This is a genomic window from Gramella sp. AN32 (genome assembly GCF_023718305.1).
Lineage (GTDB): Bacteria > Bacteroidota > Bacteroidia > Flavobacteriales > Flavobacteriaceae > Christiangramia > Christiangramia antarctica.
Genome location: NZ_QEYO01000004.1, coordinates 173,014 through 230,684 on the forward strand (window position 1 = coordinate 173,014; position 57,671 = coordinate 230,684).

Genomic DNA, 57,671 nt, shown 5'->3' on the forward strand with positions numbered 1-57,671 from the left:
TAAAGAAGTTGATCTTGTGGCAAAGGAAGTAAATGCAGATTTAATAATTATGGGCTCCCAAGGTTTAACAGCCCAGGATGGCATATTTGCAGGATCAAATGCAGAAAGAATGGTTCGTAACAGTAATACCCCTGTATTAGTCCTTAAGTCTGAACCTAAAAATTTTGATTTGAAAAATGTTGTATTGGGCACCGATTTAAACCCGGAAAACACCTCTGTATTTTCAAAAAGTATAGCGTTGCTTTCAACTTTAGGAAGTAAGGTTCATCCTGTTTATGTGAATTTACCCTATACTAACTTTATGAGCTCGAGGGAATTTAATGAGAAAGTAAGGAATTTTGCAGCGGCCGGCGGAACAGATGAAGTAGAATTTATCGCCGGGTATACGGTAGAAGATGGATTAATTCATTATGCCGAAGAAACCAATGCAGATCTCATTGCAGTAAGTACCCACGGCCGAAAAGGTCTAAATCATTTCCTAAATGGAAGTGTTTCTGAAGATCTTGCCAATCATGCCAAATTACCGGTGATGACATTCAAAGTTTAAAAATTAATTTAATCTAGCTTTAATGAAAACTTCTATATTAAAGATCATTCCCTTTTAAGGGTTACAGTAAAATTATGCTGCCAATTCATCATACAAAATGTAATTAATGAGTAGTACAGAAAACGCTTTAAAAGAACGAATCAAAGAACTTACCTGTCTCTATGAAATTTCCTCCATTATTGTAAATGCAGATATTGAGCAGATGCAGGAGACTTTAAAAGCTATTGCTTTAAGTTTAAAGAAAGGGTTCCAATTTCCTAAGCAGACGGAGATTGCCGTCAATACATCAATCTCCTCTATTGAAACTGGTAAAACAAATGAAACACTCAATCTTACTTCAGAAATCCAGGTTTTCAACAGGCCTAATGGTTCTATCATTGCTTCTTTAAATGACCATAAGAGTTCATTTTTAAAGGAAGAAAAGCAATTATTGGATAGTGTTGCCCTTAAAATTGGCAACCTCTTAGAGCGTATTGAAATTCAGCAGAATGAAACATCCCTTAAACGGCAGATGGAACGTGCAGATCGTTTAGGGATTTTAGGGGAAATTACTGCCGGCATTGCCCACGAACTCAACACCCCCCTGGCCAACATCCTTGGTTTTGCCGAGTTATTAAAGGACCAGTTTAGCAATAACAAACCTGTGTTGGAAGATCTCGACAAGATCATTAATAATGCTATTTTTTCTCGCGAAGTTGTAAAAAAACTGATGTTCTTTGCCTGTGAAATGCCACAGGAAATGCGACAGGTGAACCTTGTGCCCAGTATAAAAAACGCCCTTGCCCTACTGGATGCTTCTTTTAAAAAAGCCGAAGTTAAATACAGGGTCAATATCGATGAAAAAGAACTTTTTCTTCGAGCGGATACCATACAACTTACACAGATCATATTCAATTTAATAATCAACGCGATCTACTTTTCACCAAAAAATGGAATGGTCAGCATCGAAGCTTTGCAATCTAAAAACCATATCATTTTAAAAATTTCCGATGAAGGCCCTGGTTTATCTGAAGAAGCCCTGGAAAAAGTTTTTCAACCGTTTTTTACTACCAAACCTACGGGTGACGGCTCCGGGCTGGGCCTAAGTGTAGTGCACGGGATTATATCTAGTCACAAAGGCTCTATTACTGCAGAAAACAATATTGGCAAAGGCGCAACTTTTACCGTAAAACTTCCAAAATCTTGATTATTTTAGTCGATCGATGAAGCTTAAAAAAGAAAACATATTAATCGTAGATGATGACATCAATATACTCGAACTATTGCAGCGTCATTTACAATCATGGCATTATCACACCTACAAAGCAGTATCGGTCAAGGAAGCCGTACAGATCTTGCGCGACACGAAGATTGACTTGCTCATTACAGATTTAAAAATGCCGGAGATTGACGGTACAGAGCTCATCAAATTTGTATCAGAACATTATCCCAACTTACCTAAACTCGTGGTAACGGGCTATCCATCGGTTCAGGATTCCCTGGCCGCCATTAAGAGAGGCGTGGTAGATTATTTGACCAAGCCTTTTACAAAAGATGAGTTGGGACGTGCAGTAGATAAATCCCTAAAAATTAAGAATGAATCCAATACTGCTTTTTCCAAGACAGAAATCCAAAAAGACAAGGCGTATGGGGAGATGATTGGAAATTCTGAAAAAATCAGGGATATTATCCAGATCATTGAACGCGTAAAGGATAATAAAGCGACCATATTCATCAAAGGCGAAAGTGGAACGGGGAAAGAACTTGTGGCACGCGCCATACACTATGAAGGTAAATTTTCCAGGGCCCCATTTATTGCAGTTAACTGCGGCGGTATTCCAGAAAATTTAATGGAAGCCGAATTATTTGGTTATACAAAGGGAGCATTTACCGGAGCTGAAAAAAACCGCGATGGCTTCTTCCAGGCGGCAAATGGTGGTACGATTTTCCTCGATGAGATAGGGAACGCTTCAACTGCTGTGCAATCCCGCTTACTGCGAGTACTTCAGGAAAAAGAAGTGGTCAAGGTGGGTTCCCAAAAAGCAGATAAAATTGATGTGCGCATTATTGCCGCTACCAACAGCGACTTAAAGGAAATGATCAAGAAAGAAACCTTTAGGGAAGATCTTTATTATCGCCTTACGGTAGTTGAAATAGACGTAGCACCTTTAAGGGAGCGGAAAGAAGATATTCCGTTATTAACTGAAAAATTCCTCTTTAAATATGGTGTTGAGTTTAAAGACCGTTTTATAAAAATAAGCCCGGAGGCCCTGGCTATTTTAGAACGTTATGATTGGCCGGGAAACATCCGCGAACTGGAGAATGTAATCCAGCGTGCGGTTATCATGTGCGACAAAATAGTTTCGGTAGAGCACCTTCCGGATTCTTTAAAGTACAACATAGAATTCCCTGAGCATGAACTTCTCCCCCTCAAAGAAATGGAGAAACGATATATTCAAAAAGTGCTCAACGCTACTGATAATAATAAAACAAAAGCCGCCGAGATTTTAGGAATTGATAGGAAGACCATTCGGCAGAAACTGTCAGAATAAACTAATTTTTACTGGTACAAATTTCTCCATCCGGGTAATTTTGTACCGTTTGTTATTTCCCCTTCCCTTCTCGAAAAAGACCCAGAACCCTTGTACAACAAGGGTTTTTCTATTTCCATACCTATCTGGCACCAAACGTTCGGGGGGCTGGCATATCGATTGCCTTTAGTATATAAAACAAAAACAGTGTACTATGAAATCGAATCCATTCAATATTTGCCCCACCTGTATCCATAAAGATTCGTGTGTGCTCACCACTCAAAAAAGCCAGGTATGGTCATGTAGCGAATATGACGAAAAGATCCATGAATTAATAAAGACCAATAAATCCCTACCCTTACTTAAGGTTCAGCAACAACCAGAAACGGTTATGATATAACATTAAAAGAATAAAAAACAAAAGACATGATTTTAAACGATTTAACCACTTTCCTTAAAGGAAAGAATGAAAAGCAAACCAAACTTAGATTTTCCAGTGTACGCAATAGCCCTTATAGGTTAGCAAACAAGCGCCACATCAGAAATAGAGGTTTAATCAACAATCCATTTTAAACTTAGTAATATGAACTTGACTTCAATCATTGAGGCTATTACCGGAAAAAAATCCAATTGCAAAAAACAGCGGAGCAGATATCTCATCGAAAAGTTTCAGCAAAGAAGTATCGCCAACCGCCTTTTCAAATAACAACAACTAATAGAAATCCGTTCAAAACGGTTTACCATTATGACGACTATAACCGCAGCATTAAATAATAAGATAAAGAAAACCCCGGTAAGAGGGATGATGGATAATGTTATGGAGCAATTTCATACAGCTGCAGACCATATCGATCTTCATCCCAGCATTAGAAAAATATTAAGTATCACCAACAACGAGATCGTTGTACATTTTCCCGTAAAGATGGATAATGGTGAGGTAGAAATCTTTACAGGATATCGCGTGCAGCACAATAACGCTCTGGGCCCTTATAAAGGGGGGTTGCGTTACCATCCCACAGTTGATATTGACGCGGCAAGGGCGCTGGCCATGTGGATGACCTGGAAAACATCATTGGCAGGTTTGCCTTATGGTGGTGGCAAAGGTGGCATTCAAATAGATCCATCTAAATATTCCCAGGGGGAGCTGGAGCGCATTACCCGTAGGTTCACTTTTGCGCTGGCAGATAATATTGGACCGGAACACGATATTCCCGCCCCAGATGTAAATACAAACAGCCAAACCATGGCCTGGATTGCAGATACCTATATGAGCACACGCCCACCTGCCGAACGTACCGCGAACCAACATGTGGTAACCGGAAAACCTGATGGAAGTGGTGGCTTGGAAGGACGTGATAGGGCGACAGGTTACGGGGTATTTTTAAATATCAAATGCTGGTTGAAACGTAACAATGAAACCTTGTATGGTAAAAAGTTTATTGTTCAGGGTTTTGGGAATGTAGGCTATTGGGCTTCTCATTTTTTAGAAAAAGAAGGGGCAAAATTAGTAGCGGTGCAGGACGCTTTTGGTAGTATAGAAAATCAACAGGGGATTGCGGTTGAAGATCTTATGAATTACACTAAGACCAACGATGGCAGCATCGTGGATTTTCCAGAAGCTTCAGTTTTAGAAAAGGATGGGTTCCTGGGAACTGAGTGCGATATCTGTATTCCGGCAGCTTTAGGAAACCAGATCACTAAAAACAATGCTGCATCCATTAAAGCAACACTAATTGCAGAAGGCGCCAATGGTCCAACCAATGGGGAAGGCGAAAAAATTCTTTTAGATCGTGGTATTACCATTATTCCGGACATTTTATGCAACTCCGGTGGGGTAATAGGGAGTTATTTTGAATGGCTACAGAATCGGAATGGCGAATTGTGGCAACTGGGTGAGGTTATGCAAAAGCTTGACAAAAAGATGGAGGAATCCTTTAATAAAGTATATGAATATTCAGAAAGGGAAGGAATGGATTTGCGTACGGCAGCTTATTGTATCGCCATAAAGCGTATCGAGAAAGCGTACGTGCAAAGGGGGATTTTTCCTTAATCATAACATTAAAAAAAATACGATGAAATACGGAAGTTTAATTATAGAAAAGAAAGAGTATGTGTACATAAAACGTATCCTTAATATCTCAGGTTATGTCGAAGATTTTGAAACACAGAAATCATTACAAAGATTTAATGCAGAATTAAAAAATGCCCAAATAGTAGATGAAAGCGAAATGCCTGAAGACGTGATCCGCTTTAATAGTAAAGTTATGGTGTATTCAGAAAAAGGTTGGGAAAAAACCATACAACTTGTCATCCCGTCAGAAAAGAATACCAAACAGGATAAAATTTCCATTCTTACACCTATGGGCGCGGCCCTTTATGGTTATTCGGAAGGGGATACGGTAGAATGGGACTTTCCTTCCGGTAGGCAGAAACTAAAAATTGTCACGGTAATCCAGGAAAAAAACGAAAAAAAAATTCAAATCTCAATTTAAACATTCAAGATGGAAAATTTAAAAACAGAAATATATCCACATGACACCGATATAGACGTCACACATAAGCTAAATACTATTGAAATAGACTATTGGATTAGCCATTTAATATACATTAAGAAAGAAATGACCAATCTTATAGGGCTTTGCAGGGAAGATTTTGGCAGCAATCCAGATAATGAAGCTACGCTTCAGAAATTTAACAAGAAGCATCTAGAAAGTGAAACATTGCTTACTGCCCTTCAAAATTATAAAAATTCCAGGGAAGACATTTTAGAATGTGAAGACGCTCAGTGTGATATGGCCTTTGTTACCGAACACGAGAGCTACAGGCGAAATTATCTCTATTATTTAGATAAATACAGAAGGCTGAAAAATGATTTTTTTAGCAAGGTGCAAGGGAAGTTCACATTACTCAATGGCACATCGTAAAAATGAGGACTATTGGAAATTGGAGTACCCTATAGAATTGAATGCAATAGAAGGCTTTGTATTAGAAAGGATCTGATAGAGTTGAGCCAATGGATCGATACGCTGTCTATTCTTAATTCAGAATTAGAACAGTTGAGACTAATTGATAAACAATTATTGAAAAATAGTTCCATTGAAAACAACATTTTGGGGCTACGAAGAAAAAACACCTTAGTGCTGGCAACATTATGCAGGTATGAACAGGAACTTAATACAGAGTTTGAATATGGCAAAAGGGAATATGATGTGTCCAGGGCAAAAGAACATGAAAATAAACGTGATTCCTATATAGACCTGATGGAAAATTTCCATCAACTAAGAAAATCGATCTACAAAATTCTTTCAACATATCAACGCAAATAAAACCTTTAATCATGAAAAATATTTTAATCCCAATCGACTTTAAATTCAATAGTTATGACGCCATAGACTATGCGGTGAACTTTTTTAAAAGGGAGGACTGCCAATTTTATTTTCTCAACACCTATACCTTTAATGTAGAAAACCTTAACCCTATTCCGTTTATTCAGGCGGAAGATGTTTATTTTGAAAGACCAAGACGTGATTCAGAATGTAGCTTAAGGCGTGCCGTTCAAAAATATTCCCTCAACAGTAAAAATAAAAAACATCATTTTCATGCCGTCTCAGAATTTACGAACCTTATTGAAGGAATTAAAAAGACCATTCAGGAACTTAAGATAGATTTAGTAATCCTGCCGGGGAAAAAACAAATACCTGCTGATTATGATGGGTATAGTTATAGTAAAAACACCAGGCGCATTATTGAAAATATCAGGGAATGTCCCGTAATGATCATCCCGGCAACGGCCCATGTGCAAAAACACCCAAAATTTGTGTTGGCCTCCAATTTCGAGGAAGATCTTCCTGTGTCTGAACTTAATCATTGGTATGAATTGGTGGAGATTGCCAGGGGCAGCGTTCAGATTGTAGCCTTAAGAGGGAAAGAAAAAATGCACCAAATTCAAATAGAAAACCAGGCCAAAGTTCGTTCCCACATAGAAAAGTTATCTAAAAGTCATGTTCCAATTGAAAATATTGAAAGTGTTGCTGACCTGAAAAATTTTGCCAGATCTAATTCAGATTCCATCATTTGTTTAATAGATAAAAAACCTGATTTTTGGCGAAAATTCGGCCTGACCCATTCGCGGATTACAGATCTGGGACCACTTCAAAATATTCCACTAATTGCCCTTCATCAATAAATTTTAAGGTGCTTATTGTTTTAATTGGGATGAAGATTATTATATTGCTATCTTAGTTAGTGCTACCAACCATCTTTTCTTAATTTGAAAAGAATTTTAAAAAAAGAGTAAGCCTTATGGACATTGTTAAAGAAGCAAATGAATTTGAACAATCAAAGATGAGCAATATGTCTACCAGTGACCGTGTTGCTGCTTCGCGTAAAGTAAAAAAACTAATATTAGGCATTAATGAAATCTATAAAGAAAATAAAGACCCTGACTTAATGGATTTAATGAAGCGCCTTACGGCAAAAAAGAAGAAGATTGAGGTGCGCTTAAAAGGAAGGCAGTAGGATTCCTAAAACACTAGTAATCAGTTATTAAAATTTCGAATTATATAATTTAGGCGGATTACTCTTGTAATCCCGCCTTAATTTTTAGAATTTGTTGAAAAATATCCACCGGGAGCATTCTTTGTTTATCTGGAGTCATCATTTTGTTCTAAATAATAATCCTTTAAGCCCTGCTAGTTTCTACATATGCAACGTGTTTCAGTTCTACTTCGTAGTTATAATATTACGATCCTATTATAGTGGATAAAATTCAACGATGTAGTTTATGGTTAAAAAGCCGGTAAAGCCTTTTTAAGTAAATTTTCTTACCTGTTTGGAAAAGCTAGCTAATTATCCTGAATCCATTTCCTATTCCGAACGTTTCCCAGAACTGATTAAGCGCCATTTGTAAATAACTCACAAGGTAAAGAATCGACCTTCGATCCCACGATCCAAAACAAAAACGGAAAGTCTCCAAGCTAAGGGCTAATTTATCCTTTCGCCTGAAAGCAATAATATTATTTTATAATACATAGTAATACAATGTATTTTGTTATACATTTGCTCTATGAATAAAGTATTTGTTGAAAAATGGAAATCTCAAGTAAAGAAAGGGACCCTAACCTTTATTGTCTTGAATGTTCTCCGAAACAATGAATTCTATGGCTATGAATTTATTGAAGAGGTAAAGAAATTAACTAAAATCGAAATCGCAGAAGGAACTTTCTATCCTTTAATGAACCGATTGAAAAAAGAGAACCTTGTTGATTCCAAGTGGGTAGAGCAAGAATCTGGTATTCCCAGAAAATATTACAGTCTTACAGATACAGGAATGAAAACGCTTGAGCAAATGCAAACCTACTGGGAAGATTTATCATCGTCAATTCAAAAAATATCTAAATGAAAGTAAAGGAAATTCAGTTTAAAGAACGTGCTGCAAAACGTGTGTACGATAACTACATGAACCGGATAAGAAGAACTGTTCGGCCATTGCCGGAAACTGATCAAAATGAAGTTCTACTTGAATTCAATAGCCATATTTATGAAGGTTTATCTCGTAAGAACCAGGAAAAAGAAATGGATAGGCTCCTTGATATCATCGATAAACTTGGTGATCCTGAAGATATTTTGAAACCTTTAATTGCCGATAAAAAATTAGAACAGGCTACACGAACCTTTAATCCAATCCATCTATTTAGGGCTCTGGCATTAAATATCACCAATGGGGTTTCCTATTAATTCTTCGGCTTACTCTACTTATGCTTATTGGGTTTTGTTTTTCTTATGTATGCGAAGCTGGAAAATCCCGAAAATGTTGGACTTTTTCTAAAAAATAATTCCTTCATGGCTCTTGGAAGATTAAACGACAGTTATCTACAAGATCCCCATATTTCTGAAGTTTTAGGTAATTGGTTTATTCCAACTATGATTTTATCCATTATCCTCTCTTACCTGCTCATCACCTTATTATTAAAGTTAAAAAGATCAATCAATAAAAATTAAAACAATGAAAAACTTTATCATCACAGCTGTCCTCCTTTTTTTATCTACAATTTGTGTAGCTCAAAAACTGAACACAGAAAAATTAGATAGCCTGTTCCAGATCCTGGAACAAAACGACAAATTTATGGGAAGCCTGGCAGTTTCTCAAAATGGAAATACTATTTATAAAAACACTATCGGTTTTATAAATCTTGAGGATTCAATCAAATCCAATGATAATACTAAATATAGGATTGGCTCTATTTCCAAGATATTTACTGCCACTTTAATTTTAAAGGCCGTAGAAGAAAACAAATTAGAATTAGGGCAAAGTCTAAATGATTTTTACCCTACAGTTAAAAATTCAGAAACAATCACGATCAGGAACTTGCTCAACCACAGTAGTGGAATTCACGACTTTACCAGGAATGAGGATTACTCTAACTGGAGTAAAATAAAACAACCCAAAGATAGTATGCTTAAAAGAATTGCAGGCTATGAAAGTGAATTCCCCCCACATTCCAAAAGTGAGTATAGCAATTCTAATTTCGTTTTACTGACCTATATTTTAGAAGACGTTTACAAAAAATCTTTTGAAACATTACTGAAAGAAAAAATTACCACCCCCTTAAAATTAGTTCATACTTTTTACGGCGGAGAAATTAACAATAATAATAACGAAGCTTCTTCCTACTCTTATTTGGGCAAATGGAACAAAGAGCCAGAAACTGATATGTCCATCCCCCAGGGTGCGGGAGCCATAGTATCCACACCTGAAGACTTGAACATATTTATAGCCGCCTTATTTGCCGAAAATATTCTTTCTGAAGCTAGTTTGGAGCAAATGAAAAATATAGAAAATGGATATGGTTTAGGTCTTTTGCGGTTCCCTTATAATGAAAAATGGAGTTATGGACATACTGGTGGTATAGATGGTTTTCAATCTGTAACCGGCTTTTTTCCAGAAGATAAACTCGCTATTAGCCTTACTTCCAACGGAATAAATTATAATATAAACGAAATCCTCCTGGCCGTACTCGGAAGTTTTTATGGGGACGGATTTGATTTACCTCATTTCAATAAAGTCAAATTGTCAACAAAAGATTTAGAAAAGTATTTAGGAACATATTCAAGTGAACAGATTCCCCCAAAAATTATGATTTCAAGGGAAGGCTCAACCTTATTAGCTCAAGCTACGGGTCAACCATCCTTCCCCTTGGAACCCACCGCAAAAGACATCTTTATTTTCGAACAGGCAGGTGTGGAAATAGAGTTCAAACCCCACACTGAAGAAATGTTAATGAAACAAGGAGGTAAAGAATTTCTGTTTACTAAAGAATAATAACAGCCTACAACAATTATCGGAAAACGGGTACTTTGCTGAAAATGGATGTTTTAGAGACCAGTTATTTTAACCACTAAGCCAACGCTCCCGATAGCTCGGGAGCGTTTCTAGTGCATCTACAGGGCTCCAAACAAGACTATTTGTAGCCGATTAGCAAACCAAAAATTAATAAATTTCAGTTATGAAAATTAATAAATGTGAATATATTTTTTTATTACTAAACGATTGGTTAGTTTTGTGCTCTAATTAGAAATAGTGGCAAGACAAAAACAATATATAGAAGAAGAAGTTATTGACAAAGCAATGCGTTTATTCTGGCGTAACGGCTATGAAAAAACCTCCATGCAAATGCTTGAAAAAGAAATGGGCATCAATAAGTTCTCTATATACTCTAGTTTTGGAAATAAACACGGAGTCTTTCTGGAAAGTTTAAAAAGTTACAGCGTAAGAGTGAATGCTATGTTTGAAAAATTCAGAAATGCTTCAAATGGGATTGAGGATATCAAACAGTTTTTTTATGACTCTGTAGCTATTTGTCGTCAGGAAGGTAATGCAAAAGGTTGTTTACTTACTAATACGTATAATGAGTTTTCAGAAAGTGAAGACGAATTAGTAAAAGATCAGATGGATTATTTTATGGATAATCTCAAAAATTTATTTATTGAAAAGTTAAGAATGGATCCCAGTAAAGATGAAGAAACCATACTCAAACAAGCTAACTTTTTAGTACTCGCAAAACATGGTTTAGCCGCTGCCACAAGAGTTAACAGTCAAAAAGAAATTGAAGATTACATAGAAATGACCTTCAAAAATATTTAAATATTTTTTTACCCAATAGCTAAACGATTGTTTAGTTATTTAATTATAAACTGAAAAATTGAAATTATGACAAAGTTAAAAGTTCACAACATTGAAACTGCACCAGAAGACAGCAAAGCATTATTAGAAAATTCTCAAAAAGCATATGGAATGATACCCGGTTTACACGGTGTCTTAGCAGGTACCCCAAAAATTCTAGAAGCGTATCAAACTTTACACGAGTTGTTTGTAGATTCTTCATTTAACAATGAGGAACTCACAGTGGTATGGCAAACCATAAACGTAGAACACGCTTGTCATTATTGTGTACCTGCACATACGGGTATTGCAAAAATGATGAAGGTAGACGATGCTATAACAGAAGCACTACGTAACGAAACACCTCTTGAGAATGCAAAACTTGAAGCATTACGCGCGATGACGTTAACGATTGTTCGTAATCGTGGGAACGTAACTCAAGATGATTTAGATACGTTTTATACTGCAGGTTATGGAGAACAACAAGTTTTGGAAATCATTTTAGGTTTATCCCAAAAAGTGATCAGTAATTATACAAACCATATTGCCAACACCCCTGTTGATGCAGGATTTAAAAAGTTTGCCTGGTCGAAAGATAATGTGGTAGCTTAAATCCCCAGATTGATCGATAGCGATAAACCTTCCGGTTTTTCGGAAGGTTTATAAATAATTTAAACGAATTAAATACAAACAACATGATCAAGTTAACAGTTTTATATCCAAATAGTGCCGATTTAAAATTCGATAAAGATTATTATACCACTCAACACAGTCAACTACTTTCAGAATTATTGGGGGATGCCATCATATCATCTAACATTAACATTGGAATTTCTGGAGGAAGTCCGGAACAACCTGCACCGTATGTGGTGATTACGAATTTAGTTTTTGAATCTATGGAAACTTTTCAGCAATCTTTTGGCGCAAATGCCGAAACCATTTTAGAAGATCTTCCTAATTTTACCAATGTGCAACCACAAGTTCAGATTAGCGAAGTTATATAAGTCTTATTAATATTTAAACCCTGTGCCATGAGTAAGAAAAATTCTATTGAAACGATTATGGAGAAGCATGAAGCTTCCGGAAAATATTTTAATATTAACGGCTTACAAGGTTTCGCACTGGATCAGGGAAGCGGTGAAGCAGTTCTTTGTTTACATGGTGTCCCCACTTCCTCTTTCTTATACCGAAAAATTGTACCGGCACTCGCCGAAAAAGGCTTTAGAGGCGTAGCTATTGATTTTCCCGGGATGGGATTTTCTGACAGGCCAAAAGATTTTGACTATTCATTTTCTTCTTTTGCAAAATTTACAGCCGAAGCAGCTAAGAGTTTAGGTATGGATACCTATCATCTTTTAATTCATGATATTGGTGGTCCTGTTGGTTTTGCTCTAGCCGCACAAAATCAGGATAAAATATTGTCTATTACCGTTCTTAATACGTGGATAGATGTGGTTAATTTCAAAAAGCCCTGGCCTATGCGACCTTTTGAAAAACCTGTTTTAGGCGAAATAGAAGTGGCCACTCTACAACATCCTACCTGGCAACTCATGTTCAGCCAAATGGGGGTAAATGATAGTTCAAAAATACCGAAAGATGAAATTAATGCTCATATCGATATTTTAAAGCGGGAAGATGGTGGGGATGCTTATCTGAAAATAATGCGGAATTTCGATGATTCAGAAGCCTTTAGAAGTTTATGTTACAAGGCGGTGCAGGAAGTGCCATATCCAGTTCAGGCTGTTTGGGGAGCAAACGATCCATTCTTAACTCTCGATAAATACGGAGAGGAAATCAAGAAAGCAGCTGGATTACAAAAAATTCACGAAATAAGTTCTCGTCACTTTCTACAGGAAGAAAAGCCTATGGAAATAGTGGAAAAGCTTGAAGAGATCATTCAGTTATCCCAACAAATGCTTCCCAGGTAAAGTATCAAATCATCTTTAAAAAAATAAAGTGGAACCTGTAGTATTTTAAAAAGCCAGGTTTTTCCATACAAAAACAAAACTAAAATGACAGATAAAATTAAAATAGATATCGTTTCTGATGTGGTTTGTCCATGGTGCACCATTGGTTACAAACGTTTGGAAAAAGCTATTTCAGAATTGGGTATTCAGGACCAAGTACAAATTGAGTGGCAACCTTTTGAATTGAATCCAAATATGCCTGCGGAAGGACAAAATGTTCAGGAGCATATTGCAGAAAAATATGGTTCAACTTTAGAACAGCAAAAAGAATCGCAACAACGTATGGCTGAAGCTGGTGCAGAACTAGGTTTTACCTTCGATTATTTTGATGAAATGCGCATGGCCAATACGTTTGAAGCACATGTTTTACTGGAATATGCAAAAGATTTTGGCAAACAAACCGAATTGAAAATGCAATTAACTAAAGCATTTTTTAGTGATCGAAAGGATGTTTCGAAAAGAGACATATTAAAACAAGCCTTGTTAGATGTTGGTTTAAATGCTGAAGAAGCTCTAGCAAAATTGGACGATAGCGAAGCTCGCAACGAGGTAAGGACCAAACAGGAATATTGGAAAAATCTAGGGGTCAATTCAGTGCCCACTACCGTTTTTAACAGAAAAAGTGCCGTAACAGGTGCACAACCTGTGGATGTATTTAAACAGATACTTTCTGAAATTACTGGTGAATAATTAATATTAGGGTTCTTGATGCTTCCTCCGGGATTAGAGAAATTCACAGCGCCATTTAAAAAGTTTATATATTAACTTTTTGAAATTACGAGATTCCCATTTCCAGACATTAAGTATTATGTTGTGAAATTTAGCCAAGTAGGAATCGGTTTGAAATTCCGGTCCCCTACTCGGCACTTTTCATCAACCCAGGCTATTATTAACTATTTTGCATAAAAATTTGAGTCCGAATGACAAATAAAATCACATCAATATTAATACTTTTTGTTCTGGCAGGCTATGCTCAGTCAACCGATTCTCAAATCAAAACCTATTTAAACACATTAAATTCAAAAGACTTCTCCGGGACAGTTTTAGTGGCTCATAACGATAAAATAATCGAGAAACACGCGTACGGATATTCCAGTATAGAATATAACGTTAAAAACAAAATTGATACAAAATTCAATATTGCTTCCATTACAAAGATGTTTACGGCAGTTGCCATCTTGCAATTATATGAACAAGGTAAAATAAAATTGAATGTACCTATAGGAAACTATTTGCCCGATTATCCCAATAAACTTGTAAGGGATTCAGTAACTGTTCATCAATTATTGACACATACATCAGGATTAAATAATTTTTATGTTACCAATCTAGATAAAATACAGAATGGAAGGTATCACGAAATTTCAGATTTCGTGCCGCTATTTGTAAATGACACTTTATTATCGAAACCAGGAACTACATATGATTATAGCGGAACCGGCTTTGTTATTCTTGGCTTAATCATAGAAAAAGTATCAGGTGAAAACTATTACGATTACATTAGAGATCATATTTTAAAACCAGCTCAAATGTTTGAGACTACAGAGTTGGAGATTGATTCTATTGTTGAAAATAAAGCTAGCGGTTATACCTCGTTATTTGGCCAGAACAAAACCCTTAAGAAAAATGATTATTATTTAACCAAAGCATCGCCCGCTGGATTTTATTATTCCACAATAGAAGACCTATTTAATTTCTCTAAAGCTTTAAGAAATTTCAAATTCTTAAAAAAAGAAACTACGAATTTGATGTTTGGGCCAAAAGTAAAAGGCTATAATACACAATTAGGTTACGGCATAGACGTAGATAATAGATATAATCAAACTATTCTTGGACATAGTGGTGGGTGGTACGGGATACACTGTGAATTAATGGATTTCATGGAAGATAATTACACTGTAGTAATATTATCAAATATCGACGATGGAGGGGAGAACGGTGCTTCGAAAGTAGCAGATTATTTTAAAAAATTATTGGCTCATAAAACTTCGGAATAATAAAATTAATACATACTCGCTGAATCGCAGATAGGTATTATCTGAATAAAGTGATATTTTAGAAACCAATTTTATGAATGAGAGAAAGAATAAAGCTTAAAGAAGCGTAATTGATTTTAGTATTAAAATTGCTTTATTCTCTTCACCGTTCTAAAACCTACATGATCTGAACCGGAATCCATGGTCATCCCCATTCTTGCGGAAATACGGTAACTGGCACAATAAGATTTATTGCATAAAAAGGAACCTCCTTTTATGATCTTTTCTTTCTGATACGGATTCTCCGGATTATAATAACTCACCGATCCTGTGGGATTCAACAGCTCTCCTTCATTAAGAGCGGTTTTATAATATTCCGTATTAAAATTATCGCTGGTCATTTCCCAAACATTCCCCGCCATGTCATATATATCCAGACTATTTGCCGGAAAGGATTTAACCGGGGAGACGTATTTATAGCCATCTTCCGGTTTATTCTTTACCGGGAACTCTCCCTGCCAGGTATTGGCTTCCTCGTTAAGTTTTTCTTCTTCATCTCCCCAGGTATAGATTCCGCCAGGTAATTGACCGTGGGCGGCGGCTTCCCATTCTGCTTCGGTTGGCAAACTTCTACCTTTCCAGTTAGTATAGGCCAAGGCATCTTCATAAGAGATATGTACCACCGGAAAATTATCCATTCCTTTAATGGAACTGCCGGCACCTTCAGGATGTTGCCAGTTTGCCCCTTTTTTCCATTCCCACCATTGGGAATAATCGTTTAAGTTACTCACTTTTTCCAGTTCTTTTCTGAAGATTAAAGAACCCGGTTGCAAAATACTATCATGAGGTTTTGGGGTATTTGGCGGGAGTTGCTTTTTCATTTCATCCCAATCTATGGGTCGTTCGGCAACGGTAACATAACCCGTGGCATCAATAAATTCCTGGAATTCCGCATTGGTTACTTCAGTCTGATCGATGAAAAAACCATCAACGGCAACCGGATGCGCTGGTTTTTCTCGGGGCAAAGCCAGCGGATCGTCAGCCTGAGCGCCCATGGTGAATTTCACCCCGGAAACCCATATCATCCCTTCCGGATTTTCTATACTATCTGGTTGCTTTCTAATAAGATCATGTTCAGAAATAAGAATCTCTTTTTTTGCTTCTTTTTCATTAACGGCAGCTGATTCCACTTTTTTCTCATCCTTACAGGAAAAAAGGGCCAGGACTCCGCAGAACAATATATATTTTCTAAAAATCTTCAGCATTGAAATTTATTTGTTTTGAAAATTAGGTCTTTCTATAACTTAAATCTTTCAATTTTAAAAATAGCCTTTAATATAGAAATAAAAAAGCAGCTGATTAACCGCTTATATTTTATTGTATAAAATTATTGTAATTTTTTCAACGTCAGCATCTTCTTTACCGTCTTTTTTCACTTTACGTTGCTCTTTGGCGGAAATTTCTTTACCTTTTACAACTACTCCTTCGCTGACAACTACTCCTTCGCTGTCTCCTACTTTGGTTTATTTTTGAAATCATGGAGGTCACATTTAAGCCTAATCCATTAAATTAATTAAAAAAACATATTTTTAAGGAAAACTTAATTCCCCAATAAGTAAAGATTATCATTAATTTCAATATTCTTAGATAATTTATTCTATTTTACCATCTCAAATTTCTTTATTCGTACATTACGAGTAAAGATTATTTTTCCAAATTAAAAAAAATCACAGATGGGAAGACCTTCCACAAAACCGAAAGATCTAAGAGACGGATATTATATAGAAGTCCGTAATAAAAATAAGAGTAAAGGAATCAAAATTCGAAGAGATACTAAAGAACAATTATTACTGGCTATAGATGAATACAAGGCAAGTAAAGAGGTTATCGTTTTAGGAAGGTCAAAAAATGGTAAAATGCTTCCCATGCCGGAACTGGAGCCAAAGTCTTAAATATAATTCCGATTCCACGCCACCTTACCAATAAATACATTTTTTTAACTTGAGTGCAGTCGAGATGCTTTTTAAGCCCATCGACTACGCTAAGGGTGACAACACTAATTTTTAGGTATTCGAACGGATATGCGAATTTTATTTAAAATAACTTTGGGTTATTTACAAACCTTTTATTCTCTTTATACAAATTAGGATGGTATTCAACCCCTTATAGTTTTTGCAATCATGATCTGAAATCCAGCAGATTTTTGCTGAATTTTTTATTCAGGATTTTTGCATAGTGCTGCTTAGTTTTTAAATTTTAATGTTCCTATCCTGATGCTTACAGTGTCAATGGGCACAGCTTTAAAAACGTTATCGTCCTTAATTAAACACCCTACAGCTCATTCTTTGCTGCTTTTATTAGAAAAAAATAGTCCCGAATCAAGCTCTATTTTATTGATTTTAGATGGTTTTGTTGATAGTGAATGAAATTAAAAAAGCCCCTAAATATTATGGTTTCGGCCTTTTAGTAGAATTTGGTAAATTCTCTTCGGAGAAAGAGGAACCAACAATCTGTTATTTTTCATAACATTTTTTTTGATACACTCATTGTTGGATCAGTATACGTTTTCCATCTAAACAATTTAACTGGAAAATAAATAATATGCAAAAACTGAAAGGGCTGCAAGAACAAACCCAATAGCCGATTCATATGGCAAAAGTTTTAGGCGATTAGTTATGTTCACATTAGTAACCCCTGCAGTCGCATGAAAAAAAGAACCATGTGGTAAATGATCTAAAACGGTTGCGCCGGCATTGACCATTGCTGCTCCCCAAATTCCACTTATGCCGGCTTTTAAAATAATTTCGGCAAAGGAAGAAGAAGCAACCGTGGCACCTGCGGTTGATGAAGCCGTTGCTGCACCCATTAACATACCAGATAAGGGAGCTATTAAAACTTCCCCAAGATTTGTTTGAATCAAAGCTCCCAATAAAACATCCTTCATAGAAGAAGCTTTTATTATTCCCGCAATCGTACCAGTTCCAACTAATAAGATAGCTATAACCGACATCCTTGCAAGTCCGTAACTCATTCCCTCTTTTAAAAAATCGCCTTTTCGCATGGCGATAACACCTACAATTCCACCCACGGGAAGTGCTATTAAAGGATCTACCCCGTATCCAAAAAGAGGTCGTAAAGAAAGTAAAACAATTGTTAAAACCGGTGCAACCATACTGCTTATAAATGATGGTAAATTATCCTGCTCCTTTTCTATGTCTTCCTCTTGCACAAAAGCTCCTTTACCAGGCATTAAGCGCGCAACCACATATACTGTAAAAATCAAACCGAGAAGTGCGGGAATAATATTGGCATACATCACTGAAAAAAGATCGGCATCAAAATTTTCAGCAGCTATAATAGTATTGGGGTTAGGTGATATAATATTTCCGCATTTTCCCCCGCCAATCATTACTACCAACAGGACCCCTTTCCGAATAGAAAGTTTTTTACCAATACTAAGGGCTATGGGAGCTACGGTAATTATGGCTACATCTATAAATACACCAATAGCAGTAAGAAAAAAAGTAGCCAGCGCTAAGGCTAAATATACATGGGATTTTCCGAGTTTCTTGATTATGGCATTAGATATGGTAGCCGCCGCTCCTGTTTTTATTAGAACCCCTGAAAGAATTCCAGCTGTAAGGATTCGTAAAATAGCTGGAGTAATATCTTTTACACCATCTATCATGTGGGTAACAGTTTCAGATAAGGTAAATCCCCCAATTAAACCTCCTACAAGTGCTCCAAGAATAAGACTATATGCCGGTGATATCTTTCGGATTATTAATACAATGGACAATATTAGTCCAATTAAAGCTCCCATTGCACTCATAAATAAATTTATTTAATTTGAAATTGTTGAATTACACGGAACTGTTGTTCCAGAGTGCGTTTTATATTTTCTAATGTAAACTCTTTATTCATAGCCTGTCGCAATGTCACAGGATATGGCAAGAGCGAAAGAACCGCAAGGAAACCGGCATTGTTCAAGTCTTCTATTTCTTCAATGCAGCCACCAATCGCTATTACAGGGATTTCCTTTTTTTTTGCCGCAATCAGAACTCCGGCTGGTACTTTTCCCATCCCTGTTTGCTTATCCAGTTTACCTTCTCCTGTTATTATTAAATCTGCTCCGAATATTAAACTATCAAAACCTATACAGTCAAGAACCATCTCTATACCTGGCTTCAGATTAGCATTTAGAAAAGCCAGAAAACCTCCACCAATGCCCCCCGCTGCCCCGGCTCCTGGAACAGAATCTATATCTTTATTTTTTTGGTTTTTTATTACCTCCGCAAAATTTTTGAGCCCGATATCCAGGTCATGGATCATTTGCTCATCGGCTCCTTTTTGGCGGGCATAAACATAAGCCGCCCCATCAATACCCGAAAAAGGATTATTTACATCACAGGCTACAGTAAATTTTGCTTGTTTCACTTCTGGAACAACCTTAGAATCATCTATAGAACAGATTCTTGTTAATATTTTTCCTCCGCCACCAAGTTCTTTTCCTTTGTTGTCTAGAAACCTGAAACCAAGCGCCTGCAACATTCCAGTTCCGGCATCATTAGTAGCACTTCCTCCAATTCCAACTAAAAAATTGGTACAACCACGCAGAAGAGCGTCTTTAATTAATTCACCAGTACCGTATGTTGATGTAAGCATCGGATTTTGCTTTTCCACGGGCACTAAGGTTAATCCACTGGCCGAAGCCATTTCAATCACTGCTGTCTTTTCATCTTCTATAATGCCGTACCTCGCCAGGACCGGTTCCATAAGAGGACCTTTTACTCTACAGGAAATAATATTACCGTTCATTACCGAAACCAATACATCCACAGTTCCTTCTCCCCCATCGGCCACAGGTATTTTCAAAACTTCGCATTCTGGAAAAATATTGTGAACGGCAGTCTCTGCAATTTGTGCTACCTCTATAGATGAAACACTACCTTTAAATGAATCTGACGCTATTACTATTTTTTTCACTTTATGAAAATTTTTCAAATGGTTATTTTATAGAGAATACTATTCCATATTAGTTATCGAGCATAATATACAAGGGTATACCGGTGGCCGCATTTGGAAAGGAAATACCCAGCAGAGCCGAAACTGTGGGTGCGATATCTATAACTTCTGAACGTCGTGTGGTATTGCCATGTTTTATTCCTTTCCCAAAAAATATAAGTGGTGCATGCGTGTCATAGGAATAACCACTTCCATGCATAGAACCTGTTCTGGAATAAGAAACCACTGCCGGATCCATTACAAAAATCACATCCCCACTGCGCTTTTGGTTGAAGCCATTCTGAATAAGCTCTCCAATCCCATGGTTAAAACTACCATTCTCTAGTTGTGTCCTCGTAAATACTTTATCAATCTGATCCTGCTGAAGGAGATAATGCGCTATTTTTTTTTCCACTTCTCCAAAGGGGATTTTGGCTTCCTTCAAAGCTTTATAATTGAAGAATATCTGATCGTTTGAAATATTATTGATAAGATTATCGTTTCTGAATTCTTCGCGCACAAAAGCATTTAATCTTTCTGAAAATTTTGCGAAATCAAAATAGCCTGCAGGAATTTTTACCGATTCTAAATATGCTGAAACTTCTCCGCCACCATGATCTGCAGAAAGAAAAACTGTATAATTCCCTTTGCCTATATTTTTATCAAGATATTGAAGCAATTCACTTAAATTATTGTCAAGTCTCAGATAGGTATCTTCAATTTCCTTTGAATTCACCCCGAAATTGTGCCCTACTTTGTCTGTACTAGAAAAACTCAACGCGAGGAAATCGGTATCTTTATCCTGTCCGAGTTCTTCGGCTTTTATAGCGGCAAGGGCAAAATCTAAAGTAAGATCATTTCCGAATGGTGTCTGAACAATAATATTAAAATTGCCATTTTGGGCCTTTAGTTTTTCCAGGTCATAGGGAAAGGAAGCTGTTTTTTTTCCCTTGAACCCCCCTTCAAATTTGTTTACATCAACACCACTTTCTTTATAGGTAGGAATGCTTTCAAGTGTATTCCAGGTTTTAAAATATGCTTCCGCAGCATTTGAATTGTTGAAGTCCTGTACCCATTGCGGCAATTCCTTCATGTAAAAAGTACTAGTAATAAATTTACCTTCATTTGCACCATAAAACCAGTATGCAGCGTTAGCAGTATGTCCCGCCGGAAGTATTGAACCTCGGTCTTTAATGGATACTCCAATAGTTTTTCCTCGCATTTGGGTATGCATCCGGTTTTGGTCGGCCACAGTGGTAACCTTCATTCGATGTGGTGACATTTTACCAGCTAAAGCGTTGGTTCCTAACGGTTCGACGGCATTATCCTCTGTGCAATAGACTATCTTGTCTTCAAATTTGTTATACCAGTTGTTGCTGATAATGCCATGATTCAATGGGCTGGTCCCGGTCCAAACAGAAGTATGCCCCGGTCCAGTAAAAGTTGGCACATAGTTAAAATGGTGATTTTTAAAATTAAAGCCTTCATTAATCATTCTTTTAAAACCGTCTTCGCCAAACCGGTCCCAAAAACGAGTAAGATAGTCGTAACGCATCTGGTCTATCACAATGCCAACTACTAATTTGGGATGATCAGTCGAGATTTTTTGTGCGTGAAGATTAAGTGTAAATATGGTAATAATCAGGATTATTAATTTGCGCATTCTATTCTTTTTTATTTTTCCACTATTTGTATTTATTTTCCTTTATAGTAGTTTTTCCAAGGTGATAGTCCTAAATTCTTTGAGTTCGATGGTCAATTTCTACTAAAATGAGTCTTAATATTTTTTCACCCCAAAGATTTTAAATTCACTTCCTTTTGAAACCTTTATGAATGGATCCATCCTTGGAGAGACTTCGTTAACCACGGCGATAAAATATCCATTTTCCTTTAAAAGCGTTTGAGCCCCTTCAGTAACATAGCTGGAAGTTCTATACACAGAGAATTCTACCTGGACTATTAAAAACCGTAATCGCGGAAACGTACCGTAAACTCTTGTATATTATTTTACTCCGTTAAGCCTGTTCATCAACTTTCGAGCTTTAAATTCTAATTCAACACTTCCACATATCCAGTTGTTACGGATAAAATCAATATGGGAAAAATGTTAATGGTTACGTGAATGAACCTTTTAATGATTTGAAGTAAATAGATTAAGACCATTACATTTTAATGGGCATTATTTTCCCTTTCTTACGACTTTCTTCAGCCATAAAGCCCATAATGTGGCTTTCTATGGATTCATTGATTGTGGAGGTGAGAATGGCTGGATCCTGATGAGCTACTGCCTGCACAAAATCTTTCACCAAGAGAAAATCTCCACCCCCATGTCCACTATTTTTATAACCTTCCACATCTTCAGCCTGAGGTATAAAAGTGTTGGATTCCCTCGTGCGAAAATCTGTAATTACCAGCTCTTCCATATCCCCAACCATATCTCCCATAGAGCCCATTACCCGGGTGCGACGGCCATGATAAGAAGTAAAAGCTTCCATAGAAAAATTAGCTGTTACATTATCATCAAACATAATACTGGTGATATAATGATCCGGCTGGTCATTCTCCATTCGGTACACACAGCGACCATAATTGGTAGTCCTTAAACGTTCCATAATCACTTCACCGTGCTTAGATTCATCTGCAGGCAAATCCAAAACTTTTGTACGAGATCGCCTATCATGATATTCTTTAATTGCAGAATAGGGACATTCCCGCTCGATCTTACAACCATCTGTACAACGTTCAGTACTGCCTTCAGGTGCATTTTCCCTTCGGAACCATTTAAGATCCCCCATAGCCACAATTCGTTTACTTGGCTTATTTATTACCCATTTTACAATATCTAGATCATGACAAGATTTTGCCAAAATAATGGGAGTGGTTTCTTTTGAATTATGCCAGTTTCCACGTACATAAGAATGAGCCATATGGGTATGCTCAATAGGTTCGAAATGTTGAACACTAATAACCTCACCTATAGCCCCCTGAGAAATAAGCTCTTTCATCTTAACAAAATAGGGTGCATATCTTAATACATGGCATACAGCTACAATTCTCCCAGTTTTTTCAGCTAATGCAAGAATATCCATACATTCCTTTTCAGTAGGGGCAATGGGCTTTTCCAGAAGAATATCATACCCCATAGAAAGGGCCTTCATACAAGGCTCATAATGCATATAATCTGGTGTGGAAATAATGATGGCCTCCGCAAATTTTGGTCTTTCGAAAACTTTTTCCCATGTATCAAACCTGTTAGCATCAGGAATATCATGAGTTTTTGCATACTTATTATTCCGATAATCAATTGGTTCGGCAACTCCTATAATTTTCATCTGTTCAGGAAATTTCACAGCGAAATTTCCATATACTGTTCCGCGATTACCTGCGCCAAGTGTGATTGCTGTTATTGGTTTATCCATTGGTCTATGCAACGGATTTTGGGGAATTGTGTATCCGTATCGCTTCTCCCCCAGGTTTGCCAAGGCTTCTGTACTTATTATAGTTCCTCCAATTCCAAGGCCTAAAGATTTAATTAATTTCCTACGATTCATGATATTCGTTTTTAATTATTCTTGATATTTAAAATAAATTTCCCATCAGCCTTATTGATTTTTTAAGGCTTTTTACCAGACTTCCAATTGGTTATTGACAAGGGTAAAAATGAACAAATTTTTACTTCAACATTTCTTCCGAAATCACCTGTTTTCTGAAAGGACAAACTTAAAGAAGATGGATTTACCAATTGTTTTTCCTTATAATTTATATCGTAAACGGGTAAGCTATCCGTCATCCTAAAATTAAAAATCAAATGACCGTCTGGTGAAATCAATTCCACTTCTTCCTGCGCTAATACAGGTATAGCTAAAAGAATTGCAATAACCATACTGAAGGAATGTATCTTAACTCTTCCGCATTTTAATAGGTCCTCTAACACCTTCTTCATTTCGAAATTTATTTAACGGGATAGATCCGTGCAGCCCAGCCACCACCACTGGCCATTTTCGTTTGCAATTCCATGCCTGAATTCACTTTTAGTACCTCCCTTACATAATCGGTTCCATCTCTGTCTGCATTGATTCCGTCTTTAAAAATAACTGCCTCGTAATTCCCATCCGGTAAAAAGGAAAGGTCTATAGTTAATTCTCTTGCATCCCAATCTGTGATTACTCCAACATACCATGTATCTTCTTTTAAGCGGGCGATTGCCGCATACTTGCTTACTTCTCCATCCAATGCTAGTGTTTGATCGAAAGTTGTGGGCACCGATGCAATAAATTTCGTGCTCTCCGGCTCTTCCATATAACTGGTTGGACTATCTGCAAGCATATTAAAAGGAGCTTCGTAAAGAACGTAAAGTGCCAGTTGGTGAGCTCGTGTTCCCTGGCTCATGGGCTTGGAACGGATATCGCGAAAATTCTTTTTATTGGCATTCCTCATCGCACCAGGAGTATAATCTATAGGTCCGGCCAGCATTCTGATAAATGGAATCGTACTGTCATACTTAGGAAAATCAGGATTAGACCACTTTACGTGCTCGAGTCCCTGCACTCCTTCAAAGTTCATTACATTAGGATAAGTTCGCTGTAGTCCGGTAGGTTTATAAGCACCATGAAAATCGATCATTAAGTTATATTCAGCTGCTTTTTTCGCGATTTTATAATAGAAATTGACCATCTTTTGATCGTCCCTGTCCATAAAATCCACCTTAAAGCCTTTTACACCCATTTTAGAATAGGTAGAAAGTGCTTCGTCTGTTTTTCGATCCAACGGTAACCAGCCACCCCAAAGCCAAACACCAACGTTCATTTCTTCTGCATAATCAATAATTTCCTGAAGATTTATATCTGGTACCACCTTCATAATATCCTCACTTTCTGCCCAACCTTCATCAAGTAAAATATTTTCAATATTATTTTCTGAAGCGAAATCTATATAATGTTTATAGGTTTTAGTATTTATACCCGCGCGAAAGTCAACATTTGAAATATTCCAGTCATTCCACCAATCCCAGGCTACTTTGCCTGGTTTTATCCATGCCACATCTTTTATTCTTGAAGGCGAAGCGAGTCTGTAAACCATATCATTGTTCAGTAGCTCTTTGTCCTCTTCACTAATGATCAATACCCGCCAGGGAAAATTTCTGCTTCCTTCTGTCTTGGCGATATATGACGCTCTTTTACTTACAAATGACTGCAAATTGTTATGCCCCCCCTGAACTTCCTCCAGTGGATAGTGGGCAAAATCGCCTTTTAAAGATGAGTCCTTTTCACCTCTCTCAAGGAACATACCCGGATAACTCTCCAAATCTGCTTCAGTAATAGCTGCTTTTACTCCATCTACAAGCTCCACCAGGATAGGAGCGAATGCAGCTGTATCCTTTACTACTTCTGAAAGGTGAACGTAATCATATGTATTTTCAAAAGAAATCTGGTACATATCATATTCCCCATTTTCAAACTCATTATTGACATAAGGAATATAAACCTTATAATCTTCCTGAAAATTAAATTCAGCCACCTCGTTTTCAATCGTCAAAGAGTCCTTCTTATTGGTAAAGAACCTGTAAGCAACTCCATCGTTATAAGCACGAAAAATGACACCATAACTTCCTTTAAAATTCAAGGTAAGCTGATGGTAAACATCTTCAACGATCTCTTTTTTATAATTGAGGGCTTCAATTTTTCTATTAATATTTTGAGGTTTGGAAGAGGTTATTTTACCCGCTCCAAGAACTTCTCCTCCTGCCAGTTTTATAGCTATGGTGGAAGGTGCCAAAATTTGTAGATTTTCATGCCTAACCGACCATTTTAAACCTTCATCGGAAACTACAGATATGTGAATTTTATCGTCCGGTGAACTTAAACTGAAATTTTGGTTTTTCTGTGCATATAGCAGTATGCTACTCATTCCAAGGATTATAAGTAAAGAAATTTTGTTTTTCATGGTCTCTAATATTATTGTTTTCGGAGAAGGTTTTGTGGCAGAATTGCTATTCCGCCTTCTCTCTACTTGTGATTTCTGGTTGGTACTTTTCATAAATTTCACGGGCAACCTCCACGGAATTGCCCTTGGTGATATCCTTGTATTTATTATTACTGTTCACCCATTCCCATTCCCAGTTTTTAATTTGCTCCTCAAAAAATTTCTGTTCAATCTCTTTTCCCTCTTTCATTTGAATGCTTACATATTCAAAAAACTTTTGCCAGCGTTTTTTATAAAATCCTTCGAGTAACCCTGACCACTGGCGATTGGAATACTCCCGAAGCTTCGCATTTTTACCACCCCACAAAGTGATAAGGTTACGGGCATTTTTTTCGTAGAGATCTTTCTCTTCTTTTGTGGTGCCCCAGCTCCTGGCAGAATTAAGCCAACGTCCCAGTAAAAAATCTTCCTGGGTGGCAAGAAGCCGATCCATGTCTTCTATAAGAAAGATAAAATCTGCACTATGCCTATTAAATGACTCCAAATCGCCATTTTTGTAATCTTCAGCAAATTGCTGCTGGATGGAAGTAGCATAATTTGCCAACACCTGACGGGTAATATCTACAAGATCAAACTGATAACCTTCACTGTTTTTTAATTCATCTGAAGCGGAAATAAAGTGACCCCAGGCTTTGACCACTTCTTCCAAATCATAAGTGAAATTCGTGGAAACACCTCCTGTATTCCGGCTAAACGTGGGCCTTCCCACCACAATAGATTCCGGACCTCCCGAAGTAAGCGTATCAGCATAAACCGTACGTCGCAGAATTTCCCAGGCTTTATTAGCATTTTCATTCACCTTGCCATAGCGGCGCATGGTATATCCCTTTAACCAGGAATCTAAATCTATGGGAGTTTCTCTCCAGGCATTCTCCATCATTAGTTCATACATTACGGGGTTTTGTTCAATGGCTTCCGGGGTAAGACCTATCCCAACCATTTTACCATTTTCCGGATGGTGTAGGGCCTTGGACGGCCATGTGGCCACCCGGTCCATTAAACCGTACATATTCACATTGCCCCCAAAATTGTGCAACATATTCCATATCCAGGGTTTTCCATAATAGGCGTCAGTTTTAAGCCACATTGGATTTTTTTCACTCCATAAGTCAAGAATGATCATTTTATCATCGGGTACCGCATTCAACATCGCCTTAATTTGTTCAGGTTGCCAGAATTCCCTTTGAAAATGGAAAAGCCAGCCCTGCATGATCCAAATAGCTTCCGGATCGGCCGAGGCCATGGACTGATAAACTTTCTTGCCCACTTTGCCCAAGAATCCGGGATCATTGGAAGGGGGTTCGTTTTCATTAAAGGTATCTGAAGTGTATAGATGATCTGTTCCATAAGTTTGGATTGTTTCCTGGATAAATCGTTTTCCTATTTCTACAAACATTGGATCATCAGGATTCAAAAGATATACCTCCGGAAAATCAACCCAATTAGTCTTTTTTAAACTTGCTTTTGGAAACTTCTCTTTAAATGCCGATGGTACATGACCTGTGAATGCAGGTAAAATTGGAGTCATTCCCAAGCCTCTTTGTCTTTTCAGGATTTTTTTCTGAAGGGCTTCATGGCCTTCAATCCAACTTACGGGCAGCGGACCGCCCCATGCATCCAGATTACCCATCCAAAACCAGGCAAAATAAGCAGGACCACTAAAGAAACTTTCCAGATCTTTATCTGTCAAGCCCAGATCTTTATACACTCTGCGATGAATAGCATTCTGGCCGGTTATTGATAATGGCATATTAATGCCGTTCAATGCCATCCAATCGATCTCCCATTGCCAGCGTTCCCAATTCCACCAGCTCATACTGTAATTATAGGTGCAGTAATTTAAATAATATCGATATTTGTGCGGACTCACATTCCGGATTTTCTCAGGCACTACAGGAAGCGGCTTGGATAAGTTCAGATTTACCCCATTCCAGGTGATACTGCTGTGAGTGTAATACTTTAGATAAAGATTAAGTGCGCTTGCAATGGAAACCCCATCGTTTCCTCTAAGGACAATTTTATTGTTCCTGCTTTCTAACTCATATACATCCTTTCCGCCTTCCTTCGGGATAAATTCGACGATAAAATGATCTGCTATTCCTGGCACTACTCTTTTTATAAGGTCGTGAACCGGCTTTTTTAACTCCTCATCCTGAATGGCGGTATTTGTTAAATTCTTATGCCCATCAGAAATCTGGGACTTTTGCATAGCACAGGAAGATATTAATATCAATAACGATAAAAACAGAAAATACTGAAGATAATCTAAGGTAAGCTTCATCTTGTATTTATTTAAAATGCCGGTTGATCTAGTACCATAATTAGTTATTGCTATTGTTGTACTTGGCTACTAGTTCTTTTGCTTTGGCCAGTGGATTTTCAAAAGGGGCTATTTCGGTCATTCCGGGCGTAGTAATCCAGGTTTCTTCCCAGTCATCACTATTAAAATTTTCATCAAACAGATGCTGCTTTATGCGCGGAATGTAATAATCTCTGATCAAGCCGCTCCAAAGCCGCGACGCATAATCCTCCTGAAAGCCCCCCCAGGTCGTGATAAGCCGTTTGGCATTAGCCTCATAAAAATCTTTTTCTTCTTTGGTTTTTCCGTGGGAACGGGCGAATTCTATCCAGGGTGCTAACCTGTTTATGGGATGTGATTCCAGCAACCGGTCTATATCTTTTAAAAGATTAATAGCCTTTTCTCCTTCTTCCTTCATCTTGACATCATTATTTACCGCTTTAGCAGCTAAAGCCTGTTTATAAAACTCATCGGCTTTATTTCCGAGGTAAAGCATTGACAGTTCTATAACATCACTCCTGTACAATTCACTTTGTTTTAATTCTTCGGAGGCAGCCAGGAAATTCTCCACACCTCGTCGGAATTCTTTAGAATCATGAACGCTGCCCTTTCTACGGGTATCCGGCACAACCAATTGCCATACAAATCGTGGATAAGGGGAAAAGCTGCTGTAAACCGATCCCCGTAACTTCTCCCAGGCAGTTTTCATTTCCTCAGGATAACCACCGTAACGGGCACGACTGTATTCTTTCATCCACTTATCCAAATCTATTTCTTGGGAAGTCCACCCCATATCGGCAAGTAGTTCATAGATAACTTCATTATTTTCTATACCTTCAGGAGCAGAGCCAAAACCTATAAGATTTTCCCTATAAGGAGAATTAAGGGCTTCAATCGCACCTGTCGCGTACATATCAAGATAGCCTGTGTAAGGTGTTTTTCCCCCAAAGTTAGGCACATAACTAAACACCCATTGTTTCCCGGAATAACCCTCATGAGTCTTCCAGACCTGCGGGATATCCCATACGTGTTCCGGAAACTCATTGGCCAGATCCAGAATGATCATTTTCTCATCCGGGACCTTTGATAACATGGCCTGCAAACTAGGTTTGTCCCAGAATTCACTTTGCCACCCAAAGGTCCAACCCTGGGTTACCCAAACGGCGTCCGGATTCCCTGCTGTAATTGAATTATAAATAGCCTCTCCATAACCTGCCAGTAAATCATACTTTTTTTCCGGATTATCTTTCGGAACAGGAACGTCCATTTCATTAAAACTATCGGAGAGATAAAGTTTATTTTTTCCGAATTCTTTTTCCCATTCCTGAACGAAAAGCTTTCCTATTTTTTCAAAAAAGGGAGAATCGGGAGGTAAAACATAGGCGTTATTTTCTTTTGGAAAACCGCCCCATTTTAGTGCGCTAACCTCCAGATCCGGATGCTTATTTTTAAATCCTTCAGGCACAAATCCCGCAAATGCCGGGGCTATTGGTTCAAATCCCAATTCCCGCATACGGTCTAAAATTTTATGTTGAAGTGCAATTTGTCCTTTTTGCCAATTATCGGAAAGTGGACCATCCCACTTATTGAGGTTGCCCATTCTATGCCATGGCAAATGGGCAGGACCGGTAAAAAATTCTTTGATTTCTTCGTTGTTCAAGCCTAATTTTTTCCATACCCTTTCTGAAATACCTTCATTACCCACTACTGCTAAAGGCATATTCACCCCGTGAAGTGCCATCCAGTCAATTTCCTTCTGCCAGCGGTCCCAATCCCAATAAGGCGTCGTATAACCGTACGTAACAACGTTTAAAAAGTATCGATATTTGTAAGGAGAAGTTGCACTTTCTAGAGCGTAATCTGGCCATTGATTAGGAATGTTCAAATGTTTTCCGCTCCAACTTACCATGCTATGCGTCCCCTTTTTGAGGTACTGGTAAAAACCGAAAGTCAGTGCAACTGTGCTAGTCCCCCTAATGGTTAAATCACCATTTTTTGCTTCAATCTCATATGTATCAAGACTATCTTCTGCAGGAATTAATTCCAAATGTATATCTATAGCACGATCCCCAATTAGGCGTTCCATAACCCCACGGGCAGCAATAACCGCAGTATCTTCCCTCTCTGCGGAAGTCTTTTCTTCATTATTTCCAGATGAATTTTTACAGGATCCAAAGCACACAACTAAAATTAAAAGAGTTGTGAAAAAGGAAATACGAAAAAAAGGATTTTTAGTAGTTAAAAACATTTCGTGGTTTATTTATTCTTAGAATTATTTTGAAACATCTGCCCTATTTTTAATACTGATTGTCAGATGAAGGATTTTAATAGTTCATCTTTTTTCAAACGCATCTGAAAAATCGCTGCAGATCCTAGTATGGCAGTGTTCTTCATGTGAACCCGCTCAATTACTAGACTTTCTGTAATAACTTTGAAAGGAAAATCTTTTATACTTTCTTCCATAGCCTCTTTAAAATACTTATAACCTTTAGCTATAGAGCCTCCTAAAAATATAGCTTGCGGGGATATAGAATACAGAATTATTTTTATGGCATTCCCAACATGATGTCCATATTGTTGAAATATATCCAAGGCTTTAGCATTCCCTTTTTCAGCAAGAGCCATCACTTCTTTTCCAGAAATCCCTAATTTTTGTTGAAAAAATTTTCCACCACAGTAATCCTCCAGGGTTTTATCGAGATAAGGGATTCCACCATATTCGCCAGCACTAGAATATTGCCCTGAATAAATTGTGTTATCTATAATAATACCGGCTCCAAAACCTGTACCTAAAGTAATGCCTACCAGATTATTGTATTTCTTTCCGGCACCATATTTCTTTATTCCTGCTACAAAAATATTAGCATCATTTGTTATATAAACTGGTTTTTCAAAATAGCTTTGCAAATGATCTTTGAGATACACTTTGCTCCAATTAGGAATATTTTGAACGTTATGAACAATGCCAAGTTTTTCATCCACCAATCCAGGTACGCCAATCCCGATTCCTATAACGTCAGGTTGTATTAATTGCTCAATACCCCTAGTTATTTTACCTAAAATTTGTGTTTTCGAGGCATTAGCAGAGGTCGAAAATTTAGACTCTTTTAAAACTTTCCCCGCTTGAACTATTCCAATATGTACTTTTGTCCCCCCAATATCGATTCCTATTATTTTTTCTTCTTTATGCATATTTATTTTTAAAACTTAATGATATAGGATATGAGATGACAATTAAAATTTCCATCTTACAAAAGCCTCCATCGCTTCATAATTTGCCAGACCAAGCTTATGGTAATTCAGTGCAGTCTCTTTGTTCCTTGCTTCTGCCCTTATCCAAAATTCTCTTTCATCATCTCCCGGAAAAACTGGTCTGTCTTTTTGGGACTGGTGCTTAAAGATCGCATGTCTTTTCCGGTTTACTTCTTGGGGTGACAGGGGTACGGCCATTTCAATTTCATTCATTTCAAATTCTTGCCATGCTCCACGGTACATCCAGAGCCAGCAATCCTTTGTCCATTCTTCAGTTTCCTTTAATTTTGTTAGGGCTTCCAGTATTATTCTGAAACATATAATATGGGTACCATGGGGATCGGAAAAATCCCCTGCCGCAAATACCTGTTGGGGTTTTATCTCCTGTAGAAGCTTCATGGTTAACTCCACATCATTTTTAGTAACTGGATTCTTCACTTTCTTCCCTGTTTCATAGAAAGGAAGAGCCATAAAATGTATATTCTTATCCTGAAGGCCAGCAAAACGTGCCCCAGCAATCGCCTCACTTTTTCTAATAAAAGCTTTTACATTTTGAACTTCTTTAATATCTATATCGTTAGGTTGTTTTTTTTCGAAGAATTTTCGCATTTTTTCATATGTACTTTCGAGTAGGGCCGTATCTTCTCCAATACTTTGATTAAAATCTATTGTGAATTCAACATACCGTAGCACATCTGTATCCCAAACCGCCGTATTTCCCGAGGTTTGATAAGCCACATTTACATCATGACCCTGGTCTACCAGCCTTATAAAAGTTCCACCCATTGAGATTACATCATCATCTGGATGGGGACTAAAAATCAGTGACCGTTTTAAAGTTGGTTTAGACCGTTCCGGCCTCTGGGAGTCATCGGCATTTGGTTTACCTCCAGGCCATCCCGTAATACTATGCTGTAATAGATTAAAAACGTGAATGTTTATATCATAAGCAGGTCCTTGTTCAGTCACCAATTGCGCCATTCCGTTGGCATTATAATCCTCTTCCGTTAGCTTTAAGATAGGTTTGTTGACCTTTCCCGACAACCATATCACTGCTTTTTTGATGAGCGAGGCATCCCAAACGCAATCCTTTACCAACCAGGGGGTATAAAAGCGGGTAAGCTCAGAGGCAGCATCTGAATCCAGGATGAATTCAACATTATCAGATAACTGAAGGTAGGTGGCAGGTACATTACCGGTAATTTCCCCTTCTACTGCCTTTCGGATGATAGGTGCTTTTTTCTTGCTCCAAGCCATAAGTATAATTTCCTTCGCCTTGAAAATCGTTCCAATACCCATGGTGATGGCCTTGGTAGGTACATTTTCCTTACCTCCAAAATCCCGGGAAGCATCCCTTCTAGTAAGATCATCTAAAGTCACCAGGCGGGTTCCGGAATTCGGAGCAGATCCTGGTTCATTAAAACCAATATGGCCGGTTCTCCCTATTCCTAATATTTGTAGGTCCAGCCCACCGACAGCTGATATCTGGCGTTCATAGGCAAGACAATAATCGGCTATGACTTCTTTTTTAAGGGTGCCATCGGGAATATGAATATTGTCCCTTCTAATGTCTATATGATTAAAAAGGTTTTCGTCCATGAACCTCACATAACTTTGCTGGGCTTTTGATTGCATGGGGTAGTATTCATCCAGATTAAAAGTTATTACATTCTTAAAACTAAGACCTTCTTCCTTGTGCAAACGAATCAATTCGGCATAGACCCCAATGGGGGTTGCACCCGTGGCCAGCCCTAGGACTGTATTTTCTCCACGACGATCTTTGCTTTTTATAATATCTGCAATTCTATAAGCCACCTTTTTAGAAGCAATACGATCATTTTCATATACGCTCACCGGTAATTTTTCAAATCGAGTTTCTTCTAAAAGATTAAGCCTAGCCATAATTTCTTATATTTCATTTTAAAGAAGGGATTTCTTAATCTTTTTTATTCTATTTCTGTTTGTTCTTTAAAAATATTTTCCATTACCACGGCTATAGAACCCAGAATATCCACATCTTCACCTAAGGTAGAAAGTGCTACTTGAGCATGCTCCCTTAATTGCTCCATACAATATTCATTGATGGATTGTGTAATGGGGGTTGTAATGTATTCTTTAGCTTTTGCTATTTTTCCACCGAGAATAATTAATTCGGGATTTAATAATTGAATAAGGATCCCTATGCCTTTACCGAGGTTTAACCCGGTTTTATAAAGTATATTAATGGCATATTGATCACCCTTATTTGCCGCGTCAATTACCAGCTGTGGCACAATTTTATCCAGTTCTTGATCGGAAAGTTGATTTAAAAGTGAATCTTGACCAGATTGCAAACCTTCCTTTGCCATTTTAGCCAAAGCTATACCCGATCCTACTGTTTCCAAACACCCCTGTTTTCCACAATAGCATAAGGCTCCTTCATTTATTAGGGGTATGTGCCCCATTTCTCCAGCAAAACCTTTGGTACCAGTTAATAATTTTCCGTTCATTAGAATCCCTAAGCCTATTCCCCAGTCCAGAGAAATCACCAATACATCCTTTTTTCCTTGCGCTAGACCAAAACGATACTCAGCCAACGCAGCACTTTTAACATCATTTTGAATGAAGACCGGGCTGCCGAATTTCTCCCTTAAAAGTTCCTGAAGTGGTGGTGATTTAGGATCCGTTTTAAAATAAGTATGATTTCTTCCTTCTTCTGAGTCAACAAGTCCTGGCATATTTATGCCAATCCCCATCAGCTTCTTTCGGTCTATTTTAGAATCTTCTATTAACTCTTCAGCGAATTTATAAATACTGTCTATTGCACTTAAATCTTTGGATATAGGAATTGGAATCGTTTTTATACCGGTAAGATTCCTATTGTCATTATCGAAAATTGCCATTTTTGTATTGAATTTCCCAACGGCGATACTTAAAACATATAAAGAACCTGTTTTTAATCCAAATAAATCTGGTTGCCTACCTACTTCAGATTTAGCCCTTCCTTTCTTTTCCACCAGATTTTCATCTATTAGCTCATTCATTAAACCGGTACAGGTGGGAGCACTAATATTAAAATCTTTACATATTTCAAAATTTGTTTTTGGGCCACCCACATAAAGATCTTTGATGATCCTTATTTTCTGAGTGTACTTCTTTTTCCCTACATTATCGAGCTTACTTACGTAAGCCTCTTTTAGAACTATCGTACTCATTTTTTAGTCATTTACCTTTCGTATGTTGGACTTGCAATTTTCCTACGTACCTTAATTATATATATATTAGAAGGTTGAAACCTAAGTGTGCTGAAAAATCACTTCTTCAAAACAATCATCGGGTGGATTTCAACCTTTTTATTATTGCAATTTTACCATCTACACCCGTGGCGAGGATCTTTCCTTCGGAGAGTACATGTAATGTATTTATCATATCATTCCCCAATTGATATATCCATTCAATTTTTTTCTTTTTAATATTTATGGCATACACTCTTCCGAAGGTAGTTCCGAAGTAAACAAATTTATTATCAAAAACGGGCATTGAGGCTGAGAAATCATTTCCAAAATCTCCAGATATATTCATGACAAGTTCCGTTTTTTCCGCTTTTGTATTCCAAGCAACAATGGAATCCTGCATTGTCTTTGCCACTAGTAAATTTCTTTTTTGATTACCTCCCAAAGATTCTCTTACCCTATAACGATTGGATACAAAAGTTTGTTCTCCTGTAATCAAATCGAATTCCCGCAATTTTTCATCTGGGGCGACTATATAAATTTTTCCGTTTTGAATCACGGGTATACACATTGCAGGAGAATAATAATGGGTGTAATTATCATTGCTCCATTTCCAGACTAATTTTCCAGTTTCCATATTTAAAACATAAAGTGTTTTACCCCAGGAACCAAAAACAATTTTATCGTCTTCTATTGTTGGCTTGCTAGCTGGAAAACCTTTTATATCTGGAAAAGCCCAAACTTCTTTTCCCGTTTTAAAATCGAGTGCACGAAAAGTGGAATCACTACTTCCAATATATACTTTATTATCCTGAATAACGGGGGAAGCTAAAACTGGAGCTTTTGCTTTGAATCGCCACAAAACTTTTCCGTTTTCTGCATTCAATTTGTAAACTGTACTATCTGCTGATCCGAAAACAACGGCAGAACCATTAACCGCCGATGAGGAATATATGGGACCTGAGGTTTTAAAAATCCAATTAATTACTCCTTTCTTAGGATTCACAGATTTAAATTCACCTAAAAGATTTCCAAAAAGCACATTGTCGTTCCACACTGAGGCTGTTGATACAATATTCCCCGTATCCTGGTAACTCCATATTGCCTTTACATGTTTGAAACTATCGCCTATTGGAGTTCTTACTTGGGGTTTCTCCACTTCTATCGGAAGATCGATCACAGGAAGCTTTAGTGACACCCAGTCCTTTTTTTCTGCCTTACCTATTTCCACTTCCTTTACAAGAAGTGAATCAGGAGACAATTTCACTATGTTATAGGCAAGTGTATTATTTCGTTGCTGGGCAGTCCTGGTCATTATTCCTGGAATCCCATTATAATTAAAAAGCTTATTAATATGACCGTGACCTGAAAAAACAGCGATAGTATTCAGTTTTTGAATTTTGTTTATCAATTCCTTAGAATTACTTAATTCATGGTGTAGCGGAATATGAGTAAGAAATACTACCCGTTTTTCGGGTGGTGTAACCTGCACCAGACTGTCTAACCATCGCATTTGATCTTGGGGTACAAAGCCTCTTGACATTCTGCCATAAGGTCCAGTACTCAAACCTATGATTCTTACTCCCTGAATTTCCTTTGCGAATTTCTGCTCTTTCCAAAGCTGATTATATACCTGACCTCCACTCGAAGACCACGCGGTATCGTGATTTCCTGGAACAATATAATAGGGTACAATCAACTTATCCAATAGAACTTTGGATTCCGTCAATTGATACCCGTATCCAAAGTCACTTATATCTCCTGCATGAAGTACGAAATCTATTCCTGGGTTGCTATTTATATGCTTTACGATTTCCTGAAGACTTTGGTTATTATCTCCTTTGCCAACATGGGTATCTGTAATTACGGCAAAATTTAATGTCTTATGCTGCGTACTTTTCCGGACTTGTCCATTTAAAAACTGCGGGAGGCAGAAAAACAATAGCAGTGCAATACTGAATAAAAAATTCATCTATATATATGTTCCAAAATGTTAAAAAAAAGACTTCGCAAAACTTTCACGAAATCTTATTTAATAAACACCTATTTAGCCTGTGCTGTATTTTTTACATTCTGGCCTTTCATAGGCCAAGGTGAATCCGCTGGACCACTTTCTTCCACAGATACTTTGAAGAGTTTAATCACTTCTTCATCTAATCCTTCTACGAAAACAGTTCCGTCACTTATAATGGTTGGGGAATTGATTACTCCATCCCCAAGCTCAAATTCTTTTTCCAGGCCTCCGGCAGAACTTAATATTAACAATCTACCGTTTGTAGTTCCTACATATACATTCCCATTCATATCAACAGCCGGAACACTTTCAACAATTTCTGCATCATAGGTCCAGTTCACTGATCCGTCTGCAGGATTTAAGGACAACAGTCCTCCTTTTGAACCTACATACAAATCTCCTGCAGGACCAATGACCACCCCGGAATTTGCAGCATCATCCACATCTATCTGCCATTTTATGGCTCCGGTTGCTCCTTCATCTGAAATAGCTACAACTTGCGTATTAGTAGTGTAATAAACCGTACCATCGGCATCCATTGATAAGGATGTCCCATGAATACCGGCACCAGGACCTACAGGAGCTTCCCATTTTTGTGATCCATCTTCTGTATTGATTGCCCATATTTGTCCATCGTTGGTATTGAGAAAGTACACTGTACTTTCATCCGCACTGATAACAGGAGCGGCATAGAATGCACCTACACCTGTAATCTCCCAGCGTTTCTCCCCATCTGAAGTCCAGGAATATACTCCTCCGTTAGTACCTTGAGCCCTGGAACCATGATAAACATTCCCCTGAGAATCTATAGCTGGGGTATTATTGGATACATCAGTACCAATTGCACCGCTCCAAATTAGGGCACCATCTGCTGCATTAAGCTTATTAATGGCGAAATCATCATGCCAGGCATTAATATAAATATTACCATCTGGACCTATAGAAGGAGCATTCGGAAGTTCCGCTCCAACTGCAGTGGAAGCCCATTTTAATTCCGCACTTTCCCCCTGATCGGTCACAGCAACAATTTTGCTTTCCTCTCCTGCACGAGATTCTGTATAATATATAGTACCATCATCTCCAATTACCGGTGCACTCGAACCATCATTGATATTCCCAACCACAGTATTAGTCGTGAATTCCCAGGTGATTTTTGCAGGAAATTCAGCTTGTGTAACCGTCAGAGGTTGGTAAATTCTATAAACATTCCCTTTAGCATCTGTTACCTCCAGCATTACTTGATAATCCCCCCCCTCATCGTACGTAAAAGAAGGATTACTTCCGGTTGCAGTAGATGACTGAATGTCACCAAAGTTCCAATTCCAATTAATGATTTCACTAGAGCCTTCTTCGGAAGTAGCCGAAAAAAAGACTTCCTCACCTTCTTCTGGTTCAGTTGGAGTAAAAGTAAAATCTGCATTTGGAGTTTGTACCTCCTTAGGACTGTCATCCGTTTCACATGAAGCCAAGCAAAGGCATAGTATGGTACTTATAATTAAAATTTTCCCTGTTTTCATAATTTATATGATTTTGAAATTCATTTATTAGCTTTTTATCCCCTAAGCACTCATTCCAATATTTGGATAGTGGCAGTGACAGGACGGTGATCAGAGGCATAACTTTCATCTACTACTTTATGCTCTTCCACTCTAAATTTTTGTTGAGGATGATTAAAAGCGATATAGTCTATAGTTCGGGTAGGCTCATTTGCCGGAATAGTAAAAGGACAGAGTCTACAGGTACGATCAAAATGACTATCAAGGATTCCTACCACCTCTGATTCAGGTAAAGCATTGAAATCTCCAGCGATTATAAATGGAAGTTCTTCATTTTTCGCCAAATTCACAATTTTTTGAATTTGTACCAATCGGTTTGTAGGTGCACTTTGAGCATCAAGGTGTGTGCTCCCAAAACGAATCTCATTACCTTCCGAAGTTTGAATTTTGACAGTTAATAATATTCGAGGTTCCCCATTTGTTCCCGCCGCTGTTGGTAACCTATTTATCACTGTTTCACTAATTGGAAACTTTGAAAGAATTGCAACACCATATTCTCCTCCATCATAATCAATAGCTTTTCCAAAATAGTAATTCATATTTAAACCTGTTGCAATTATCTCGGCTTGATTAATGGGTCCGGACCTTTCTGTGTTCACATCTACCTCTTGCAATGCAACCACATCCGGATTCTGATTACGAATCACATTTATAATTGCATTAATATCGATTACATCTGGTTTTGAAGGAGGGTTAGCATGGTGAATATTATACGCCATTACTTTAATAGTCTCTATCACAACCTCTTCCGGCACTTCTCCATCATCAGAATCCGATCCTGAAGAAGATGAAGAAGTTGAACCAGAACAAGAGGAGGCTAACACAAAAACAATACTGGCTAAAAGATTAAAGATCATTTTTTTCATAAAAGAATTGATTTTGAAAATCTATTTTATTTATTGAGCAAGTCCGGTATTTTTTACATTCTGACCTTTCATAGGCCAAGGTGAATCCGCAGGACCGCTGTCATCGACAGATATTTTGAATAATTTAATCACAGAATTATTGCTAGCTTCTACGAAAACAGTTCCATCTTCTGAAATAGTTGGAGAGTTCACCACATTATCTCCTAATTCTAGTGCTTTAATTTGTCCCCCTACAGGATTAAGTATATATAAAAATCCGTCGGTTGAACCTACATATACATTCCCATTCACATCAACAGCCGGAACACTTTCAACAATTTCTGCATCATAGGTCCAGTTCACTGATCCGTCTGCAGGATTTAAGGACAACAGTCCTCCTTTTGAACCTACATACAAATCTCCTGCAGGACCAATGACCACCCCGGAATTTGCAGCATCATCCACATCTATCTGCCATTTTATGGCTCCGGTTGCTCCTTCATCTGAAATAGCTACAACTTGCGTATTAGTAGTGTAATAAACCGTACCATCGGCATCCATTGATAAGGATGTCCCATGAATACCGGCACCAGGACCTACAGGAGCTTCCCATTTTTGTGATCCATCTTCTGTATTGATTGCCCATATTTGTCCATCGTTGGTATTGAGAAAGTACACTGTACTTTCATCCGCACTGATAACAGGAGCGGCATAGAATGCACCTACACCTGTAATCTCCCAGCGTTTCTCCCCATCTGAAGTCCAGGAATATACTCCTCCGTTAGTACCTTGAGCCCTGGAACCATGATAAACATTCCCCTGAGAATCTATAGCTGGGGTATTATTGGATACATCAGTACCAATTGCACCGCTCCAAATTAGGGCACCATCTGCTGCATTAAGCTTATTAATGGCGAAATCATCATGCCAGGCATTAATATAAATATTACCATCTGGACCTATAGAAGGAGCATTCGGAAGTTCCGCTCCAACTGCAGTGGAAGCCCATTTTAATTCCGCACTTTCCCCCTGATCGGTCACAGCAACAATTTTGCTTTCCTCTCCTGCACGAGATTCTGTATAATATATAGTACCATCATCTCCAATTACCGGTGCACTCGAACCATCATTGATATTCCCAACCACAGTATTAGTCGTGAATTCCCAGGTGATTTTTGCAGGAAATTCATCTGGTGGTGGTGGTGAAACAGTGATTCTTCTAGAGCTTTCCATTGAAATTCCTGTCGAATTAAGAACCTTTAAAACCACCTTGTAGGTGCCTGCGGTTTGGTAAGTGAAATAAGGGTTTCTTTTATCTGAAGTTGAACCTTCAGCATCTCCAAACTCCCAATACCATTTTACAATACTTCCTGAGTTTTCCTCAGGATCGGCATAAAACAATATTTCCTCTCCTTCTATAGGAGCAATTGGAGAAAGGTTAAAATCTGCACTTGGTGCCTGAGCATCTACTATTTCATCATCTTCGGAATCGCAGCCGAAAAAAAACACGGCCAACAATAGTGGGAGCAATAGAATTTTTAAATTTCTCATCATATGTTGTATTAAAATATTTTGTTGTACTGAAATTTCCTTGGTTATAGGTATACAGTTAAAAATCTACCATCCGGGATTTTGTCCCAGGTTAGGGTTCCTTTCTAATTGTGGAAGAGGCACTGGAAACAAATAGTTTTTAGATGGATCAAAAGTTCTATTATTAGAGACTATAATAAAACCATTCTCATCAGTACGTAGATTAGAAAGATTAAGATAATCTGGAAGCCATTCTACATTTGTGCCCTTAACATCCTGAGCTAATAATTCTCCTTGCCTCCAGCGAATAATATCAAAATAACGTTGTCCTTCCAAAGCTAATTCTACTCTTCTTTCTCTATGGAGCTCTTCTCTGATATCCAAACCTTCTGCCTCTAATTCTGCCAAAACCATATGTTTCATTCCAACTCGATCCCTTAATAAATTTATGGTCATATCTACATCGGCTTGGGTTAGTTCCTCTTGCTCTAAACGAGCTTCGGCATATGTAAGCAGTATTTCAGCATACCTCATTAAGATGATATCATTAACATCCCTACCTACCTGGGCAACAGTAGAAGGTTCTACATATTTGGTAAAATAGTAACCCGTAATTGTTGTTGCCCCCCTGCGGTCTGACTGAAATTTTGGTACTTCGAAAATTTCAGGATGATCATTGGACGGATCATTATCCAAATGTTCTTTGCTACTATCATATCTTCCTCCCCATAAAGAACCTGGCTCAAGAATAGTCTGAGTCATACGAGGATCTCTATTTTGAAAAACCTCATCGTAATTATCTACATTGTATAAGGGTGATTTTTCTATAGGTAACCCATCAATCATTAAATAACTGTCAACAAGAGATTTAGTAGGATTCCATCGGACGACTTGATCTGGTACTTGAATTTCCCGGCTTAGATTATGATCTGTAACTCCTGTGAGGGAAAGTCTGGAAATGATGGTCTCTCTATTGTTCCCCCCAGATAGGTTTCCGGCATAAGTAAAAAGTTCTTTATAGCTAGTTTGAGGATCTCCATTAGTATAGAGTTGGTAAGTACCCATATCCATTACAGCTTTTGCAGCCTGCTCAGCCACATCCCAGCGTTGGTTATAAAGAGCGATCCTCGCTTTTAACCCAAGTGCAGCAGCTTTGTTCATTCGACCTCTGTTCGCTCCTGTAGGTATTTCTGCAGATAAATGTTGTGCTGCCAAATCCAGATCTTCCATTAAAAAATCTACTACTTCTTCTCTTGGATTGCGAGGTCCAGATAATTCATCAACGGTTAATGTTTTAGTTACGAGAGGCACATCTCCCCAAAAATTAGTAAGATAACTATATCCTAATGCCCTAATTACTCTTACTTCTGCTGCAAGTTCTTCTTTTCTTTCGTCGGGCACATCTGCTTTTTGATAATTTTCAAGAAAAGCATTTGCCTGGCGCACAGCGGTAAACTGACTTCGCCATTCATTATTTAAAGTTCCAAGGTCACTTCCAAAATTTCCGCTGCCAATAAGCTGGTAAGAAATTGTAGAGGGCCATATGGTATTATCTCCCATATTCTCCATATCTACCGTGTTCTTTTCTTTAACATTTGCATAAGCAGCATTAACAGCCAACACGAGATGTTCTTCTGTTTTCCAGAAGGTTTCATTTGTAATTACATCCAAAGGTGCACGTTCCAGAAAATCCTTTTCACATGATGCAAACAAAATTGTGCTCAAAAAGAGACCAAATATGATTTTCGTTTTCATAATATATTTTTAATTAAAGTTGACATTCATTCCAAAAACCAGGGTTTTCACCTGCGGGTAAAAATCACCATCACTTACCGGAGATTCTGGATCATACCCATAAAAGAAATTAGTTTTCGTCCATAAATTATCACCAGAGGCATAAAATCTTAATTTATTTATTCTTAATTTTTTAGTTAAAGGAGATGGCAGGGTATATCCTATCTGCACGTTCTTCAATCGTAAATACGATGCATCCTCTAGCCAATAAGTTGACAATCTTTGGTTATACGTTTGTTGGTATGATAAACGCGGATAACTAGCATCCGTATTTTCTGGTGTCCATCTGTCCAGGTGAACTTCTTGCGGAAAACTGCTTTCAGAAATTAAAGCATGCCTTGCAGAACCGTACAAATAACCATTTACTTTACCAACTCCCTGAAGAAAAAATTGGAAATCAAATCCTTTAAATCCTAAATCTCCCCGAAATCCATAAGTGTATCTTGGAATATGACTACCAATAACCTTACGATCCCCTTCAAGTGTTATTTCACCGTCTCCATTAATATCTTTATAAATAATATCTCCTGGGGCTACAGGATCACTGGATATATGTGGAAAATCTGCCTCAAAGCTTGAGTTGTTAGGATTAAAAGAAAAATCATTTTCTTGTGCTAAGCGATCTGCAACTAGACCGTAAAAAGCATCCAGAGGTTCTCCAACCATCCTGATTCGATCCCCAACCGTCGGATCCGTCCCTCCAAGATCAACAACTCTATTTCGTACATCTGAAATATTGAAATTAGCACCATAGCTTAAATCACCCAGGTTATCATTCCAGTTGACCTGAAATTCCCAACCTTTATTCTCAATTTTTCCAGCATTCTGAACAGGATACGGTGCACCGAACACATCCGGTAAAGGAAGTGTAAGAAGTATATTCTCCGTTTCATTAATAAAATAATCAGCAGTAAGTTGTAATCTATTATTGAAGAAAGCTAAATCCAGACCTAAATTCTTTTTTATTGCAGATTCCCAGGTTAATATTTCATTTGCTACTACAACTTGCCTATAACCTATCGTATTTTCATAACCTATCGGCATGGTACCCACAGGTCCTAAAATATCTAAATAAGCCCAGTCCCCAATTTGATCATTTCCCTGAGTACCGTAAGAGGCTCTTATTTTTCCAAATTCTAAAATATCATTTATACCTTCAAAAAACTTTTCATTGGTAAATATCCACCCCAATGATGCTGAAGAAAATAATTCCCAACGTACATCCTTGGCGAATCGGGTGGAACCATCATACCTAAAATTCGCTTCAGCTAGATACTTATTATTGAAAGCATAATTCACCCTTCCAAATAGAGACTGAAGAGCATTTTGATATGCGCTACCACTATTCAATTGATCTTCTGTTCCCAGATTGATATGACCAATCTCCTGAGAAGCGAGATTTGTTCTAGTAGCTGCAAAATTATCTCCAATAGTTTCTTCCTGAGAAGCTCCTAATAGGAAATTAGTATCGTGGACTTCATTAAAAATTTTTTGGTATTGTGCGGTCGCAATAATTGTTTGATAAATTGAAGTATAATCCCGGGTATCAATTTTATTTGGGTAATTATTTCTGTAAATTAAGGATCCGTCCTCCGGGCTATAATAATTTACAGTTCTGGAAAAGATTGTTCTTTTTGAATTGGAACGTATAATACCATATTGACCTTTCAGGCTAAATCCATCAAAAAGCCTTAAAGTAGCACTCACATTTCCAGTTAATTCTTGAGAAGCGAAATCATTACTACCCCCATCTGTCGCAATAGCCACAGGGTTACGCTGACCACCTAAGTACCCCCATCCCCCAGTTGTAAATCTGACAGGCACTAAAGGTAAAATAGAATGTGCGGCTGAAATAACACTCGTCCCACCTGATGAACCTGCATAATCCCGTTCTATATAACCAAGATTACCATCTATATCCAGTTTATCCATCAGGGTGGTATTTAACTTTACTCTTATATTATGACGATTTGCTTTAAAGTTATCGCCCGTTATAAGACCGCCTTCCTTTAACAAACCATAAGATAAATAGTAATTAAAAGTTTCTTTGCCACCATTTATACTAATATTATGATTTTGTTGAGGAGCATAGTCCTTATATATTTCTTCAATCCAGTCAGTATTTGCAAAATAATTAGGATCGCTACCACTTCTGGCAATTTCAATATCTTCCGAAGTGTAAGTAGGGTTTCTTCCTGCATTAATCATGGATTCATTTAATAACTCCATATAGGTAGCGGAATCTACAAAATTGGGTAGGGCAGTAGGTTTTTGTATTCCATAATAGCCACTATATGAAAAAGTTGTTTCACCACTACCTTTTTTGGTAGTTACTAATATTACCCCATTTGCCCCACGTACCCCATAAATAGAAGAGGAGGCTGCATCTTTTAATACTGAAATACTTTCTATATCATTTGGATTAAGTATATCTAAATTTCCTCCTGGAATTCCATCGATTACGACCAAAGGTGATGCATTACCCCAAGTTCCAATTCCTCTAACTCGAATTGTTCCTCCATTATTCCCAGGCACCCCTGAGGCACCTGTAATGGTTACTCCGGGCAATAATCCTTGAATAGCATTAGAAATATTTGTTACTGGCCTGTCTTCTATTGCCTCAGCTTCTATTTGGCTCACGGCTCCGGTTAGATTTGCCTTTTTCTGAGTTCCATACCCTACAACCATTACCTCATCTAAACTTTGTACGTCGTCAACAAGCGTCACTTCAATAAAATTCTGGCCGCTAAAAAGGATTTCCTGTTGCTCAAATCCTATAAAGGAAAAAACCATTATAGAGTCACCTTCTACTAAGTTTCTGTCTGAAACAGTTAAATTAAAACTACCTTCAAAATCAGTCATCACACCCGTTGAAGTTCCTTTTAAATATACGGATACTCCAGGAAGAGGCACTCCTGTTTTATCAACTACAACTCCTGAAATAACCGTTTCTTGAGCAAAGGTTTTTCCATTTGCACAAAATATAGAAAGTAATAGTAATAATTGAATAGTTTTTTTCATAATTATAAAGATTAAATCCAATTTAAAGAGACTAATGAAGCTAATATATAAAATATTATTAAATAATGTTAGCACATTAATTAATTTTTTTAGTTAATACATATTTATCCACCTATTTTATTGATTAATGGTGTTTATTTTTATCATTAGAACTAAATCTTATTTTATATCCTTTAATAGAATAATATCCAAGAAACAAATAACAAGGAATGACAATCCAGTAAGCAGTCTTAGCGTTAAATAAATCGGCCAAATAACCATACCCTAAAGGGATGATAGCACCTCCAGCCAGAGCCATAATTAAAAATGAGGAACCTATTTTAGTAAACTTTCCTAATCCATTAATAGCTAATGGCCATATTGCTGGAAATACAAGAGCGTTAGCCAAACCAAGAAGAGATATAAATAAAACAGAAATGAACCCTTCTGTAAAAATTGCACACGAACTAAAAACTATCCCAACAACTGCCGAGGTACTTAGAGCTTTTTCTTGGGAGATGTATTTGGGTATTATTACAATACCTATTAAATAACCTACAATCATTGCAACTAAAGTATAGGTAGTAAATAACTTAGCAGTGCCAGAATCAATGCCCAAAGAAAGCGCATAACTGATAACTGTATCGCCCGCAATAACTTCTACTCCTACATATAAAAACATTGCTAATGCTCCTAATAGTAATTGTGGAAACTGAAAAATATTTTTCTTCCCTATGGTTTGTTTTACTCCAGTTTCCTTTTCCGTATCTGTATCTACATCTGGCAATGGAGAAAAGTAAATCATAATTGAAAGAAATATCAACACCCCCATCATAATAAGATATGGCAGCACTACACGTTGAGATAACATGTCCAAGCTTTTTTCCTTTGCTTCCAAATTCATATTACTTATTTCATTAATTACCCCATCCATATTATCCAAAAGTATCGCTCCTAATACAATTGGTGCCAGCGCACCTGCTACTTTATTACAAATTCCCATGATGCTAATGCGTTTAGCTGCGCTTTCTATAGGCCCAAGGATTGTTATATACGGATTTGCAGCAGTTTGAAGAACTGCCAGCCCTGTACCTAGGATAAACAATCCTAAAAGGAATACCTCATAGGTTCGTGTATAGGCAGCAGGAATAAATATAAATGCACCAATTGCCATAATTAATAACCCAAGAGACATCCCCTTTTTTAAACCTGTAATTTTTAAAATCCAGGCTGATGGCAGGGCCATGACTAAATATGAAATATAAAAAGAGGTAACAACAAAATAAGATTGAAAATTATTAAGCTCACATGCGATTTTGAGATATGGAACTAATACTGAATTGAGCCAGGTTATAAAACCAAAAATAAAGAAGAGAATACCTATAATCATTATTGAACGAAAAGTACTTTTCCTTTCAGCTTTTACAGGTATAGAATTCGAGTTTTCATATTTCATAATTAAATATATTTAAATAATTTTTTGATTTATTTAAAAGCAATTTAACTATTTTTTTAATTAATGTAGTTTGATTTAAATATATTTTATTTTTATTACTATAGCAAACATAAAACCTTGAAAAAAATATTTACCTATTGTATAGTATTGGAAATAACTTCCCGGAGAAATGATATGATTTAGTAAGGAAATTTTTATCTTCAGATTGGAAAAAAGAATATCTGTTATTCGGGATTATCTGGACCCATAGGATTGTTGATCCATTATTTAACTAAAGTACTCCATATACGTTTCATTGATTATTTCAAATTCAATCAAGAAAAAGAAAACTTACCCAAACTCCTAATACAAGATCCTTGTAAAATAGAAATTCTCCCTTTCATTGAAAGGAAGAATTCTACGGCTAACTGACCTGCTCGCCTTTACAAATCAAATCAAACTCTACTTCTTCGAACTCTCCAGAGTCGCTATATTTTTCTGAAAATTCATGAGAACTTTTGCAGGGTAAACCGCATTGTTCAACCAGAAATTCATCTTGTATTTTGTAAAATGAGTAACAAAATTACCGTCATGATATTGTTGTACCACCGTAAAAGTATTGGCAATTGACTTAGCCTTTGCCAAATAAATGTCTTTTCCGGTGACTTTATAAGCTTCCCAATAAGTATCAATCATTATTCCTGCAGCACGACTAATTGGTCGCCAAAAGGCATATTGTTCCTGTACACTTGGGGTGATCCAATTTTGTGGATAATAGCCAGGCCTATGCTCAGAATCCGTAATGGGTTTCGGCCGTTCCCAGATTACAAACTGATCCTCAGCAAAACGAATTAAATTTTCTGCCAATTGCAGACTCTCTTTATTTTCAGCATCATTACGTAATAAATATATAGCAAGGTCACAGGCCTGTTCCCTGCTTTGATTCTCAAATTCCTGTCTTGCGGAAATATCTTCAAACTGTCCCTGCCAATTATAAGTTTTAACCGGGTTTTCCATGATATATTGAAAAGCTTTCTTAGTAGCCTCCTCTAAACCACTTACCTGGTAATCGGTGCTTAATCGGTCGAAATAATTAATCATGGCCGTTGGAATTGCTACATTAGGATCTAAATTCTTGCCTGTCTTATTGTTGATATATAAGTACCAGCTTCCATTATCCATTTGTGTTTTAAGATATGTGTCGGCTATACGCTTGGCTACATCAAGATACTTTGTATTATTTGTAAGATCATAAAGATCTAAATAAGCGTGCCCCGCATCAGCTCCCTGAATAATCATACTGCGATCATATCCCATATGTGAATCTTGATTATTAAAGTATTGAGGGTATCCATGGTAGGTGGGTGGAAAATACTCTAACGGTGCACCTTTTGGAAAGCTTAATGCTATTAAGCTATCCGCAACTGTAATTGCCAATTGTGTTGCCTCCTCTTCTTCGGGGGTATCATTAGTGAGACGTGCCTGGGTGACCGCTCCAATAATTAATGCGCTGTAAATTTTGGAGGGATATCTGTACCAGCCATAATCAGGATCTGGTTGTTTGTTTTCAATCCAATATTGAACAAAGTCTCTATCTAATAATTTTTTTAAAGCAAGGGTTGCACTGCTATCATAGGGAATGACCGGTTTATGGTAAATTCCATCAAACGGAGCAGCTCTGTAAAATTCACGAGTTCCAGCTTCTTTCAATACTTTTCCAGTATCGGATATTCCCGACACTTTTAGCTGATAACTCCCAACTGGCAAATCTTCCCAAACAGGGGATAATGCATCATAAGGATGGTCAGATTCAAAATTCCATCGTTGAGAATCGCATAATGAAACTAGCTCATAACGATAGCTCGCTGCCAGATCTACTCCTTCAAAATCAAATGCAGGTGCATAAATAAATCTTTTGGAGAACTTATTCCAGAAGGGAATACTGTCTGGAATTCCTGGGTGTATCGGTTCAACCGAGGCTTTCCAGGATATTTTCTTATAATCTTTATCAGAATCCCTAGATGGAGAGTTATCTGCCTTTTCCTGACAAGAGATACCCAATAAAAAGAGTAAAAATGTACTTATCTTTAGTACTGTTCTCATAATCTATTATTTAAACCATTTTATTTATGGTTGCTCCTAATTGTTCAATTTCCACTTTTACCACATCTCCTGGACGAAGCCATATTTTCTCAGCCATTCCCATAATCACTCCTTCAGGTGTACCGGTAAGGATCAGGTCTCCGGGTTCCAGGGTCATATGCCTGGAGATGAAAGAGATTATTTCTGCAACTGAAAATATCATATCTGCTGTATTGGAGTCCTGACGAAGTTCTCCATTTAAATAACAACGAAGCGAGAGGTTTTGACAATCGGTTATTTCATTACTGGTAACTAGATATTTTCCGAGAGGTAAAAATTTGTCAAGACTTTTGCCGAGCAACCATTGCGGGGTTTTGAATTGCAGATCCCTACAGGATAAATCATTGGCAGTACAATATCCCAGAACATATTCTAAAGCTGATTCGACAGATACATTTTTACAGATTTTTCCAATAACCACTCCCAGTTCAACTTCATAATCAAACTCCCGTCCTTCCTGTCCCAAGGTTACATCGCCGCTATAGTTCACAAGTGTATTGTTAAACTTGTTGAATAACACAGGAAATTTTGGGGGTTCCATATTGCTTTCCTGAGCATGACGCTGGTAGTTAAGACCAACACAGATAATTTTCGAAGGCTTTTTTACACAAGGCCCAATTTTCAATTCTTCCTCACGAAGGAAAGTAAGACCATCTTTCTTTTCTATCAAACTTTTGAAATGTGCCACATCATCATTAGTCAATGCCGATGTAGCATAACGTAATTTATCTTCATCACTCGCAGGAATTTCTATAATTCCCTGATCGGTATGAATACCTGGTAGGTAAAATTTGTCTTTTTTATAATATAGGATTTTCATGCTCTCAATTTATTTTAATATGTGGCCCTCCCACCAGATAGATCAAAGGTAAATCCCGTAGTAAAACTGTTTCTGCGTGAAACAATATAAAGTGCCGTATCTGCTACTTCAGCCAGTGTTCCACATCGTTTCATAGGGATTTTTTCAGTCATATAGGTAACCTGCTCATCAGGCATAGCTTCAACTAGCGGAGTTTTTATCACAGCAGGAGCCAGTGCATTTACGGTAATACCCGTCTCAGCATATTCCTTCCCCTGTACCTTGGTCATACCAATAACCGCCGCCTTGGAAGCGGAATAAGCCAGCATACCCGCATTGCCTTCTTTCCCGGCGATTGACGCTAGATGCAGGATTCTACCATAATTACGATCCAACATATGAGGGATCACTAATTTCGTCATCATAAATGCCCCCATAAAATTAAGTTCAAAAACTTCACGAAGATTTTCTTCATCCACCAGATGACTTTGAGTATTGGTAATACCCGTCATGCCTGCGCAATTAATAAGGATATCAATTTGCCCCCATTCATCCAGTATATTATTTAAAACCCCTTCAACCGCTCTAGAATGAGTAATGTTAACAGAATATAACATTACAGAGTTTTTAAAATCTTTAAATGCCTCTTCCAATCCTTCCTGATCAATATCTAATAAAGCGATTTTAGCTCCAGATTCCAATAATTTTTTTGAAATTCCTAACCCAATGCCTGATGCTGCTCCTGTAATAACAGCAACCTGTCCAGAAAATTTTTCCATAAATATTTAACTTTAAAAGGCATCTCCTGGTTATTACCATTAGATTAAATCAAATATAGGAGATTAGGCCATGTTAAAACTCTACTAAATAATTGAATCTTTATACTTTTATGACATTACCATGTTTTTGAAAATTTTTGAGATCCCAAAAAATAGAAGAAGAGGGATAGTCTAGTAATTTGTAAGAAAGAAATCAGTGGTGTCCGGTAAAGATTATTCCAATCGCAGCTAACCCTTTGGGTAATAGATATTAAGGACATTTTAAAGATTATGTTCTTGTTTTGGGTACATCCGACAAAAAAAGCTTTATCGAAATATAGCAACTATGGAAATATCTAAAATACAGTTGATTACAATTGTGTCTTGTTTCTTGATTCTGGTAGCCCTGTGAAGCGGGGCGGTCTTGCGTCTTTAACCAGACAATAGTAAAAAGAAATAGTTTTAATGTTTGATAATTTAAATTATCCAAAGTTTGAAATCTTGATTTTTCTGATATTAAAGGTATTTATCGAAAGACAGAGGAGAATTCATTTCTCTATATCCATCTCGAAAATGTATCTCCCTTATTAACGATCTAAATTTTTAAGATTCCCCAGATGATCATTAAAGTCCATCATCACTTTAGCGGGATAAATGGTATTATTAAGCCAAAAACCCATATCATATTTGGTAAAATAAGTAGGATACTCGCCCTGATGTATTTCCTGTACCACCGTAAATGAATTTGCAATGGATTTGGCCTTAGCAAGATAAATCTCCTTGCCGGTCTCATTATAGGCCTCCCAATAAGTGTCGATCATTATACCGGCACTTCTTGAAACCGGCATCCACCATTCATATTGTTCCTGAACACAGGGGGTTATCCAGTTTTTTGACTGGTATCCCAATTTGGAGGAATTTTGTTCCATTAGCTCAATTTCAATATCCATTGGTTGTTCCCAGATAACAAACTGATCTTCTGCAAATCGCACTAGTTCTTCTGCCAGGGAAATATTTGTATGGTTCTTAAAAAGATAAATGGCCAATTCACAGGCTTGTTCCCTACTTTGATTTTGATATGGCTTGCTAGCTTTAACATCCTCGAACTGACCTTGCCAATTAAAGGTATTTACGGGATTTGCCATGACCCATTTAAGAGCCTCTTGAGTAGCGCCATTTAAATCTTTTACGTCGTAATCCTGGCTTAGCCGGTTAAAATATTTAATCATGGATGTTGGTATGGCAATATTCGGGGCAGTAGGTTTACCCGTTTTTTTATTAACATACAAATACCAACTTCCATTTTCCAATTGCGTTTTCTTAAAGGTATGAGCAATTTTAATGGCAGCTTCAAAATATTTATCTTCTTTAGTATAATCATAAAGGTCCAAATAGGCATTCCCGGCATCCGCAGCATAAGGAATCATGGTATTGTCATAGTTCATATGATTCTCCGAACTTTTATTGAATTGAGCATCATATCCTTCATAGCCATGATAGGTAGGGGGAAAATATTCAAGAGGACTACCTTCCGGATTACTAATTTTAATTAAATGGTCAGCCACAATAACAGCTAATTCTCTAGCCTTTTCGGCCTCCGCCGTGTTGGGTTTTAATCTGGCATAGGTTACAGCTCCCACAATAAGAGCCCCAAACATTTTAGTTGGATATCTATAATACAGGTAATTTGGATCAGGTTTTTGATGGGTAATCCAATACTCAACATACTCTTTTTCCATAAGTTTTTCTAAAGCTTTCTCGGCACTTTTATCATATGGCAATACAGGTTTGTGATAAACTCCCGCAAATGGCGCCGCATGATAATATCTTCCAGACCCAGCTAAACCAAGATTATTCCCGCCAGGAGTAAAGCCTTTTACCTTAATATTAAAAAAACCCACGGGGATTGATGTCCAGATTGGACTGAGCGTAGCATGTGGCGTGGCATTTTTAAAAGAATACTTTTTGGAATTTACTTCCGATTCCAATTCATACAGGTAATAGCCCGCACCTTCAATTTTGTCAAAATTGAAAGAAGGAGCATATATAAATCTTTTGGCATATCCATTCCAAAAAGGAGACTTTCCGGGTGTTCCTGGATGAACAGGTATTGTAGATTCTTTTAGGGCAATTTCCTGTAAAGAGACTTCCTCCCTATTAGGAAGAGAATTACAGGACATAATAAAGACACATATAATCAGCAATAAAAAGACAAGTAATTTATTGTTAATCATCCAATGCATATTTTTAAATGAATATTTACAGTTAACTGAAGCCATTTCGACGATATTAGTGCACTTCTTAGAAATATGCATTATCGAGATAATTCTTTTAATACTGGATGTTTATTAACATAATCAAATCAATTACTTAAAGCTAAAATATTAACCTTATCCAGAAACTTGACAATCATTTTCAAATTTAAGGGGAAGCGGAGGTTTTAATATCTACTAAGCAATTGAATCATTATACTTTTTTGATAAAACTGTAATTATAAGGAAAATAACATTCCTTTAATTTGATGAAAATGACAAATTCAAAAAATATCAAAATAAAAATTTTAAAACCAATTTTGTACCTTCCCTTAGATCTTTAGATCATCCACAATTATGACAATGAAAGCCTGCTTACATAAATTACCTCTGGATCAGGGAAGTTCTTTTCTTTTTAATAAATGGAATTGCAACTTTTTTGATAAACCATGGCATTTTCATGAAGAGTATGAACTGGTATTAATTGATAAAAGTTCGGGAACGCAACTTATTGGTGACAAAGTGAAACTTTTCAATGATGGGGACCTTTTTCTAATTGGCCCCAATATCCCACATATGTTTAAAAATTTTGAGGAGTATTATCTGGAAGATAATGAGAAAGATGCCACTTCGGTGTTTCTTCATTTTACCGAAGATTTTCTAGGGGAGAATTTCATTAATCTTCCGGAAATGACCAGTGTCCAAAAATTGTGTAGGAAAGCTGCTTTCGCACTGGAAATCCATGGGGACACTAAGACCAGGATTGTTCGACTGTTAAAAAAAATGGAAAATCAATCCCCTTCCAGAAGAATGCTCAGCCTGCTAACAATTTTAATAGATCTTTCCGAAAGTGAGGAAATTGAGGCTTTACTTACCACAACATTTAATCTCAATACCAAGGACAACAAGGATACGTCCCGCATCAATCAGATCCTGGAATTTATCATGAAAAACTATCAGCACAAAATATATATATCTGAAGCAGCATCATTAGTCAACATGAGTGATGCGGCTTTTTCGCGGTATTTTAAAAAACATACTCAGGTCACCTTTTCTCAATATGTAACAGAGATTAGAATCAGTCAGGCCTGTCAGTTGATTATTCAGGGAGAAGAGAATATTACACAAGTAGGATTTTTATGTGGTTTTGACAACCTTTCCAATTTTTACAGACATTTTAAAAAAGTGACTGGATATATCCCGAAAGATTATCAGAAAAAGTTTCAACTGGTTTCTTCTACAGTTTAAAATTATTTGCGGGAAGTCCCCGTACGCCAGGTATTGAAATTTTAAAAACCGAACCGGCCAGTGGTTCTTCCAATCTTTTTTTTCCTCCGAGGCCTATGCGGGCTGAAGTAATATAAAGATCAGATAGATTGTCCCCGCCAAAAACACAGGATGTCACCTGGGAAACAGGAAGATCAATCTTTCCTATGCAGATACCTGTTGCCGGATCCCATCGCGAGACTGCACCTCCACCCCATAAGGCAATCCATAATTTACCCTGTATATCAATGGTCATTCCATCAGGTTTTCCCCAGGCTTTTGGAATATGAGCAATTACCCGGGGATTACCTATTGATGCTGAACCTTCCGAATAATCATAAGCTTTTACCTGTTGTTGATACGTATCGATATGATAAAATGTTGATTTATCCCGACTCCAACACATACCATTTGAAACTCCCAGCCCATCTAATGCCACGGTAGCTTTAAACTTAGAATCTACCTTCATTAGCACACCTTGATTTTTCAACCCCAGTTCGCTCATACTACCAATCCATAATCGACCATTTGGATCTATCTGGCCATCGTTAAAACGAATCCCTCTTTCAGATAACAGTGTAGTTTTAGACCTAAGACTATCGATATGAAAATCATTTAAAATTGCGATTTTCCGCTTGAATGCGATAAGGATTTGACCTGTAGAACAACGGGCAATGGCACAAACCACTCTTTTAAAATTAAGGACTTCATGCTTTCGGTTTTTTATATAAAATCTATGAAGCTGGCCGGAAGTAATATCAATCCAGTATAAACAATGTGCGTATGAGTCCCATACGGGAGACTCTCCCAATAAACAAGAAGCCTCTACCAAAGTATTTTTTAAAATTTTAATCATAGCTCTATGAAAATTCCGGAAAACCGAATTTGGTGCTACTGAATTTTAAATATGTCCGTGCTGTGCGATCGAACAAATTTTTCATCAACCTGTATACCAAGCCCATTTCCCAATGGAAGAACAGCATTCCCTTTGTAAACTTTTAAAGGCTCCTGAAGAATTTTATTTGCCGTGTAAAATAATTCCAACTGATGTTCCTGAATCATAGGATTTATCATTTGGGATGCCATGTGCCAAGAAGCCGCTACCCCGATAGAAGTACACACACCTATATGAAAAGTAATATCCATATTATATTGTTTAGCCAAGGAAATAATTCGATGCCCCCCTGTAATACCGCATCTTACAATATCAGGTTGTGCAATGCCCATTCCCTTTTCCTGCATCCAGGGTTCAAACTGCCGTACCGTTCTTAATGGTTCCCCTATCGCCACTGGTGTCCTAATAGATTTGACCAGTTCCGAATGTCCTTTAATATCTTCAGGTTCTAATGGTGATTCAAACCACATCAATTGCATACGGTCAAAAGCTTCGCCAAGTTCTAAAGCTTCCTGATTGGAATAACGGCATATAGCGTCAAAAGCTAATCCGGCATTTTCACAAAGTACTTTTTGTAACTGCTCACATTCATCAATTACCGAGGCAACGGAAACTCCTTTAAAAATTTTGATTCCCCGAAATCCCTGTTCAAGAATGTCCTGGGCAAGATCAAGACGTTCTTCAAGAGTTTTACGGCGTAAACCAGAAACATATAAAGGGAATTGCTGTAAACAATTTCTTCTAAATAATTCACCTACGGGAAGACCTTCAGCTTTACCTTTGAGATCCCATAGGGCGATATCTATAGCTGCCATGGCATCAATAGTGTATGAAGTGGTATGGCCCCGTACGAAATTTAGGTGGTACAATTTATCATAAACTGCTCCCGGATCTCGGGGATCCATACCCAGAATTGCAGGGCCAAAAAGTTTATGAATGAGCGATGCAGGAACTTCTGGAACTATAGGTGCCTGACCCTCCCCCCAACCTATCAACCCGGTATCGGTAGTGATCTTTATTAAACAGGATTCAGTCAGCCGACTATAGGCATGTCGCCATTGAGGTTCAAGATAATAATCGGTTCCGCTTATACGATTGGGGGTACCCCTGTGGCCTCCAACCTGGTAATGATGATCGTATTTATAAACAAAAACTTCTACCGATTGGATTTTCATAACAAGTATTAAATAATAGAACCACTAAAAATGACAAATAAGGTTAGTAGGAGAACAACATACAATCCCCACCAGAAAAAAACAGTTTTATACCATTTTTTGGCTACAACTGCTTTTAAGTTTAATTTTTTAAAATTCAGAACCAAATCGGCCTGAATCTTTTCGCTTGGAGGCGGTGCCGATAACAAACTGAAAATAACACAGACAATCGCACTAAACCCCCAGGTGAAAATGGCCTGCATTTCATAAGCAGTTAACCATTCAAATGGAATCTCTACAAAACCTAAAATAAGTCTTACCGCGAAGCCAGAAAAAACGGCAACGGTAGCTCCAAAAGCATTAATACGTTTCCAGAGAATTCCTAATAAGAAAATAGCAGAAAAAGGAGGGGCAAAATATGTGAATAATGTTTGAATATATACAAACAGACTTACTCCCTCTAAAAACTGAATGACCAGTGCCAGTCCAATCGATATTAATAAAATTATAACAGATGAGATCACTCCTACCCTCACCAGTCTAGATTCTGATGATTTAGGATAAAACACTCGTTTGTATATATCCAGTGTAAAAATCGTAGCCGTTGAATTAAGAACTGAGTTAACGGTTGACTGTATAGCTCCAAAAAGTGCAGCCAGGAGAAGACCACGTAACCCGATTGGCACCAACTGCTGAATAAGTCGAATATAACCCTGATCGGCATTTGGTTTTACCATTTCCCAGTCCATAAGCATATCTCCTGGATATTGAGCAAATAATATGAGCCCTGGCAATACCACAATAACAGGCATTAGAACTTTTAAATAACCCGCAAATACAATTCCCATACGTGCGTGATAAATATTTTTCGCACCAAGTACCCGCTGGATCATGAATTGATTCAGCACGTTGTACCAAATACTCACTGAAAGAAATCCTACAATCATAAAAGGCCAAGGATGAGTAGGATGGTCAATTGGTTGAAAAATAGAGAGTCGATTATAAGAATTGTGATTTGGTAATAAATGTTCTTGTTGTGTAGCCACAGCTTCTTTCCACAAACCAAAATCTGCTTTGTTTCTTTCGATCATTACCTGGAAACCCTCTATAATCGAACCTCCGTCGGCTAACATTTTCAAACCTAGAACAGTAACAATAATACCTCCGGCAATCATAACAATAACCGTAAAGAAATCGGTCCAAACTACAGATCTAAACCCGCCATAAATCGCCCATGATCCCGCGACAACTGCCAATATTATAATGGAAAAAGATAGTCCCCAACCAAATAATTCATGCAATGCCAATCCCCCGCCATACA

The 57,671-nt window shown here is 37.5% G+C and carries 48 protein-coding genes (2 of these 48 only partly in view); 21 read left to right on the top strand and 27 right to left on the bottom strand.

The annotated features are described in order from the left end of the window. The 19 genes from DHD80_RS06780 to DHD80_RS06870 all read left to right on the top strand — a co-directional run. Positions 1 to 547 carry the 3' portion of a universal stress protein gene (locus DHD80_RS06780; RefSeq protein WP_251740399.1) on the top strand. It extends 272 nt beyond the left edge of the window, so 547 of the gene's 819 nt are visible here — the last part of the coding sequence; its start codon lies beyond the left edge, outside the window; it ends in the stop codon at positions 545 to 547. Positions 548 to 653: 106 nt separating this feature from the next. Continuing rightward, positions 654 to 1,733 carry an ATP-binding protein gene (locus DHD80_RS06785; protein ID WP_251740400.1) on the top strand — a complete coding sequence of 360 codons (1,080 nt, stop codon included), beginning with the start codon at positions 654 to 656 and terminating at the stop codon, positions 1,731 to 1,733. A gap of 16 nt (positions 1,734 to 1,749) precedes the next feature. After that, positions 1,750 to 3,078, top strand: coding sequence for a sigma-54 dependent transcriptional regulator (locus DHD80_RS06790; protein WP_251740401.1), 1,329 nt, complete (start codon positions 1,750 to 1,752; stop codon positions 3,076 to 3,078). A gap of 193 nt (positions 3,079 to 3,271) precedes the next feature. Next, complete coding sequence (locus DHD80_RS06795) at positions 3,272 to 3,457, top strand: hypothetical protein (protein WP_251740402.1); 186 nt, start codon at positions 3,272 to 3,274, stop codon at positions 3,455 to 3,457. Positions 3,458 to 3,802: 345 nt separating this feature from the next. Next, positions 3,803 to 5,107: a Glu/Leu/Phe/Val dehydrogenase gene (locus tag DHD80_RS06800; protein ID WP_251740403.1), complete on the top strand. Its 1,305-nt coding sequence runs from the start codon at positions 3,803 to 3,805 to the stop codon at positions 5,105 to 5,107. 22 nt (positions 5,108 to 5,129) lie between these two features. Further along, positions 5,130 to 5,549 carry a GreA/GreB family elongation factor gene (locus tag DHD80_RS06805; RefSeq protein WP_251740404.1) on the top strand — a complete coding sequence of 140 codons (420 nt, stop codon included), beginning with the start codon at positions 5,130 to 5,132 and terminating at the stop codon, positions 5,547 to 5,549. 9 nt (positions 5,550 to 5,558) lie between these two features. After that, positions 5,559 to 5,981: a hypothetical protein gene (locus DHD80_RS06810; RefSeq protein ID WP_251740405.1), complete on the top strand. Its 423-nt coding sequence runs from the start codon at positions 5,559 to 5,561 to the stop codon at positions 5,979 to 5,981. Between the two features lie 12 nt (positions 5,982 to 5,993). Then, entirely contained in the window at positions 5,994 to 6,383 is a 390-nt protein-coding gene (locus DHD80_RS06815) for a hypothetical protein (RefSeq protein WP_251740406.1), read from the top strand. An 11-nt stretch (positions 6,384 to 6,394) separates the two neighbouring features. After that, complete coding sequence (locus DHD80_RS06820; RefSeq protein WP_251740407.1) at positions 6,395 to 7,243, top strand: universal stress protein; 849 nt, start codon at positions 6,395 to 6,397, stop codon at positions 7,241 to 7,243. 116 nt (positions 7,244 to 7,359) lie between these two features. Further along, positions 7,360 to 7,575 (top strand): hypothetical protein, encoded by a 216-nt coding sequence (locus DHD80_RS06825; protein WP_251740408.1) that lies wholly within the window; start codon positions 7,360 to 7,362, stop codon positions 7,573 to 7,575. A gap of 547 nt (positions 7,576 to 8,122) precedes the next feature. After that, positions 8,123 to 8,458 carry a PadR family transcriptional regulator gene (locus tag DHD80_RS06830; protein WP_251740409.1) on the top strand — a complete coding sequence of 112 codons (336 nt, stop codon included), beginning with the start codon at positions 8,123 to 8,125 and terminating at the stop codon, positions 8,456 to 8,458. Continuing rightward, positions 8,455 to 8,793: a DUF1700 domain-containing protein gene (locus tag DHD80_RS06835; protein WP_251740410.1), complete on the top strand. Its 339-nt coding sequence runs from the start codon at positions 8,455 to 8,457 to the stop codon at positions 8,791 to 8,793. Before DHD80_RS06830 ends, DHD80_RS06835 begins: the two co-directional genes overlap by 4 nt. Before the next feature lie 268 nt (positions 8,794 to 9,061). Further along, positions 9,062 to 10,378, top strand: a complete 1,317-nt coding sequence (locus DHD80_RS06840; RefSeq protein ID WP_251740411.1) for a serine hydrolase domain-containing protein — start codon at positions 9,062 to 9,064, stop codon at positions 10,376 to 10,378. Between the two features lie 258 nt (positions 10,379 to 10,636). Further along, positions 10,637 to 11,200, top strand: coding sequence for a TetR/AcrR family transcriptional regulator (locus DHD80_RS06845; protein WP_251740412.1), 564 nt, complete (start codon positions 10,637 to 10,639; stop codon positions 11,198 to 11,200). Between the two features lie 66 nt (positions 11,201 to 11,266). Next, the gene (locus DHD80_RS06850; protein WP_251740413.1) at positions 11,267 to 11,830 is read left to right on the top strand and encodes a carboxymuconolactone decarboxylase family protein; all 564 of its coding nucleotides are present in this window, start codon (positions 11,267 to 11,269) and stop codon (positions 11,828 to 11,830) included. Between the two features lie 83 nt (positions 11,831 to 11,913). Continuing rightward, positions 11,914 to 12,222: an EthD family reductase gene (locus tag DHD80_RS06855; protein WP_251740414.1), complete on the top strand. Its 309-nt coding sequence runs from the start codon at positions 11,914 to 11,916 to the stop codon at positions 12,220 to 12,222. 27 nt (positions 12,223 to 12,249) lie between these two features. Next, entirely contained in the window at positions 12,250 to 13,146 is an 897-nt protein-coding gene (locus DHD80_RS06860) for an alpha/beta hydrolase (RefSeq protein WP_251740415.1), read from the top strand. Between the two features lie 84 nt (positions 13,147 to 13,230). Beyond that, the gene (locus DHD80_RS06865) at positions 13,231 to 13,875 is read left to right on the top strand and encodes a DsbA family oxidoreductase (RefSeq protein ID WP_251740416.1); all 645 of its coding nucleotides are present in this window, start codon (positions 13,231 to 13,233) and stop codon (positions 13,873 to 13,875) included. Positions 13,876 to 14,105: 230 nt separating this feature from the next. After that, positions 14,106 to 15,182, top strand: a complete 1,077-nt coding sequence (locus DHD80_RS06870) for a serine hydrolase domain-containing protein (RefSeq protein WP_251740417.1) — start codon at positions 14,106 to 14,108, stop codon at positions 15,180 to 15,182. A 122-nt stretch (positions 15,183 to 15,304) separates the two neighbouring features. Here DHD80_RS06870 and DHD80_RS06875 read toward each other — a convergent pair whose 3' ends face one another. Further along, the gene (locus tag DHD80_RS06875; protein WP_251740418.1) at positions 15,305 to 16,426 is read right to left on the bottom strand and encodes a formylglycine-generating enzyme family protein; all 1,122 of its coding nucleotides are present in this window, start codon (positions 16,424 to 16,426) and stop codon (positions 15,305 to 15,307) included. A gap of 468 nt (positions 16,427 to 16,894) precedes the next feature. On the opposite strand from DHD80_RS06875, the gene DHD80_RS06880 reads away from it, so the two are divergent. Continuing rightward, positions 16,895 to 17,113 (top strand): hypothetical protein, encoded by a 219-nt coding sequence (locus DHD80_RS06880; protein WP_251740419.1) that lies wholly within the window; start codon positions 16,895 to 16,897, stop codon positions 17,111 to 17,113. 629 nt (positions 17,114 to 17,742) lie between these two features. Here the strand turns inward: DHD80_RS06880 and DHD80_RS06885 are convergent. The 23 genes from DHD80_RS06885 to DHD80_RS06995 form a co-directional block, all read right to left on the bottom strand. Beyond that, positions 17,743 to 18,993 carry an SLC13 family permease gene (locus DHD80_RS06885; RefSeq protein ID WP_251740420.1) on the bottom strand — a complete coding sequence of 417 codons (1,251 nt, stop codon included), beginning with the start codon at positions 18,991 to 18,993 and terminating at the stop codon, positions 17,743 to 17,745. An 8-nt stretch (positions 18,994 to 19,001) separates the two neighbouring features. Further along, a complete protein-coding gene (locus DHD80_RS06890) occupies positions 19,002 to 20,147 on the bottom strand; it encodes a glycerate kinase (protein WP_251740421.1) in 1,146 nt (381 codons plus the stop codon). 49 nt (positions 20,148 to 20,196) lie between these two features. Further along, the gene (pafA, locus tag DHD80_RS06895) at positions 20,197 to 21,828 is read right to left on the bottom strand and encodes an alkaline phosphatase PafA (protein ID WP_251740422.1); all 1,632 of its coding nucleotides are present in this window, start codon (positions 21,826 to 21,828) and stop codon (positions 20,197 to 20,199) included. A 114-nt stretch (positions 21,829 to 21,942) separates the two neighbouring features. After that, complete coding sequence (locus DHD80_RS06900) at positions 21,943 to 22,104, bottom strand: hypothetical protein (RefSeq protein WP_251740423.1); 162 nt, start codon at positions 22,102 to 22,104, stop codon at positions 21,943 to 21,945. Between the two features lie 223 nt (positions 22,105 to 22,327). After that, the gene (locus DHD80_RS06905; RefSeq protein ID WP_251740424.1) at positions 22,328 to 23,716 is read right to left on the bottom strand and encodes a Gfo/Idh/MocA family oxidoreductase; all 1,389 of its coding nucleotides are present in this window, start codon (positions 23,714 to 23,716) and stop codon (positions 22,328 to 22,330) included. Positions 23,717 to 23,778: 62 nt separating this feature from the next. Then, a complete protein-coding gene (locus DHD80_RS06910; protein WP_251740425.1) occupies positions 23,779 to 24,108 on the bottom strand; it encodes a glycoside hydrolase family 97 N-terminal domain-containing protein in 330 nt (109 codons plus the stop codon). Positions 24,109 to 24,116: 8 nt separating this feature from the next. Next, entirely contained in the window at positions 24,117 to 26,108 is a 1,992-nt protein-coding gene (locus DHD80_RS06915) for a glycoside hydrolase family 97 protein (protein WP_251740426.1), read from the bottom strand. Positions 26,109 to 26,154: 46 nt separating this feature from the next. After that, positions 26,155 to 28,428, bottom strand: coding sequence for an alpha-N-acetylglucosaminidase (locus DHD80_RS06920; RefSeq protein WP_251740427.1), 2,274 nt, complete (start codon positions 28,426 to 28,428; stop codon positions 26,155 to 26,157). Positions 28,429 to 28,468: 40 nt separating this feature from the next. Next, entirely contained in the window at positions 28,469 to 30,694 is a 2,226-nt protein-coding gene (locus tag DHD80_RS06925) for an alpha-N-acetylglucosaminidase (protein WP_251740428.1), read from the bottom strand. A gap of 62 nt (positions 30,695 to 30,756) precedes the next feature. Then, positions 30,757 to 31,638 (bottom strand): ROK family protein, encoded by an 882-nt coding sequence (locus DHD80_RS06930; RefSeq protein ID WP_251740429.1) that lies wholly within the window; start codon positions 31,636 to 31,638, stop codon positions 30,757 to 30,759. Between the two features lie 42 nt (positions 31,639 to 31,680). After that, positions 31,681 to 33,600, bottom strand: a complete 1,920-nt coding sequence (gene nagB / locus DHD80_RS06935) for a glucosamine-6-phosphate deaminase (protein ID WP_251740430.1) — start codon at positions 33,598 to 33,600, stop codon at positions 31,681 to 31,683. 44 nt (positions 33,601 to 33,644) lie between these two features. Next, a complete protein-coding gene (locus DHD80_RS06940) occupies positions 33,645 to 34,892 on the bottom strand; it encodes an ROK family protein (protein WP_251740431.1) in 1,248 nt (415 codons plus the stop codon). Between the two features lie 115 nt (positions 34,893 to 35,007). After that, positions 35,008 to 36,882 (bottom strand): PQQ-binding-like beta-propeller repeat protein, encoded by a 1,875-nt coding sequence (locus tag DHD80_RS06945; protein ID WP_251740432.1) that lies wholly within the window; start codon positions 36,880 to 36,882, stop codon positions 35,008 to 35,010. A gap of 71 nt (positions 36,883 to 36,953) precedes the next feature. Next, positions 36,954 to 38,441, bottom strand: a complete 1,488-nt coding sequence (locus DHD80_RS06950) for a PQQ-binding-like beta-propeller repeat protein (RefSeq protein ID WP_251740433.1) — start codon at positions 38,439 to 38,441, stop codon at positions 36,954 to 36,956. 50 nt (positions 38,442 to 38,491) lie between these two features. Next, a complete protein-coding gene (locus DHD80_RS06955) occupies positions 38,492 to 39,346 on the bottom strand; it encodes an endonuclease/exonuclease/phosphatase family protein (RefSeq protein WP_251740434.1) in 855 nt (284 codons plus the stop codon). Between the two features lie 30 nt (positions 39,347 to 39,376). Further along, positions 39,377 to 40,876, bottom strand: coding sequence for a PQQ-binding-like beta-propeller repeat protein (locus tag DHD80_RS06960; RefSeq protein ID WP_251740435.1), 1,500 nt, complete (start codon positions 40,874 to 40,876; stop codon positions 39,377 to 39,379). Between the two features lie 66 nt (positions 40,877 to 40,942). Then, positions 40,943 to 42,610 (bottom strand): RagB/SusD family nutrient uptake outer membrane protein, encoded by a 1,668-nt coding sequence (locus DHD80_RS06965; protein ID WP_251740436.1) that lies wholly within the window; start codon positions 42,608 to 42,610, stop codon positions 40,943 to 40,945. A 9-nt stretch (positions 42,611 to 42,619) separates the two neighbouring features. After that, positions 42,620 to 45,670, bottom strand: a complete 3,051-nt coding sequence (locus DHD80_RS06970) for a TonB-dependent receptor (RefSeq protein WP_251740437.1) — start codon at positions 45,668 to 45,670, stop codon at positions 42,620 to 42,622. Between the two features lie 124 nt (positions 45,671 to 45,794). Then, complete coding sequence (locus DHD80_RS06975; RefSeq protein WP_251740438.1) at positions 45,795 to 47,105, bottom strand: sugar MFS transporter; 1,311 nt, start codon at positions 47,103 to 47,105, stop codon at positions 45,795 to 45,797. 441 nt (positions 47,106 to 47,546) lie between these two features. Beyond that, complete coding sequence (locus tag DHD80_RS06980; RefSeq protein ID WP_251740439.1) at positions 47,547 to 49,187, bottom strand: hypothetical protein; 1,641 nt, start codon at positions 49,185 to 49,187, stop codon at positions 47,547 to 47,549. 10 nt (positions 49,188 to 49,197) lie between these two features. After that, a complete protein-coding gene (locus DHD80_RS06985; protein WP_251740440.1) occupies positions 49,198 to 50,046 on the bottom strand; it encodes a fumarylacetoacetate hydrolase family protein in 849 nt (282 codons plus the stop codon). Between the two features lie 14 nt (positions 50,047 to 50,060). Continuing rightward, positions 50,061 to 50,804, bottom strand: coding sequence for an SDR family NAD(P)-dependent oxidoreductase (locus DHD80_RS06990; RefSeq protein ID WP_251740441.1), 744 nt, complete (start codon positions 50,802 to 50,804; stop codon positions 50,061 to 50,063). 566 nt (positions 50,805 to 51,370) lie between these two features. Next, positions 51,371 to 53,017 carry a hypothetical protein gene (locus DHD80_RS06995; RefSeq protein ID WP_251740442.1) on the bottom strand — a complete coding sequence of 549 codons (1,647 nt, stop codon included), beginning with the start codon at positions 53,015 to 53,017 and terminating at the stop codon, positions 51,371 to 51,373. Positions 53,018 to 53,398: 381 nt separating this feature from the next. Here DHD80_RS06995 and DHD80_RS07000 point away from each other — a divergent pair, with 381 nt between their 5' ends. After that, entirely contained in the window at positions 53,399 to 54,283 is an 885-nt protein-coding gene (locus DHD80_RS07000; RefSeq protein WP_251740443.1) for an AraC family transcriptional regulator, read from the top strand. Here DHD80_RS07000 and DHD80_RS07005 read toward each other — a convergent pair. The 3 genes in view from DHD80_RS07005 to DHD80_RS07015 are tightly spaced (at most 35 nt apart) and all read right to left on the bottom strand, a layout consistent with a single transcriptional unit that may run on beyond the window. Then, positions 54,273 to 55,157, bottom strand: coding sequence for an SMP-30/gluconolactonase/LRE family protein (locus tag DHD80_RS07005; protein WP_251740444.1), 885 nt, complete (start codon positions 55,155 to 55,157; stop codon positions 54,273 to 54,275). The two genes, DHD80_RS07000 and DHD80_RS07005, sit on opposite strands and share 11 nt — an antisense overlap. A gap of 35 nt (positions 55,158 to 55,192) precedes the next feature. Next, positions 55,193 to 56,371 (bottom strand): mandelate racemase/muconate lactonizing enzyme family protein, encoded by a 1,179-nt coding sequence (locus DHD80_RS07010; protein ID WP_251740445.1) that lies wholly within the window; start codon positions 56,369 to 56,371, stop codon positions 55,193 to 55,195. A gap of 8 nt (positions 56,372 to 56,379) precedes the next feature. Continuing rightward, on the bottom strand, positions 56,380 to 57,671 hold the 3' portion of the coding sequence (locus DHD80_RS07015) for a sodium/solute symporter (protein WP_251740446.1). The gene runs 466 nt beyond the window's last position; 1,292 of the gene's 1,758 nt are visible here — the last part of the coding sequence; its start codon lies off the right edge, out of view; it ends in the stop codon at positions 56,380 to 56,382.

What these genes read in the sequence shown, in the direction of transcription:
- DHD80_RS06785 (WP_251740400.1), top strand. Translation starts at nt 654, where the DNA reads ATGAGTAGTACAGAAAACGCTTTAAAAGAACGAATCAAAGAACTTACC.
- DHD80_RS06790 (WP_251740401.1), top strand. Translation starts at nt 1,750, where the DNA reads ATGAAGCTTAAAAAAGAAAACATATTAATCGTAGATGATGACATCAAT.
- DHD80_RS06795 (WP_251740402.1), top strand. Translation starts at nt 3,272, where the DNA reads ATGAAATCGAATCCATTCAATATTTGCCCCACCTGTATCCATAAAGAT.
- DHD80_RS06800 (WP_251740403.1), top strand. Translation starts at nt 3,803, where the DNA reads ATGACGACTATAACCGCAGCATTAAATAATAAGATAAAGAAAACCCCG.
- DHD80_RS06805 (WP_251740404.1), top strand. Translation starts at nt 5,130, where the DNA reads ATGAAATACGGAAGTTTAATTATAGAAAAGAAAGAGTATGTGTACATA.
- DHD80_RS06810 (WP_251740405.1), top strand. Translation starts at nt 5,559, where the DNA reads ATGGAAAATTTAAAAACAGAAATATATCCACATGACACCGATATAGAC.
- DHD80_RS06820 (WP_251740407.1), top strand. Translation starts at nt 6,395, where the DNA reads ATGAAAAATATTTTAATCCCAATCGACTTTAAATTCAATAGTTATGAC.
- DHD80_RS06825 (WP_251740408.1), top strand. Translation starts at nt 7,360, where the DNA reads ATGGACATTGTTAAAGAAGCAAATGAATTTGAACAATCAAAGATGAGC.
- DHD80_RS06830 (WP_251740409.1), top strand. Translation starts at nt 8,123, where the DNA reads ATGAATAAAGTATTTGTTGAAAAATGGAAATCTCAAGTAAAGAAAGGG.
- DHD80_RS06835 (WP_251740410.1), top strand. Translation starts at nt 8,455, where the DNA reads ATGAAAGTAAAGGAAATTCAGTTTAAAGAACGTGCTGCAAAACGTGTG.
- DHD80_RS06840 (WP_251740411.1), top strand. Translation starts at nt 9,062, where the DNA reads ATGAAAAACTTTATCATCACAGCTGTCCTCCTTTTTTTATCTACAATT.
- DHD80_RS06850 (WP_251740413.1), top strand. Translation starts at nt 11,267, where the DNA reads ATGACAAAGTTAAAAGTTCACAACATTGAAACTGCACCAGAAGACAGC.
- DHD80_RS06855 (WP_251740414.1), top strand. Translation starts at nt 11,914, where the DNA reads ATGATCAAGTTAACAGTTTTATATCCAAATAGTGCCGATTTAAAATTC.
- DHD80_RS06860 (WP_251740415.1), top strand. Translation starts at nt 12,250, where the DNA reads ATGAGTAAGAAAAATTCTATTGAAACGATTATGGAGAAGCATGAAGCT.
- DHD80_RS06865 (WP_251740416.1), top strand. Translation starts at nt 13,231, where the DNA reads ATGACAGATAAAATTAAAATAGATATCGTTTCTGATGTGGTTTGTCCA.
- DHD80_RS06870 (WP_251740417.1), top strand. Translation starts at nt 14,106, where the DNA reads ATGACAAATAAAATCACATCAATATTAATACTTTTTGTTCTGGCAGGC.
- DHD80_RS06875 (WP_251740418.1), bottom strand. Translation starts at nt 16,426, where the DNA reads ATGCTGAAGATTTTTAGAAAATATATATTGTTCTGCGGAGTCCTGGCC.
- DHD80_RS06880 (WP_251740419.1), top strand. Translation starts at nt 16,895, where the DNA reads ATGGGAAGACCTTCCACAAAACCGAAAGATCTAAGAGACGGATATTAT.
- DHD80_RS06885 (WP_251740420.1), bottom strand. Translation starts at nt 18,993, where the DNA reads ATGAGTGCAATGGGAGCTTTAATTGGACTAATATTGTCCATTGTATTA.
- pafA (WP_251740422.1), bottom strand. Translation starts at nt 21,828, where the DNA reads ATGCGCAAATTAATAATCCTGATTATTACCATATTTACACTTAATCTT.
- DHD80_RS06905 (WP_251740424.1), bottom strand. Translation starts at nt 23,716, where the DNA reads ATGAATCGTAGGAAATTAATTAAATCTTTAGGCCTTGGAATTGGAGGA.
- DHD80_RS06910 (WP_251740425.1), bottom strand. Translation starts at nt 24,108, where the DNA reads ATGAAGAAGGTGTTAGAGGACCTATTAAAATGCGGAAGAGTTAAGATA.
- DHD80_RS06915 (WP_251740426.1), bottom strand. Translation starts at nt 26,108, where the DNA reads ATGAAAAACAAAATTTCTTTACTTATAATCCTTGGAATGAGTAGCATA.
- DHD80_RS06920 (WP_251740427.1), bottom strand. Translation starts at nt 28,428, where the DNA reads ATGAAGCTTACCTTAGATTATCTTCAGTATTTTCTGTTTTTATCGTTA.
- DHD80_RS06925 (WP_251740428.1), bottom strand. Translation starts at nt 30,694, where the DNA reads ATGTTTTTAACTACTAAAAATCCTTTTTTTCGTATTTCCTTTTTCACA.
- DHD80_RS06930 (WP_251740429.1), bottom strand. Translation starts at nt 31,638, where the DNA reads ATGCATAAAGAAGAAAAAATAATAGGAATCGATATTGGGGGGACAAAA.
- nagB (WP_251740430.1), bottom strand. Translation starts at nt 33,600, where the DNA reads ATGGCTAGGCTTAATCTTTTAGAAGAAACTCGATTTGAAAAATTACCG.
- DHD80_RS06940 (WP_251740431.1), bottom strand. Translation starts at nt 34,892, where the DNA reads ATGAGTACGATAGTTCTAAAAGAGGCTTACGTAAGTAAGCTCGATAAT.
- DHD80_RS06945 (WP_251740432.1), bottom strand. Translation starts at nt 36,882, where the DNA reads ATGAATTTTTTATTCAGTATTGCACTGCTATTGTTTTTCTGCCTCCCG.
- DHD80_RS06950 (WP_251740433.1), bottom strand. Translation starts at nt 38,441, where the DNA reads ATGAAAACAGGGAAAATTTTAATTATAAGTACCATACTATGCCTTTGC.
- DHD80_RS06955 (WP_251740434.1), bottom strand. Translation starts at nt 39,346, where the DNA reads ATGAAAAAAATGATCTTTAATCTTTTAGCCAGTATTGTTTTTGTGTTA.
- DHD80_RS06960 (WP_251740435.1), bottom strand. Translation starts at nt 40,876, where the DNA reads ATGAGAAATTTAAAAATTCTATTGCTCCCACTATTGTTGGCCGTGTTT.
- DHD80_RS06965 (WP_251740436.1), bottom strand. Translation starts at nt 42,610, where the DNA reads ATGAAAACGAAAATCATATTTGGTCTCTTTTTGAGCACAATTTTGTTT.
- DHD80_RS06970 (WP_251740437.1), bottom strand. Translation starts at nt 45,670, where the DNA reads ATGAAAAAAACTATTCAATTATTACTATTACTTTCTATATTTTGTGCA.
- DHD80_RS06975 (WP_251740438.1), bottom strand. Translation starts at nt 47,105, where the DNA reads ATGAAATATGAAAACTCGAATTCTATACCTGTAAAAGCTGAAAGGAAA.
- DHD80_RS06980 (WP_251740439.1), bottom strand. Translation starts at nt 49,187, where the DNA reads ATGAGAACAGTACTAAAGATAAGTACATTTTTACTCTTTTTATTGGGT.
- DHD80_RS06985 (WP_251740440.1), bottom strand. Translation starts at nt 50,046, where the DNA reads ATGAAAATCCTATATTATAAAAAAGACAAATTTTACCTACCAGGTATT.
- DHD80_RS06990 (WP_251740441.1), bottom strand. Translation starts at nt 50,804, where the DNA reads ATGGAAAAATTTTCTGGACAGGTTGCTGTTATTACAGGAGCAGCATCA.
- DHD80_RS06995 (WP_251740442.1), bottom strand. Translation starts at nt 53,017, where the DNA reads ATGATTAACAATAAATTACTTGTCTTTTTATTGCTGATTATATGTGTC.
- DHD80_RS07000 (WP_251740443.1), top strand. Translation starts at nt 53,399, where the DNA reads ATGAAAGCCTGCTTACATAAATTACCTCTGGATCAGGGAAGTTCTTTT.
- DHD80_RS07005 (WP_251740444.1), bottom strand. Translation starts at nt 55,157, where the DNA reads ATGATTAAAATTTTAAAAAATACTTTGGTAGAGGCTTCTTGTTTATTG.
- DHD80_RS07010 (WP_251740445.1), bottom strand. Translation starts at nt 56,371, where the DNA reads ATGAAAATCCAATCGGTAGAAGTTTTTGTTTATAAATACGATCATCAT.